This window comes from Citrobacter sp. MGH104 (assembly GCF_001034485.1).
Classification (GTDB): Bacteria; Pseudomonadota; Gammaproteobacteria; order Enterobacterales; family Enterobacteriaceae; genus Citrobacter; species Citrobacter freundii.
Map to the genome: position 1 here is coordinate 461372 of NZ_KQ089819.1, position 56989 is coordinate 518360.

General features: G+C 53.0%; 58 protein-coding genes (2 of these 58 cut by a window edge). 23 read left to right on the forward strand and 35 right to left on the reverse strand.

Annotated features, from left to right (window positions below; all coding sequences use genetic code 11):
• Positions 1-42, forward strand: the end of a protein-coding gene (gene yjgA, locus SK34_RS20515) for a ribosome biogenesis factor YjgA (protein WP_003025750.1). Its footprint begins 510 nt before the window's first position; only the last 42 of its 552 coding nucleotides appear in the window; the start codon falls outside the window, past its left edge; its stop codon occupies positions 40-42.
• Positions 43-79: 37 nt separating this feature from the next.
• On the opposite strand, the gene SK34_RS20520 is transcribed toward yjgA, so the two are convergent.
• Both SK34_RS20520 and mpl read right to left on the reverse strand, forming a co-directional pair.
• Positions 80-604: a GNAT family N-acetyltransferase gene (locus SK34_RS20520; protein ID WP_048234087.1), complete on the reverse strand. Its 525-nt coding sequence runs from the start codon at positions 602-604 to the stop codon at positions 80-82.
• 69 nt (positions 605-673) lie between these two features.
• Positions 674-2053, reverse strand: a complete 1380-nt coding sequence (gene mpl / locus SK34_RS20525; protein WP_003844936.1) for a UDP-N-acetylmuramate:L-alanyl-gamma-D-glutamyl-meso-diaminopimelate ligase — start codon at positions 2051-2053, stop codon at positions 674-676.
• A 175-nt stretch (positions 2054-2228) separates the two neighbouring features.
• Between mpl and fbp the strand changes: the two genes are divergently transcribed.
• A complete protein-coding gene (gene fbp, locus SK34_RS20530; protein WP_003025742.1) occupies positions 2229-3227 on the forward strand; it encodes a class 1 fructose-bisphosphatase in 999 nt (332 codons plus the stop codon).
• A 114-nt stretch (positions 3228-3341) separates the two neighbouring features.
• On the opposite strand, the gene SK34_RS20535 is transcribed toward fbp, so the two are convergent.
• The 5 genes from SK34_RS20535 to ytfQ all read right to left on the reverse strand — a co-directional run bounded on the left by SK34_RS20535 (position 3342) and on the right by ytfQ (position 9143).
• Positions 3342-4454 carry a methyl-accepting chemotaxis protein gene (locus SK34_RS20535; protein WP_075262652.1) on the reverse strand — a complete coding sequence of 371 codons (1113 nt, stop codon included), beginning with the start codon at positions 4452-4454 and terminating at the stop codon, positions 3342-3344.
• A 103-nt stretch (positions 4455-4557) separates the two neighbouring features.
• Positions 4558-5559 (reverse strand): galactofuranose ABC transporter, permease protein YjfF, encoded by a 1002-nt coding sequence (yjfF, locus tag SK34_RS20540; RefSeq protein ID WP_003025736.1) that lies wholly within the window; start codon positions 5557-5559, stop codon positions 4558-4560.
• On the reverse strand, positions 5546-6568 hold the full coding sequence (gene ytfT, locus SK34_RS20545) for a galactofuranose ABC transporter, ATP-binding protein YtfT (RefSeq protein WP_008323019.1): 1023 nt from the start codon (positions 6566-6568) through the stop codon (positions 5546-5548). The genes yjfF and ytfT overlap by 14 nt, the downstream gene beginning before the upstream one ends.
• A gap of 13 nt (positions 6569-6581) precedes the next feature.
• Positions 6582-8084, reverse strand: a complete 1503-nt coding sequence (gene ytfR / locus SK34_RS20550; protein ID WP_016149467.1) for a galactofuranose ABC transporter, ATP-binding protein YtfR — start codon at positions 8082-8084, stop codon at positions 6582-6584.
• A 102-nt stretch (positions 8085-8186) separates the two neighbouring features.
• Entirely contained in the window at positions 8187-9143 is a 957-nt protein-coding gene (ytfQ, locus tag SK34_RS20555) for a galactofuranose ABC transporter substrate-binding protein YtfQ (protein ID WP_003025728.1), read from the reverse strand.
• A gap of 309 nt (positions 9144-9452) precedes the next feature.
• Here ytfQ and ppa point away from each other — a divergent pair, with 309 nt between their 5' ends.
• The gene (gene ppa, locus SK34_RS20560) at positions 9453-9980 is read left to right on the forward strand and encodes an inorganic diphosphatase (protein ID WP_003025726.1); all 528 of its coding nucleotides are present in this window, start codon (positions 9453-9455) and stop codon (positions 9978-9980) included.
• Positions 9981-10084: 104 nt separating this feature from the next.
• Here the strand turns inward: ppa and SK34_RS20565 are convergent, their stop codons facing one another.
• From SK34_RS20565 to tamA, 3 genes are read right to left on the reverse strand one after another with little or no spacing between them, the layout of a single operon-like run.
• Entirely contained in the window at positions 10085-10429 is a 345-nt protein-coding gene (locus tag SK34_RS20565) for a gamma-glutamylcyclotransferase family protein (protein WP_003025723.1), read from the reverse strand.
• Positions 10430-10431: 2 nt separating this feature from the next.
• Positions 10432-14208 (reverse strand): autotransporter assembly complex protein TamB, encoded by a 3777-nt coding sequence (gene tamB / locus SK34_RS20570; protein ID WP_016149465.1) that lies wholly within the window; start codon positions 14206-14208, stop codon positions 10432-10434.
• Positions 14205-15938 (reverse strand): autotransporter assembly complex protein TamA, encoded by a 1734-nt coding sequence (gene tamA / locus SK34_RS20575; RefSeq protein ID WP_003025718.1) that lies wholly within the window; start codon positions 15936-15938, stop codon positions 14205-14207. Before tamA ends, tamB begins: the two co-directional genes overlap by 4 nt.
• A 212-nt stretch (positions 15939-16150) precedes the next feature.
• Here tamA and msrA point away from each other — a divergent pair, with 212 nt between their 5' ends.
• Positions 16151-16789, forward strand: a complete 639-nt coding sequence (gene msrA / locus SK34_RS20580) for a peptide-methionine (S)-S-oxide reductase MsrA (protein ID WP_016149464.1) — start codon at positions 16151-16153, stop codon at positions 16787-16789.
• Between the two features lie 7 nt (positions 16790-16796).
• On the opposite strand, the gene SK34_RS20585 is transcribed toward msrA, so the two are convergent.
• Entirely contained in the window at positions 16797-17852 is a 1056-nt protein-coding gene (locus tag SK34_RS20585) for a LacI family DNA-binding transcriptional regulator (RefSeq protein ID WP_032948399.1), read from the reverse strand.
• A 190-nt stretch (positions 17853-18042) separates the two neighbouring features.
• On the opposite strand from SK34_RS20585, the gene SK34_RS20590 reads away from it, so the two are divergent.
• From SK34_RS20590 to SK34_RS20620, 7 genes are all read left to right on the forward strand, one after another.
• Entirely contained in the window at positions 18043-19197 is a 1155-nt protein-coding gene (locus tag SK34_RS20590) for a Gfo/Idh/MocA family protein (protein WP_048234089.1), read from the forward strand.
• 16 nt (positions 19198-19213) lie between these two features.
• Positions 19214-20398, forward strand: coding sequence for a Gfo/Idh/MocA family protein (locus SK34_RS20595; RefSeq protein WP_048234090.1), 1185 nt, complete (start codon positions 19214-19216; stop codon positions 20396-20398).
• Complete coding sequence (locus SK34_RS20600) at positions 20395-21462, forward strand: Gfo/Idh/MocA family protein (RefSeq protein ID WP_048234092.1); 1068 nt, start codon at positions 20395-20397, stop codon at positions 21460-21462. The genes SK34_RS20595 and SK34_RS20600 overlap by 4 nt, the downstream gene beginning before the upstream one ends.
• 11 nt (positions 21463-21473) lie before the next feature.
• Entirely contained in the window at positions 21474-22496 is a 1023-nt protein-coding gene (locus tag SK34_RS20605) for a Gfo/Idh/MocA family protein (protein ID WP_003839535.1), read from the forward strand.
• An 81-nt stretch (positions 22497-22577) separates the two neighbouring features.
• Positions 22578-24122, forward strand: coding sequence for an MFS transporter (locus SK34_RS20610; RefSeq protein ID WP_003839533.1), 1545 nt, complete (start codon positions 22578-22580; stop codon positions 24120-24122).
• Positions 24123-24132: 10 nt separating this feature from the next.
• Positions 24133-25203 carry a glycoside hydrolase 5 family protein gene (locus SK34_RS20615; protein WP_048234094.1) on the forward strand — a complete coding sequence of 357 codons (1071 nt, stop codon included), beginning with the start codon at positions 24133-24135 and terminating at the stop codon, positions 25201-25203.
• A gap of 280 nt (positions 25204-25483) precedes the next feature.
• Positions 25484-26824 (forward strand): polyamine export protein PaeA, encoded by a 1341-nt coding sequence (locus SK34_RS20620; RefSeq protein ID WP_003025713.1) that lies wholly within the window; start codon positions 25484-25486, stop codon positions 26822-26824.
• A 66-nt stretch (positions 26825-26890) separates the two neighbouring features.
• Here the strand turns inward: SK34_RS20620 and SK34_RS20625 are convergent, their stop codons facing one another.
• Positions 26891-27097, reverse strand: a complete 207-nt coding sequence (locus SK34_RS20625) for a DUF1107 domain-containing protein (RefSeq protein WP_003025710.1) — start codon at positions 27095-27097, stop codon at positions 26891-26893.
• A 328-nt stretch (positions 27098-27425) separates the two neighbouring features.
• Here SK34_RS20625 and SK34_RS20630 point away from each other — a divergent pair, with 328 nt between their 5' ends.
• Positions 27426-27983, forward strand: a complete 558-nt coding sequence (locus tag SK34_RS20630) for a YtfJ family protein (protein WP_003025707.1) — start codon at positions 27426-27428, stop codon at positions 27981-27983.
• Here SK34_RS20630 and cysQ read toward each other — a convergent pair.
• Positions 27973-28713 (reverse strand): 3'(2'),5'-bisphosphate nucleotidase CysQ, encoded by a 741-nt coding sequence (gene cysQ, locus SK34_RS20635; protein ID WP_003025705.1) that lies wholly within the window; start codon positions 28711-28713, stop codon positions 27973-27975. The genes SK34_RS20630 and cysQ overlap by 11 nt on opposite strands.
• Before the next feature lie 188 nt (positions 28714-28901).
• Between cysQ and cpdB the strand changes: the two genes are divergently transcribed.
• A complete protein-coding gene (cpdB, locus tag SK34_RS20640) occupies positions 28902-30845 on the forward strand; it encodes a 2',3'-cyclic-nucleotide 2'-phosphodiesterase (RefSeq protein ID WP_048234095.1) in 1944 nt (647 codons plus the stop codon).
• Positions 30846-30942: 97 nt separating this feature from the next.
• Here the strand turns inward: cpdB and SK34_RS20645 are convergent, their stop codons facing one another.
• The gene (locus SK34_RS20645; protein WP_003839526.1) at positions 30943-31323 is read right to left on the reverse strand and encodes a winged helix-turn-helix transcriptional regulator; all 381 of its coding nucleotides are present in this window, start codon (positions 31321-31323) and stop codon (positions 30943-30945) included.
• A gap of 90 nt (positions 31324-31413) precedes the next feature.
• On the opposite strand from SK34_RS20645, the gene SK34_RS20650 reads away from it, so the two are divergent.
• From SK34_RS20650 to SK34_RS20660, 3 genes are all read left to right on the forward strand, one after another.
• Positions 31414-32262 carry an SDR family oxidoreductase gene (locus SK34_RS20650; RefSeq protein WP_048234097.1) on the forward strand — a complete coding sequence of 283 codons (849 nt, stop codon included), beginning with the start codon at positions 31414-31416 and terminating at the stop codon, positions 32260-32262.
• A gap of 81 nt (positions 32263-32343) precedes the next feature.
• Positions 32344-33168, forward strand: coding sequence for an AraC family transcriptional regulator (locus SK34_RS20655; protein ID WP_003025695.1), 825 nt, complete (start codon positions 32344-32346; stop codon positions 33166-33168).
• A gap of 76 nt (positions 33169-33244) precedes the next feature.
• Positions 33245-34210, forward strand: coding sequence for a DMT family transporter (locus SK34_RS20660; protein ID WP_048234098.1), 966 nt, complete (start codon positions 33245-33247; stop codon positions 34208-34210).
• Positions 34211-34273: 63 nt separating this feature from the next.
• Here the strand turns inward: SK34_RS20660 and SK34_RS20665 are convergent, their stop codons facing one another.
• A complete protein-coding gene (locus tag SK34_RS20665) occupies positions 34274-35827 on the reverse strand; it encodes a methyl-accepting chemotaxis protein (protein WP_048234099.1) in 1554 nt (517 codons plus the stop codon).
• 245 nt (positions 35828-36072) lie between these two features.
• On the opposite strand from SK34_RS20665, the gene ytfE reads away from it, so the two are divergent.
• Positions 36073-36735, forward strand: a complete 663-nt coding sequence (ytfE, locus tag SK34_RS20670) for an iron-sulfur cluster repair protein YtfE (protein WP_003025690.1) — start codon at positions 36073-36075, stop codon at positions 36733-36735.
• 83 nt (positions 36736-36818) lie between these two features.
• Here the strand turns inward: ytfE and cycA are convergent, their stop codons facing one another.
• Entirely contained in the window at positions 36819-38228 is a 1410-nt protein-coding gene (gene cycA, locus SK34_RS20675) for a D-serine/D-alanine/glycine transporter (RefSeq protein WP_003025688.1), read from the reverse strand.
• Positions 38229-38537: 309 nt separating this feature from the next.
• Positions 38538-39158, reverse strand: a complete 621-nt coding sequence (gene fklB / locus SK34_RS20680) for a BamJ family beta-barrel-assembly machinery protein (RefSeq protein WP_003025685.1) — start codon at positions 39156-39158, stop codon at positions 38538-38540.
• Between the two features lie 219 nt (positions 39159-39377).
• Here fklB and SK34_RS20685 point away from each other — a divergent pair, with 219 nt between their 5' ends.
• Entirely contained in the window at positions 39378-40028 is a 651-nt protein-coding gene (locus SK34_RS20685; protein ID WP_048234100.1) for an OapA family protein, read from the forward strand.
• A gap of 29 nt (positions 40029-40057) precedes the next feature.
• Here the strand turns inward: SK34_RS20685 and SK34_RS20690 are convergent, their stop codons facing one another.
• The 6 genes from SK34_RS20690 to SK34_RS20715 all read right to left on the reverse strand — a co-directional run bounded on the left by SK34_RS20690 (position 40058) and on the right by SK34_RS20715 (position 43486).
• On the reverse strand, positions 40058-40981 hold the full coding sequence (locus SK34_RS20690) for a DMT family transporter (RefSeq protein ID WP_048234101.1): 924 nt from the start codon (positions 40979-40981) through the stop codon (positions 40058-40060).
• Positions 40982-41123: 142 nt separating this feature from the next.
• Positions 41124-41573 carry a 50S ribosomal protein L9 gene (gene rplI, locus SK34_RS20695; protein ID WP_003025676.1) on the reverse strand — a complete coding sequence of 150 codons (450 nt, stop codon included), beginning with the start codon at positions 41571-41573 and terminating at the stop codon, positions 41124-41126.
• 41 nt (positions 41574-41614) lie between these two features.
• The gene (rpsR, locus tag SK34_RS20700) at positions 41615-41842 is read right to left on the reverse strand and encodes a 30S ribosomal protein S18 (protein WP_000135199.1); all 228 of its coding nucleotides are present in this window, start codon (positions 41840-41842) and stop codon (positions 41615-41617) included.
• 4 nt (positions 41843-41846) lie between these two features.
• On the reverse strand, positions 41847-42161 hold the full coding sequence (gene priB / locus SK34_RS20705) for a primosomal replication protein N (protein ID WP_003025674.1): 315 nt from the start codon (positions 42159-42161) through the stop codon (positions 41847-41849).
• 6 nt (positions 42162-42167) lie between these two features.
• The gene (rpsF, locus tag SK34_RS20710; RefSeq protein WP_003025672.1) at positions 42168-42563 is read right to left on the reverse strand and encodes a 30S ribosomal protein S6; all 396 of its coding nucleotides are present in this window, start codon (positions 42561-42563) and stop codon (positions 42168-42170) included.
• Positions 42564-42721: 158 nt separating this feature from the next.
• On the reverse strand, positions 42722-43486 hold the full coding sequence (locus SK34_RS20715; RefSeq protein ID WP_003839513.1) for a TSUP family transporter: 765 nt from the start codon (positions 43484-43486) through the stop codon (positions 42722-42724).
• 298 nt (positions 43487-43784) lie between these two features.
• Between SK34_RS20715 and yjfY the strand changes: the two genes are divergently transcribed.
• Positions 43785-44060 carry a DUF1471 family protein YjfY gene (gene yjfY / locus SK34_RS20720; protein ID WP_048234102.1) on the forward strand — a complete coding sequence of 92 codons (276 nt, stop codon included), beginning with the start codon at positions 43785-43787 and terminating at the stop codon, positions 44058-44060.
• 132 nt (positions 44061-44192) lie between these two features.
• Here the strand turns inward: yjfY and SK34_RS20725 are convergent, their stop codons facing one another.
• From SK34_RS20725 to ulaA, 6 genes are read right to left on the reverse strand one after another with little or no spacing between them, the layout of a single operon-like run.
• The gene (locus SK34_RS20725; RefSeq protein WP_003839510.1) at positions 44193-44879 is read right to left on the reverse strand and encodes an L-ribulose-5-phosphate 4-epimerase; all 687 of its coding nucleotides are present in this window, start codon (positions 44877-44879) and stop codon (positions 44193-44195) included.
• Entirely contained in the window at positions 44879-45733 is an 855-nt protein-coding gene (locus SK34_RS20730) for an L-ribulose-5-phosphate 3-epimerase (protein ID WP_048234104.1), read from the reverse strand. The genes SK34_RS20725 and SK34_RS20730 overlap by 1 nt, the downstream gene beginning before the upstream one ends.
• 9 nt (positions 45734-45742) lie before the next feature.
• Positions 45743-46393 carry a 3-keto-L-gulonate-6-phosphate decarboxylase UlaD gene (gene ulaD / locus SK34_RS20735; RefSeq protein WP_003025660.1) on the reverse strand — a complete coding sequence of 217 codons (651 nt, stop codon included), beginning with the start codon at positions 46391-46393 and terminating at the stop codon, positions 45743-45745.
• Between the two features lie 12 nt (positions 46394-46405).
• The gene (ulaC, locus tag SK34_RS20740; protein ID WP_003025658.1) at positions 46406-46873 is read right to left on the reverse strand and encodes a PTS ascorbate transporter subunit IIA; all 468 of its coding nucleotides are present in this window, start codon (positions 46871-46873) and stop codon (positions 46406-46408) included.
• Positions 46874-46883: 10 nt separating this feature from the next.
• Positions 46884-47189 carry a PTS ascorbate transporter subunit IIB gene (gene ulaB, locus SK34_RS20745; RefSeq protein WP_003025655.1) on the reverse strand — a complete coding sequence of 102 codons (306 nt, stop codon included), beginning with the start codon at positions 47187-47189 and terminating at the stop codon, positions 46884-46886.
• A 15-nt stretch (positions 47190-47204) separates the two neighbouring features.
• Positions 47205-48602 (reverse strand): PTS ascorbate transporter subunit IIC, encoded by a 1398-nt coding sequence (gene ulaA, locus SK34_RS20750; protein WP_003025652.1) that lies wholly within the window; start codon positions 48600-48602, stop codon positions 47205-47207.
• A gap of 367 nt (positions 48603-48969) precedes the next feature.
• Between ulaA and ulaG the strand changes: the two genes are divergently transcribed.
• Together ulaG and ulaR are read left to right on the forward strand one after the other, a co-directional pair.
• Positions 48970-50034 (forward strand): L-ascorbate 6-phosphate lactonase, encoded by a 1065-nt coding sequence (gene ulaG, locus SK34_RS20755; RefSeq protein ID WP_003025649.1) that lies wholly within the window; start codon positions 48970-48972, stop codon positions 50032-50034.
• 107 nt (positions 50035-50141) lie between these two features.
• The gene (gene ulaR, locus SK34_RS20760) at positions 50142-50897 is read left to right on the forward strand and encodes an HTH-type transcriptional regulator UlaR (RefSeq protein ID WP_003839504.1); all 756 of its coding nucleotides are present in this window, start codon (positions 50142-50144) and stop codon (positions 50895-50897) included.
• On the opposite strand, the gene yjfP is transcribed toward ulaR, so the two are convergent.
• On the reverse strand, positions 50894-51643 hold the full coding sequence (gene yjfP, locus SK34_RS20765; protein WP_016149449.1) for an esterase: 750 nt from the start codon (positions 51641-51643) through the stop codon (positions 50894-50896). The genes ulaR and yjfP overlap by 4 nt on opposite strands.
• A 181-nt stretch (positions 51644-51824) precedes the next feature.
• Here yjfP and bsmA point away from each other — a divergent pair, with 181 nt between their 5' ends.
• Both bsmA and yjfN read left to right on the forward strand, forming a co-directional pair.
• Positions 51825-52154: a biofilm peroxide resistance protein BsmA gene (bsmA, locus tag SK34_RS20770; RefSeq protein WP_003025640.1), complete on the forward strand. Its 330-nt coding sequence runs from the start codon at positions 51825-51827 to the stop codon at positions 52152-52154.
• Positions 52155-52301: 147 nt separating this feature from the next.
• Positions 52302-52577 (forward strand): DUF1471 family protease activator YjfN, encoded by a 276-nt coding sequence (gene yjfN / locus SK34_RS20775; RefSeq protein WP_003025637.1) that lies wholly within the window; start codon positions 52302-52304, stop codon positions 52575-52577.
• 85 nt (positions 52578-52662) lie between these two features.
• On the opposite strand, the gene SK34_RS20780 is transcribed toward yjfN, so the two are convergent.
• The 5 genes from SK34_RS20780 to SK34_RS20800 all read right to left on the reverse strand — a co-directional run.
• Positions 52663-54285: an isovaleryl-CoA dehydrogenase gene (locus tag SK34_RS20780; RefSeq protein WP_048234106.1), complete on the reverse strand. Its 1623-nt coding sequence runs from the start codon at positions 54283-54285 to the stop codon at positions 52663-52665.
• An 84-nt stretch (positions 54286-54369) separates the two neighbouring features.
• Positions 54370-55536: a glutathionylspermidine synthase family protein gene (locus tag SK34_RS20785; protein ID WP_048234107.1), complete on the reverse strand. Its 1167-nt coding sequence runs from the start codon at positions 55534-55536 to the stop codon at positions 54370-54372.
• A 2-nt stretch (positions 55537-55538) separates the two neighbouring features.
• The gene (locus tag SK34_RS20790; RefSeq protein WP_048234109.1) at positions 55539-56180 is read right to left on the reverse strand and encodes a DUF1190 domain-containing protein; all 642 of its coding nucleotides are present in this window, start codon (positions 56178-56180) and stop codon (positions 55539-55541) included.
• Positions 56181-56189: 9 nt separating this feature from the next.
• Positions 56190-56588 carry a DUF350 domain-containing protein gene (locus SK34_RS20795; protein ID WP_048212886.1) on the reverse strand — a complete coding sequence of 133 codons (399 nt, stop codon included), beginning with the start codon at positions 56586-56588 and terminating at the stop codon, positions 56190-56192.
• A 19-nt stretch (positions 56589-56607) separates the two neighbouring features.
• On the reverse strand, positions 56608-56989 hold the 3' portion of the coding sequence (locus tag SK34_RS20800; RefSeq protein WP_048234110.1) for a YjfK family protein. 278 nt of this gene lie beyond the right edge of the window; 382 of the gene's 660 nt are visible here — the last part of the coding sequence; its start codon lies beyond the right edge, outside the window — the gene reads right to left on this strand; it ends in the stop codon at positions 56608-56610.

Here is a 56989-nt window from a genome sequence, read left to right on the forward strand (position 1 = left end):
ATCTTCCAGTATCTGCGTGAACTGGCGGAAAACGAGGCGTAATTCCGCAAAGGATGCCCCATCCCTTGGGGCACCACCTTTACAACGCCATCACATGATGGCACAAATCCTCATTAAAGCGCTGGTAGCATTCTGCATCTATTGCGTGCGGATAGCTCAGCACAATCAGTTCATGGTCAGCAATCCCCTGATGATACGCCGGATGCGTATGCGGCCATTCATTCGCACAAAACCCCATCGACTCATAAAAGCGTAAACGTTTATTAGCGATATCCGTTATTAACGGATCAATCTCCAGAATCGTCATCGGAGAACGGGTGAGAATAGTGTGTAACACCTTTTTTCCATAGCCTTGCGAACGTAGCGCGCCATCAATCGCCAGATGCTCGATATACATATATTCGCCGAAATCCCAGCAACCGCTGAGCCCCACAAATGTCGTACCGTCAAACCACGCTTCCAGCGCATAGTGCGGGTTACTTAACGCCAACTGTTTCGCTGGCATTTCCCGCTGCTCATGCCAGGGAAACGACTGAGCGTAAAGCGCATCCAACGGGAGAAAAAGTGCCGAGGTGGTAGACGCTATTTTTTCGCGAGTGAGCATAGTTAATACCGTTGTAGACAATCACGACCCTGCCAGAAAAACGTTATGCCTGTACCGCCTGGCGTTATTTTACTCTTCCGCTTCTGCCTGAGCTTTCTTCGCCAGGCCATCCAGCAGTTTTTGATGAATACCACCAAATCCGCCGTTGCTCATCACCAGAATGTGATCGCCTGGCTGCGCGGTTTTCACCACCATATCTGCCAGGGCATCCACATCGCCACTCCAGTGTGCCGGCTGAACGCAGGCTTCAGCGACTTCGGCTACCTGCCACGGAATATGCGGAGGTTGCAGCAGGAACACTTCGTCCGCACGGCCTAACGACGGCGCCAGATCGTCTTTGCACAGGCCCATTTTCATGGTGTTCGAGCGAGGCTCCAGCACTGCGATGATGCGCGCCGTACCGCCCACTTTACCGCGCAACGCCGCAAGCGTTGCCAGAATGGCCGTCGGGTGATGGGCAAAATCGTCATACACCGTCACGCCATTGGCTTCACCGCGCAGCTCAAGACGACGACGGGCGTTAATGAATGAACCGAGCGCATTAGCTGCATCTGCAGGCACGACGCCCACATGGCGCGCGGCCGCAATCGCCATCAGACCGTTATGCATATTGTGCTCGCCCACCAGGCCCCACTTCACTTCGCCGACTTTTTCACCGTCCAGCCACACTTCCCACTCAGAAGCATCGGTGGTCAGTTTTTTCGCCTGCCAGTGACCTTGTTCGCCCACCAGCTCTTGTTCGCTCCAGCAGCCCATCGCCATCGTCTGTTTCAGATTGATGTCGTTTTCCGGGTAGATGATGCGTCCCTGGCCCGGCACGATACGTACCAGGTGATGGAACTGTTTCTGGATCGCTTTCAAATCGTCAAAGATGTCCGCGTGATCGAACTCAAGGTTGTTGAGGATCAGCGTACGCGGGCAGTAATGCACGAATTTAGAACGCTTGTCGAAGAACGCGCAGTCGTACTCATCTGCTTCAATCACGAAGAAGTCGCTTTCGCCCAGACGCGCAGAAACCTCGAAGTTACCCGGTACGCCGCCGATCACAAAGCCAGGCTTATAGCCGCAGGCTTCGAGGATCCAGGTCGCCATTCCGGCGGTGGTGGTTTTGCCGTGCGTACCCGCAACCGCCAGTACCCAGCGGTCGCGCAATACAAAGTCATGCAGCCACTGCGGGCCAGACATGAACGGAATGTTCTTCTCGAGAACCGCTTCCACGCACGGATTACCACGGGTCATGGCATTGCCGATGATCACTAAGTCCGGCTGCGGGTCGAGCTGGCTGGCATCGTAACCCTGAATCAGATCAATGCCTTGCTTCTCAAGTAAGGTACTCATCGGCGGATACACATTGGCGTCCGAACCGGTTACTTCATGACCGAGCGAGCGCGCCAGCATCGCCAGACCGCCCATGAAAGTGCCACAAATTCCCAAAATATGAATGCGCATACGTCACTATCCTTTTTTAATCTGGGGGCCATTTTACGCACATGTCCGGCAAGTGAGAAACGCATTTCAGGATATTCCGCAGTTTGCTGGCGCGATTCACCTAAGCGCAACAATGGAAATATTTGTTAATATTGTTGCGGTCGCTTTACTCCACATAAATTGCAGGGAAAGTGTTATGAAAACGTTAGGTGAATTTATTGTCGAAAAGCAGCACGAGTTTTCTCATGCTACCGGTGAACTCACTGCTTTGTTGTCGGCAATAAAGCTGGGCGCCAAGATCATCCACCGCGATATCAACAAGGCCGGTCTGGTCGATATCCTGGGTGCCAGCGGTGCTGAGAACGTGCAGGGAGAGGTTCAGCAAAAACTCGATCTGTTCGCGAACGAAAAACTGAAAGCTGCACTGAAGGCGCGCGACATTGTGGCGGGCATTGCCTCGGAAGAAGAAGATGAAATCGTCGTCTTTGAAGGCTGTGAACACGCTAAATACGTTGTGCTAATGGATCCGCTGGATGGCTCATCCAACATCGATGTTAACGTCTCTGTCGGTACGATTTTCTCTATTTACCGCCGCGTAACCCCAGTCGGTACTCCGGTCACGGAAGAGGATTTCCTGCAACCGGGCAACAAGCAGGTTGCTGCAGGTTACGTGGTTTATGGTTCTTCCACCATGCTGGTGTACACCACCGGCTGTGGCGTGCACGCCTTCACCTACGATCCTTCTCTGGGCGTATTCTGCCTCAGCCAGGAACGTATGCGCTTCCCGGCGAAAGGCAGCACGTACTCCATTAACGAAGGTAACTACATCAAATTCCCGAACGGCGTGAAGAAGTACATTAAATTCTGCCAGGAAGAAGATAAGTCAACCCAGCGCCCGTACACCTCGCGCTACATTGGCTCTCTGGTTGCTGACTTCCATCGCAATCTGCTGAAAGGCGGGATCTACCTGTACCCAAGCACCGCCAGCCACCCGGAAGGGAAACTGCGTCTGCTGTATGAATGCAACCCAATGGCCCTGCTGGCCGAGCAAGCGGGCGGCAAGGCGAGCGACGGTAAAAATCGTATTCTGGATATCATCCCGGAAAGCCTGCACCAGCGCCGCTCCTTCTTCGTGGGTAACGACCATATGGTTGAAGATGTAGAACGCTTTATCCGCGAGTTCCCGGACGCGTAAGCGCAACATCCGGCCTACAGCACGTTGCAGGCCGGATAAGCGAAGTGCCATCCGGCACAATACGGTGATATTGCCGGATGGCGGCGTAAACGCCTTTATCCGGCCTACGCACAGTTACGCTGTCTGTAGCTTAAATACGGCCATTGCTTCGATTAGCGCTGAAGACTGTTCTTCCAGCGAGCGGGTAGCCGCTGACGACTGCTGTACCAGCGCCGCATTTTGCTGCGCCGTTTCATCCATCTGAATCACCGCAATATTCACCTGCTCTATGCCGCGACTCTGTTCCTGGGACGCACTGGCAATGTCACGCATTAGTTTGGTCATGCGCATGACTTCATTGGCAATCTCATCCATGGTTTCGCCCGCCTGCTGCGCCAGCTCACTACCTTCCCCTACGTGGGTGTGTGAATCACTGATTAACGTGCGGATCTCTTTGGCCGCCTCGGCGCTGCGGCTGGCCAGATTACGTACTTCACCTGCAACAACCGCAAAGCCCCGCCCCTGCTCACCGGCGCGCGCCGCTTCAACGGAAGCGTTGAGCGCCAGGATATTGGTCTGGAAAGCAATACCGTCGATTACGCTGAGGATGTCGGCGATTCGGCTGGAGCTGCCGGAAATATCGCGCATTTTCTCGATCACATAGCACACCATTTCGCTACCGCGATCGGCGGTATCCGACACCGATTTTGCCAGTTGGTGAGCCTGTTCCGCGTTCTGCGCATTCTGTTTCACCGTCGCCGTGAGTTCTTCCATGCTGGCGGCGGTCTGCTCCAGTGAAGTGGCTGTCGATTCAGTGCGTTGCGCCAGATGCTGGTTCCCGGCCGTCAGTTCACGACTGCCAATATCAATTTGCGAACTGGCATCGCGTACGCGTTGTACCGAGTCGCCCAGCGCATGGCGCATGTCATCCATTGCCGCGTTCAGTCGGTTGAATTCAGCGCTGGCCGACAGCGTGGTAACCGGTGATAAATCCCCCGTCGCCAGACGTTCCAGTTGCTCAACCATATTATCCAGCGGTTTGAGAAACTTATTTCGCAGCATAAACCAAATAACCGCCAGCAATGCGATAGCAGCCAACATCGCAGCGCTCATAATACCGTGATAAATCAATGATGTAATGACACGCGTCGAGGCATATAGCCCCATACCACCGGTCAGTAACAGAAGGAAAGTCAGCAAAGACAATAACACCAACAAACTTGATCGAATTGAAAGGGATTTTGGCATCGTTATATTTCCGGTTGTAGGGTTAAAACAGACCTGTACAGAACCTATCGACTACAACCGGAAAAAGTTTAGGTATTTAAATGTTTTGTGCAAAATCAGGATGTTACTTTGGTGTTGCCGCCGTACCCACTCGGGTAACCGGCGAGCTTTGACGATTTTCCCAAAGCACCGTCAGACCGCGTTGTAACGCTATAAAAATAAACAATAAAATGCCAATCGCGATCTTCGTCCACCAGGAACTTAATGTGCCATCAAAATTAATGTAGGTCTGGATTAATCCCTGAATGGCGACGCCAAACAACGTACCCAACACCGTTCCCACGCCGCCGCTTAGCAGCGTTCCGCCAATCACCACTGAGGCAATCGCATCCAGCTCAACGCCAACGCCCGCCAGCGCATAACCCGCCTGGGTGTAAATGGAAAACACAATGCCGGCAAGCGTCGCCAGCCCGGTAGACAGCATATAAATGCGGATCGTTGTGCTGCGAGTAGAAATGCCCATCAGGTTAGCAGAGGTGGCGTTGCCGCCAATGGCGTAAACCTGATTACCAAAGCGCGTACGGTGCGCAAGGAAGATGCCAATCACCACCACGCCCAGCATTAACAACCCCATCGCGCTCAGGCGACCGCCGCCAGGAATTTTCCATGCCAGACTTGAGAGCGTGTCATAAATCGGATGGTTAATTGGGATCGACTCTTCAGAGACCAGATAGCTGACGCCGCGCAGGAAAAACATTCCCGCCAGCGTAATAATGAATGCTGGGATCTTCAGCGCATCAATCAGTAACCCCATAAACGCGCCAAACGCACAGCCCATCAGCAAAATCAGGGGGAACGCCAGCAGCGGGGAAATACCCCAATAGCCAATGGCCTTCGCCAAAAATACACCGGTAAACGCGATCACCGAGCCAACGGAAAGGTCGATCCCGCCAGAGAGGATCACGAAGGTCATGCCCACGGCAATAATCCCTAAAAAAGCGTTATCGGTCAGGATATTGCAAATCACCCGGGTGGAAGCAAAAGCTGGAAACTGCGTCAGGCAGTAAAGGTAGCCCAGCACAAACACGCCGAGGGTGATCATCAGCGGTAAATTACGTTTTATCATGACCACGCACTCCTTTTATCAGGCTGATAAAGCGTTGTGATTGCACGACCAGCACACACAACACCACCACGGCTTTGACCACCTGATTCAGTTCCGGCTGGAAGCCCGACAGCAAAATCCCGGTGTTCATGCCCTGAATAATCAACGCGCCTACCACCGACAGCAGCAGGTTAAAGCGCCCGCCCATTAGCGAGCCACCACCGATGACTACCGCCAGGATGGCATCCAGTTCCAGCCATAATCCGGCGTTATTGGCATCTGCCCCACGAATATCCGCCGTGACGATAATGCCAGCGATAGCCGCGCACAGGCCGCTCAGCACATAGGTGAGCATCACGATAATGCGGGTGTTCACCCCAGCGTTTTTTGCCGCACGAATGTTGATACCCACCGCTTCGATAAACATACCCAGCGCCGTTTTCCGCGTCAGCAGCCAGAACACCACCAGCGTGAGCAGTGCAATAATTACCGGCGTAGGGAACAGTAAGAGCGAGCCGCTACCAAACCACGACAGCTCGGGCGAGTTGAAAGTGACGATTTGCCCGGAAGTGATAAGCTGCGCCACTCCACGCCCGGCCACCATCAGGATTAGCGTGGCGACAAACGGTTGGATCTTGAGTATGGCCACCAGAATCCCATTCCACAGCCCAGCCAGAATGCCGGAGCCTAAGGCGGCAAGCAGCACCACCGGTAGACTGTGCCCGGCCACCGTCATCGCCGCAGTAGTGGCGCCAGCAATAGCCATGACGGCCCCCACGGAAAGGTCGATGCCGCCGGTGGCAATCACCAGCGTCATACCAATCGCCAACAGCGCCACGGGAGCGGCGCGGTTGAGAATATCAATCGGGCTACCAAACAGCCGACCATCCTGCAAAATCACCTGGTAGAAGTGCGGGGCGACCAGGCTATCCACCAGCAGCACCAGCAGTAGCGCCACCAGTTGTGGCATCCCCTTTGGCCAACGGAACCGCCGTTTAGGCGGATTGGATTGAGGGAGAGATTGAGGCATCACCATAGTCTCCTTAGGCCGCAATGGCGTTCATGATCGCCGGTACGGACAGTTCAGCCAGTGGGATCTCGGCCACTTGTTTGCGATCGCGCATAATAATGACCCGATCTGCATAGCCCACTAACTCTTCAAGTTCGGATGAAATGACCAGCAGCGCCAGACCATCCGCGCACAGCGTTTCGATCAGGCGGATGATCTCGGCATGTGCGCCGACGTCGATCCCACGCGTGGGTTCATCGAGGATCAGGAACTGCGGTTTGGTCAGTAACCAGCGCGAAAGCAATACTTTTTGCTGATTGCCGCCGGAGAGAAACTCGATCGGCTGTTCAGCGTTGGGGGTGCGAATTCCGAGCTGGCGGATAAAACGCTCGGCAATCTCGTTTTGTTCTTTCCGTGGGATAGGCCGCAGCCAGCCGCGCTGCGCCTGCAATGCCAGAATGATGTTTTCCCGCACCGAAGCGGCGGCAATAATGCCATCCGTTTTGCGATCCTCCGGACAGAAACCGATCCCCAGACACGAAGCCTGATGCGGCGATCGCAAGGTCTGCGGTTTGCCTTTGATCAGCGCACTTCCGCTGTCGGCGGGTTTAATACCGAAGATCACCTCTGCCGTTTCCGTTCGCCCGGATCCCAGCAGTCCTGCGAGACCGACGATCTCACCGGGACGCACCTGTAGATCAAACGGCGCGATGGTGCCTTTTTTGCCAAAGTCGCTAAAGGCCGCCACCGGCTTATCGCTAAGCAATGTGCGGCCCGCACGCTGTAGCGCATGGGTATCCAGTTCGCGACCCAGCATCATTTTGACCAGTTCAATTTGCGGTAATTCCCGGGTTTCACGGCAGCCAACGAAGCCGCCGTTACGCAGAACGGTGATGCGATCGCTGACCTGATAAACCTGATCGAGGAAATGAGTGACGAAGATCAGGCTGACGCCCCGATCGCGCAGATGACGCATCAGGCCGAACAGCATTTCAACTTCCTGGGTATCGAGGCTGGCGGTCGGCTCATCGAGGATCAGCACTTTCGCGGAGAGATCGATCGCCCGACAGATGGCGACGATTTGTTGCATCGCCACGGAAAAGCGGTTCAGCGGCTCACGCACGTCAAGGGAAAAACCGTATGACGCCATCAGCTCCGTCGCGCGTTTTTCCATCTGCTTGCGCTGAAGCAGGCCAAAACGCCGCGGCTCACGACCAATAAATAAGTTATCGGCAACCGACATATTGGGCAGCAGGTTCACTTCCTGGTACACGGTGCCAATCCCCAGTTGCTGGGCATGGGCGGTGTTTTTGGGGGAGATCGGTTGGCCTTCGAGCCAGATAGTGCCGCGATCTGCATGGTAAACGCCGGTCAGCGCTTTGATGAGCGTCGATTTGCCGGCTCCGTTTTCCCCCAGCAGCGCCATAATTTCACCGCGACGCAAGCTGAAATCCACGTTATCCAACGCTTTGACGCCGGGAAAGAATTTGCTTAATCCTTCGGTGCGGAGGATTTCCTGATGTTGGTCGGTGGTCATGATTCCCCCTGCATCACGCCGGATGGCGCTACGCTTATCCGGCCTACAAAAGAGCGTAATGTAGGCCGGGCAAGCGCAGCCCCCCGGCATTTTCATGAAGGCTTAGTAGCCCATGTTTTTCTTCTTCTCTAACTCTTCTTTCGCCGTATCCGGCAGATAAAGGATCGACTTGGTAATGGTCAGCTTCTCAGGCATCGTGCCGTCTTTTTTGAATTTCTCCAGCGCGTCGAATGCCGGACCCGCCATATTCGGCGTCAGTTCAACGCTGGCGTTGGCTTCACCGTCAATCATCGCTTTGTAGATATCCGGTACGCCGTCGATAGAACCGGTGAGAATATCTTTGCCGGGTTTCAGACCCGCTTCTTTGATCGCCTGGATAGCACCGATCACCATGTCATCGTTGTGGGCGTAAACCATGCAGATGTTCTTGCCGTTGTTTTCTGCTTTGATAAAGCTCTCCATCACTTCTTTCCCTTTACTGCGGGTGAAGTCACCAGACTGAGAACGGATAATTTTGATGTTTGGCGCACTGGCGATGGCTTCAGCAAAGCCTTTTTTACGATCGATCGCCACGCTGGCCCCGACGGTCCCTTGCAGCTCAACGACGTTACACGGCTTGCCGTCCACTTGTTTAATCAGCCAGTCGCCAATCAATTTGCCTTCCAGCACGTTGTCGGCGGTGACGGTGGTCATATAGAGAGATTTGTCTTTTACATCGATGGAACGATCAAGCAAAAAGACCGGAATGTCGGCATCTTTCGCTTCTTTTAAAACCGGCTCCCAACCTGTTGCCACGACCGGCGCAATAAAGATGGCGTCGACGCCCTGGGCAACAAATGAGCGAACTGCTTTAATCTGGTTTTCCTGCTTTTGTTGGCCATCAGCGATTTTCAGCGTAATTCCCCGCTTTTCGGCCTCGCTTTTCGCGACGTTGGTTTCTGCTGCGCGCCAGCCGGATTCAGAGCCAACCTGCGAAAATCCTACGGTTAAAGGGGCTGCCATTGCCATAGACGACATGGCTGCCGAAACTGCTGTGACTAAAAGTAAGCGCTTCCACATAAGTGCGTCCTCGTAGGGTGATTATTGTTGGTTAATTAACCGTTGCGAAAAAACTATAGACAATTGAGCATGTAACGGATTGCGTTACATCACACTTCAAAAAAGTAAATAAAACGTTAATCACAACTTTGTAATCGCTTTCATCTCGCTATGAAAAATGCGGCTGAAGATATGGATTTTTCTGTCACGAGAGAGAGACGAAAAGAAGAAAATGCACGCAGAGAAAGCGAAAACAAGCGGAGACATTCCGCGCGAGTTGGCTATAATACCCGCCACTTGTTTGCCATAGCTTATTTAAAGGAAACAGACATGAGCTTACTCAACGTCCCTGCCGGTAAAGACCTGCCGGAAGATATCTACGTTGTTATCGAGATCCCTGCTAACGCAGATCCGATCAAATACGAAGTTGACAAAGAGAGCGGCGCCCTGTTCGTTGACCGCTTCATGTCCACCGCGATGTTCTATCCGTGCAACTACGGTTACATCAACCACACCCTGTCTCTGGACGGTGACCCGGTAGACGTTCTGGTCCCGACTCCGTACCCGCTGGAGCCAGGTTCAGTGATTCGTTGCCGTCCGGTTGGCGTACTGAAAATGACCGACGAATCCGGTGAAGATGCGAAACTGGTTGCGGTACCGCACACCAAGCTGAGCAAAGAATACGATCACATCAAAGATGTGACCGACCTGCCGGAACTGCTGAAAGCGCAGATCACCCACTTCTTCGAGCACTACAAAGACCTCGAAGCTGGCAAATGGGTAAAAGTTGACGGTTGGGACAACGCTGAAGCTGCTAAAGCTGAAATCGTTGCTTCCTTCGAGCGCGCGAAGAAGTAAGTTTTACTTTTGATGCTTAGCCCCGCATGTCGGGGCTTTTTTGTGCCCTGATACAAGTGCAACAGGCACATAAAACAACGCCACCCGAAGGTGGCGTGTTCACATCAGTACTGGTCTCTGTCTAACCAGTTACCGCTTTCAATCAGCGTTAAGCCATCAACCGGACGTTGGTACACGTACATCCATGCACTTCCGTACGGCGTTTGAATTAACTGGCGTGCGTATTCACCGCCACGGGTACGCAGAGCGTCAAGCTCTGCCAGCGTGGCGTTATCAATACGATAAACTTCCCCGTGTACTGTTCCATTTCCCGGAACCGCGCCTGGATAGTGGCCCAGGCTGTACAACTGGTAGTTATCGATACTGAAATTTCCCAGCAACAGGGCATTGGTCATCCAGTGGCTGTTGCCTTGTTTGGTTCGTAAACTGCCGTAGACAAATATTCGCATTGCTAAAACTCGAACTGATAGAGCAAATCAAGTGCCTGATCTACGCCAGACACTGCTTCCAGATATAGCTTAGGCATCAGACGATAACGTAGCGTGAGTGTCGCTAAGGAGTCAAATATACCCACACCATATTTCACCTGCAGACCTGGCAGTACGTATCCGCTGACAACCACCTGAGATGAGTCGCCCACCCCTTGCGTGTCCAGTGCCAGATTGCTTACGCCAAATGTCTCCCCGATTTTACCCACAACCTGACCACTTTGTGCAACCCCCAGACCAATAAGCATTGAGGTCATCGCTGCGCTATCGCTCTGCTCGCTATCCAGCCCTTGTCCGCGTAGCAGGTAGGAAAGCGCCATTTGCTGCGACATTGCCGGGTCAGAGAAGATCTCCGCCTTCGGTTCATCGGCGGTACCAGTGACGCGAACGCCAGCGATCACGTCGTCTTCGGTGGCATCCGGGTTACGAATCGCTTCGATGTTGAGCAACGGCTGATCCGGCGGACCGGAGAACAACAGCTCGCCCTTACGCACAATCAGATCCTGACCATAGGCATGGAAGCGACCGCTCGGAATATTAATTTGGCCGTTCAGCCCCAGCCCCTGCTTATCCTGCACCACTTTCAGATCGCCCGTCAGACGCGCTTTCAGACCAAAGGCGTCAAGACGCACGTTGTTACCGACGTGGATGTTCAGGTTGCTGTTGATCGGAATGCCGGCAGTCTGCGGTTTCTCGGGCTGCAGATTGTTGTTAAGCATGACCATATCGCTGGAAACCCCAACCGCGCTTTCCGGCAGGTCATGTACCACGATACGCGCCCACGGCACATCCACGTTGCCATCAAGGGTGAACAGGCTTGGCGTGGCTTCAAAGACCACGTCCGGCGAGACATCCAGGCGGACCATTGGCGGTACGGTAATACGTACCCTACTGCCTTTAGCCGCGACGCGCGCCCGCCAGTTGTCTATCTGACTCCAGTCGGCATCGCCGCTCAGGTTAATTTCTCCCTGCTGCGTACGCACCACACCCGCCAGCGTTGAGCGTGTTCCTGTGAAGTTAACGGCTAACTGGCTTGGCTGCATGTCAAACGGCATAAAGTTACCGTCTATATCCAGACCGCTCAGTTGCAGCTGTCCGAGCAACTGCGGGCTTTGCACATCGCCGCCCAGCCGCAGGTTGGCGTTGATCATCCCTGCCGCTTTTTCACCGCGCGAGAAGATGGGGTTCACCATCGCCAGATTGAAGTTGCGAATATTGACGTTACCGCCCAGATTACGGCGCCCTTGCGGATCTGTTACCTGCACCTGTCCGTCAAACTGTCCGTTGTTGGTCAGACGAATCAGCCAGCCCAGCTCGGCACGGTTATTGTGCAGGTCGGCGGTCAGATTCAACGTCTCAAACGCCACGGGGAGCGGCGCATCATTCACGCTTTGCGTGACCTTCACGTTACGTCCGCTCAGGGTGACCTGCCCCTGTGGCAGCCCCTCTTTGGTGGTGTCCCAACTCACATCGGCTTTACCGGTGAACACGCCGCTGGCCTGGGTTGTCTCCGGCATAAACGGTTTTAGCATCGCCAGGTCGAAGCGGTTTAGATTCACCACCGCGCGCCCTTCCGCGCCCGCATCAATCGTCTGTGGTACGCACAGCTCCGCATTCGGGTTGTTCCAGCAGTGCGGTCCGATACTAATTTTTTGTTCCTGATTACGGTAATCCAGCGCGATAGCCCGGTTGAGCGACCACGGACCGACCGGCGTCTGGAAGCGGGTATTGCTTAACTCTCCTTTCCAGCGCTGTTCTTTGCGATCAAAGCTCCCGGCAAGATCCAGTTGCCCGGAAACCGGTTCACCCTGAATGCGCAACTGCAGCTCGTGCTGCTTTTCACTGCCTTTGGCGTTGAGCGTCACCAGGCCAATATTCACGTCAGGTTGTACAATCCGCTCTACGCGAACATTAAGATTACCGGCGATTTGCTCGGCCGATTTCACATCCCCTTCAACACGTACCTGAGCAACGGAAAGTTCCTGCCAGCGCAGACCACGGGCGGTAATATCCGCCAGCAGCTGTGGTGCTTCAACCGTACCGCGAACTTTTACCAGCCCTTTCGCCGTACCACCCAGCCCCGGCAGCGCGTTATCCAGGCTTGGGGCATCAATCGTCGCGTCGAGGTTGAGGTCTTTAACCCCCAGTTCACCTTTTACGTCCGCACTGTTGCGTCCCAGTTCCAGATGCAGGCCCGGGATCGTCCACTGCAGGTAGCTGTTCCCCTTCAGCGAACCGTTCACATTGACCTTATTCTGCTTCACGTTGCCGGTCAGCTTCAGCTCGGGAACCTCCATCTGCCAGCTTCCGCCGTACAGACTGCCGCGAGTTTTCACCAGGCCATTCAGTTTTGACGGCCAGTCCGGGATCGCTTTTGCGGTGTTGATACCATCCAGCGTTAGCTCCCCACGCCAGCTGATCGCCTGCTGCCAGTCCACCAGTGCTTTCAGCTCGGTTTTCCCTTCCAGCGCCGCAACGCTGAGTTTGTCGAGATTGATCTGCTGCTCGTTGCCTTTGGCGTCCAGCGTGATGGTAGCCGGTGGAATATCCTGACCTTTCACGGCGGTACGCATCGACAGCGTATAGTCGGTCATCTTACCGGTCAGTTTGAGTTTGATGTCATCGGCCTGGAACTGTTTCTCACCGGTAAACGGCCAGTAAACCTGCTTACTCACCACCTCAATGTTGAGCGGTAATCCGGCTTCAGCCAGACGCGTCTGTGCACGCAGGTCCATATCCACCGGACCAGACAGATTGACGCCGACTTCCAGCTGCTCGCGCAGCGCGCCGCCGACCTTCAGCTTCACCTTTTCGCCTTTTAATGGGTCGATGTTTAGCGTGCTGTTTAACGTAATATCAACCGGCCACGTGTCGGTCAGTTGCGCCGTGCCGCTGGCTTTTACCGTTCCCTGATTCGAGTCGATGTCCAGCGCGTCGAGCTTCATGTTGCCGTCAATGCTGCTCACTTTTAGCAGCATGCTATGGACCGTTAAATCCGTATCTCCGGTCACGCGCAGCTGCTCGCCGCGAAACTCTTCAATATTGAGATTGAGCGGCAGATGGACATCGGTCATTTCCGGCAGCACCGGTTGTGAGAACAGATCTTTTAGCGTTTCGCCGAGCGGCTTTTCATCCGGCTGCGGGTTTTGAATCTTCGGTTCGACAACCTCTTCCTGCGCCACTTCCGCCACTTTGGGCAGAGCAATCAGCAGCCCCTGTAATGACGTTGGCTTCAACGTCAGCGTTTTTTCCTGCCAGTTCAGGCCGGAGGTAAAATCCAGCACCGAAACCGTGGTGTCATCGATTTTGATATTGATGTTGTTAAGCGCCACGCGTGAAAGCGTGATGGGGTAAGGCGTGGAAAGGTTAAGCGGACCGCTCTCTTCTTCCTCAACCGGCGCGGATGGCGGCATCTTTTTGCTGTCGATCGCCACATTGATGTTTTTCAGTGCCAGATCGTTGACGCACAGACTGCTGTCCCACAGGCAGTTAAGCCCCACAGCCAGATGCACTTCGCCGGCATTCACCGCCACGCCAGGCTGGTCATAACGAATATTTTTCAGTGATAAATCCCGCCAGCCGCCGGTGACCTGACCAATCTCCAGCCCCGGAACCCAACGATTAGCTGCTTTGAAGATCAGATGCAGGCCCGAGGTGGTACCGACGAGGAACGCCACCGTGCCTAACAACAGCAGGATAAAAATCAGCACACCGAGGCTTATCTTCTTCCATAAACTCATAATTCAGGCCCCAGACCGATGTAAAACTGTAAACCATGTTCATCTTTGTCGCCGACCGGGACGGCAAAGTCGAGCTTGATAGGGCCCACTGGTGATTGCCAGCGTACGCCGACCCCGGCACCGGTTTTGAAATCGCTTCGGCGAATATCGCTGACCGCTTCACCGCTATCGACAAACATCGCGCCCCACCATTTACCGGTCACGTTGTACTGGTATTCCAGCGAGCCAGTTGCCAGCTTGGAGGCCCCTTTCAGCTTGCCGTCGCTACCTTCCGGCGAAATAGATTTGTATTTATAGCCGCGAATACTGCGATCGCCCCCGGCGAAGAAACGCAGGTCCGGCGGTACTTTGTCGAAGTCTCCGGTTTCAATCCAGCCGAGATTACCGCGCATCACAAAACGATGGCGATCGTACAGCGTGCGGATCCAGACGTTTTGCGCCTGGAAAACGGAGAAATCAACATCTGACCCCCAGGCGGTGTTGGAGTAATCAATAGAATAACGCTGAGAGTCGCCCCAGACAGGCATCAAGCCGCCGCGTGAACGCGTCCGGCTGATCATCACGCCCGGATAGAGCAGCATAGTGGTGTTGGTGACGTTACCCTGGGTAAAGTGGTCGAGGCTCCAGCGCAGGTTAATCGCGCGCTGCCAGCCGCTGGAGAGGTCCCAGTAGCGGGAAACCGCAAGCGTTGTAGAGTCCTGCTCGGTGTCATTTAAATCGGTTCGCTTAAAGCCGCCCTGTACCAGGTAATACTGTTCCAGCGGGTTCTTTAACAGCGGCATTTTATAGCTGAAATCAAGCACCTGCTCTGGCGCCGAGATACTGGCGCTGGTCGTAAGGCTGTGGCCGTAGGAGTTCATCCACGGCTTTTTCCACGAGGTCTTCACCCGTGGCCCGACGTCAGTTGAATAGCCGACCCCGGTTTCGATGGTGTTTTCGGTGCGCGGTGAGACCACGCCTTTCAGCGGCAGCACTTTGGTTTTGCGGGCTTTATCAAACTCCGGCGCGACGACCACGGAGTTAAACCATCCGGTCGCCGACAGACGACGGTTCAGTTCGCCCAGATCTTTCGACTCGTACTCTTCACCTTCTTTAAAGGGCACCAGATTTTGCAGATACTCATCGCGAATTTGCGAGCCTTCAAAGGTGACATGCCCAAAGCGATAGCGTTCACCGCTGTTGTAATCGATATCCCAGAACGCCTGGCGGCGCTCAAGCGCTATTCCAAGCTGGCTTTTATTAAATTCACTGTCGAAATAACCTTTGCGCAGCGCCACGCTGGTGAGTGACTTTTTGAAGTTGTCATAGTCCCCCTGATTCAGCACGGTGCCGATTGCCGGGCGCGTTTTCAACAGATCCAGATAATCTTTATCCGTACGCGCGCCACCACGCAAAATCACCTCGGTGCCACCAATCAGCACCGGCTCGCCGGGGGTCACTTTGGCGATCAGCACCTGGCGGCCTTTCGCCGGCGGTGGACGTAGTTCAAAATCAATGGTCGGCTCAAAGTAGCCCAGCGCTTTTAGCCCTTCGCGGATGGCATCATCAACGCGCGCACGAAAGCGTCGGTCTGGAGTGACTTCATCACTTTGAATCGTGGACAGCTGCGCACGGACGTTTTTCTCCAGCGGTCCTGATAATCCTTCGACCTGTAAGCGAACATTCGCGGCGGCGGCGGAGCCACTTAAGCACAGTAATCCCACCCAACATAACTGACGGATATGTGGCACATTTTCTCCTGAATATCCTTTTTTCCCACCCCTGGAAAAAAATACTATGCCGTTCCTCGGCTTAACAAAAAATCAACAATAAGAGTTGAAAAACAGACGACAACCCAAATATTTCTTATGTTTAACTCTAGACGTATTCACGCCGTTTATTGTGGGCAAAGACGCGTCTCGTTACAACCTTAACCCAAATGACTGATTTCGGGAGAACGGCCATGAGTTTATTTGATAGAAAGCATCTTGTTACTCAAGCAGATGCGCTACCTGGACGCAACACCCCGATGCCAGTGGCAACGCTGCATGCGGTTAACCAACATTCGATGACCAACGTGCCCGACGGTATGGAGACCGCTTATTTCGCCATGGGATGTTTCTGGGGCGTTGAGCGTTTATTCTGGTCATTACCCGGTGTATACAGCACGGCAGCCGGATACACCGGCGGCTACACCCCAAACCCAACCTATCGGGAAGTGTGTTCTGGCGACACTGGACATGCCGAAGCGGTACGCATCGTCTATGACCCGCATGTTATCAGCTACGAACAACTGCTGCAGGTGTTCTGGGAAAATCACGATCCGGCGCAGGGCATGCGTCAGGGGAACGACCAGGGTACGCAGTATCGCTCCGCCATTTACCCGTTAACGCCGGAACAAACCGCCGCCGCACAGGCCAGCCTTGAGCGTTTTCAGGCAGCAATGACCGCCGCAGGCGACGAGCGCACTATTACCACAGAAATCACTACGGCAACGCCTTTCTACTATGCCGAGGACGATCACCAGCAATATCTGCATAAAAATCCTTATGGATATTGTGGCATTGGCGGAATTGGCGTTTGTTTGCCGCCAGAGCGTTAATCCGCGATTAACGCGCTACCGTCACCCGCGCGGCATGGCGCGTTGCGTGGGTAACGGTGCCTCGATCCGTCACCTTTCCTTTCAGCAACAGGTTAAAAACCGGCGCAGAGGGGCGATTAAGACGGTTCTGCAGCAAATGCACCGCTTCCACGCCCAACGCCCGACAAGGAATCGTGATACTGGTCACCGCAGCAACGATATGCGCGTCCAGTTCCTGAACATCCGTCGTCATCAGCGACAACTCACCGGGTATCTCCACGCCAATCTTTTCCAGCACCCGCCGGATGCCCGTCGACATTGACGCCCCGGCGCAGAAAATAACTTCCGGCCACGCTTCACGCGGCGTCTCATTTAGCCAGTTGCCTATCGCCCGCTCTGATTCGTCCTCAGAAAAGCCCTCCGTTACCAGCAGATCGCGCCCGGTATCAAACGGTATTTGATACTGTCGGTAGACCTCCTTGATGCCCTCCAGACGCCAGTACATCGTTTCCCGACGCAGGCTGGTGACATGGAGAATACGCCGGTGCCCCTGATCAAAAAGATATTGCACAGCACGGTTGCCAATCGCCCGATGATCGGGGGATACCGCATCCAGCAACCCTTCCTGGTCCTGCGAATTAATCAACACGCAGGGTTTATCCAACAGTTGCGCCAGTTTATGCACGGTCGGGTCATCAATGCCGATAAGAATAATCGCATTAATATTCTTATTGTTGGCCTTTTCCTGAAAGACCTTGATGTCCGCACGTTGCTCATCCAGTCCGCAGTAACTCAGATAGACATCATGCGGCGCTATCGCCTCGGCAATGCCGCGTGTCACTTCGAGGTAAAATGCATCACCACGGGCGGTAAAGGTGCGCAACGGGGCGAAAACAGCAATGCCGTTGATCAACAACCGCCCGCTGGACAACGAATCCAGAACCCCCAGCCTGCGCGCGCAACTGACAATCGCCTCACGTGCTTTATCGCTGGTGTATGACTTTCCGCTAAGCACCCTCGACACCGTACTCACCGAGTAGCCCGTCAGAGCAGCAATTTCGTCCATTTTTAGCTTGCCAGACATTCTGTGACCTCACTCGCAATCAATCTTTGCAATTTTTTGCAAACGCAGTTCATTGACTCTAAAACACTTTTTCAATGACTGGACCAACTTCTTTTTCATCCTGCAACCGTTCTCACAAAATCACATTGTCGATATTCCAGGCGTTTCTTATGTTCCGCATATCCCTTATTTCTGACGAAAAAGGCACGACATAAAAAAAATACGCTTTGGCATTATTGGGGTTGGCAACATTGGTACCGTCCACGCACGCTACCTGCTGGCCGGAACGGTACAAGAAGCAGTGCTCGCCGCAGTGTGCGATAACAATCCGGATAAACATCCGGCGATCCGCCGGCTGGTCGGCGAAGAGGTGAGATTGTTCAGCGATGCGCGAGAGATGCTGGAAAGTGGGCTGATCGATGCCGTCATCGTCGCCACGCCGCATTATGACCATCCGGGTTTATCGATGATGGCCATGCGTCTTGGTATTCATACGCTATGTGAGAAGCCTGCAGGGGTCTACACCGCGCAGGTACAAGAGATGAACGCCTGCGCGCGCGAATGCGATGTGGTGTTCAGCATGATGTACAACCAGCGCCCCAATCCGCTGTATCAGAAAGTAAAAGATCTGATCGACAGCGGCGAACTCGGCGAGCTACGTCGATCTAACTGGATCATTACCAACTGGTATCGTTCGCAAAGCTATTACAACTCCGGCGGCTGGCGCGCGACCTGGAAAGGTGAAGGCGGCGGCGTGCTGCTGAATCAGGATCCGCACCAACTCGATTTATGGCAATGGCTGGTCGGCATGCCGGTACGCTTGCGCGCTTTTTGCCAGTTTGGCAAGCATCGTCAGATTGAGGTCGAAGATGACGTCACGGCCTACGCAGAATACGCCAACGGCGCAACCGGGGTGTTCATAACCACCGTCGCCGAAACGCCTGGCACCAACCGCCTCGAAATTGTCGGCAGCAGGGGAAAAGTGGTGGTAGAAGAAGGTCGCCTGCGCTTCTGGCGACTGCGTGAATCCGAAACCGAGTTCAACGCCCGCTGGCAAAACGGTTTTGGTGAGCCGGAATGCTGGGAGGTCACCATCCCTACCGAACCGGAATGCAGCGAGCACTATGTCATTACCCGCAATTTTACCGCCGCGATCCTGCACGGCGAGCCGCTGATCGCCCCTGGCCTGGAAGGCATTCGCGGCCTGACGCTTTCCAATGCGATGCACCTCTCTACCTGGACGGATGACTGGGTAGAGCTGCCGCTTGACGAGCAACGCTACTTCCAGCTGTTACAGGAACGTATCGCCTCTTCAGTGGAAAAAAATACGGCCAGCCGCACGCTGGACGCTTCCGATAGCTGGTAACGCGCAGGAGAAAATCATGCTGAACATTGCGATTGTCGGTACCGGGAATATCTCCCACAACCACATTCAGGGCTATTTACAGTTCGCGGATCGTTGTCGGATTGTTGCGCTGGTCGATATCTACCCGGAGAAAGCAGAGGAGAAGAAATCACGCTATGGCCTGAGCGAAGCGCAAGTCTTCCGCAGCCATCAGGCGATGCTTAACGCAGGCATTGAGGTCGATGTGGTCGATGTCTGCACGCCGCCGTACGTACACGCAGGCATCAGCATTGAAGCGCTGCACGCCGGAAAACATGTGCTGTGCGAAAAGCCGATGGCCGCCTCGCTCGAAGAGTGCGATGCGATGATCGCCGCGCAAAAGGCCAGCGGGAAAATCTTATCGGTCATCGCCCAAAACCGCTTTACCGATGCCTTCTGGCGTTTGAAAACCGTGGTTGATTCCGGGCTGGCGGGCAAGATTTGCCATGCGCAGGTGGATTCGTTCTGGTGGCGCGGACACTGTTATTACGATTTGTGGTGGCGCGGCACGTGGCAGAAGGAAGGCGGCGGCTGCACGCTGAATCACGCGGTGCACCACATCGACGCCATTCAGTGGATGCTCGGCTTCCCAACGGAAGTGGTGGCGATGATGACCAACGTCGCCCACGACAACGCCGAAGTCGAAGATCTTAGCGCGGCTATTTTCAAATACTCACACGGGGCGCTGACGCAACTGACCGCCTCGGTGGTGCATCACGGTGAAGACCAGAAAATTGTTATTCAGGGCGAAAAAGCGCGAATTTCTGCGCCGTGGCAAGTCCATGCCAGCCAGTCGGCGGACAACGGCTTTCCGCAAACGGAAAATAACGGTGAGCTGGAACAAGGTCTGGACGCACTTTTTCACGCGACGCCAGCGCTGCAATGGACGCTGCATACCGGGCAAATCGACAACCTGCTTAGCGCCATCGAACGACAAACCCGTCCGCTGGTCGATGGCGAACAGGGCAAACGCTCGCTGGAGCTGATCACCGCTATCTATAAATCCGCCATCACCCGCACGGTGGTGACGCTGCCCATCCACCACAGCGATGCGTTTTATCGCACCGGCGGCCTGATTGAAATCGCCCCGCATTTCTATGAGAAATCCGCCTCCGTGAGCAATTTTGCGGAAGTGGGCGCCATCCCTCTGGGTAAAGACTTAGATTCAGGAGTTAAATCATGAACAAGCAAGACGGAATGAACTACGCCCCTACCGGGAAGCCTCAGCCGGTCGTGAAGCCTGGCGAGTTTGTCATTGCCGCCGCCACGCTCGACCACGGCCATATCTACGGCATGTGCAACGGGTTGATTGAGGCAGGCGCCACGCTGAAATGGGTTTACGATCCCGATCCGCACAAAATAGATCAATTTTTGCAGCAGTATCCGCAGGCGCAGGTGGCAGATTCGCTCGAAACCATCCTCAACGATCGTGAGGTACAACTGGTTGCCGGGGCGGCTATTCCGTCTGAACGCTGCCCGCTGGGGCTAAAGGTAATGGCGGCAGGGAAAGACTACTTCACCGACAAGGCTCCGTTAACAACCCTTGCACAACTGGAAGACGCCAAAGCGATGGTGGCGAAAACCGGACGCAAATACGCAGTCTATTACAGCGAGCGTCTGCACGTTGAAAGCGCTGTCTTTGCTGGTCAGCTCATTCAGCAAGGGGCGATTGGGCGCGTGATGCAAACCCTGGGCACAGGGCCGCACCGTGAAGGCAATGGGCGCCCAGACTGGTTTTATGACAAACGCTACTTTGGCGGCATTCTGTGCGACATCGGTAGCCATCAAATCGAACAATTCCTGTTTTATACCGGCAACCGCGAGGCACACGTCGTCGCCAGCCAGGTACGTAACGTCAATCATCCGCAGTTCTCGCAGTTTGAAGACTTTGGCGATGCCATGCTGGCGGGCGACAACGGCGCAACGGGTTATTTCCGCTGCGACTGGTTCACGCCGCAGGGGCTCAGTAGCTGGGGGGATGGACGCCTGACGTTGCTGGGTACCGAAGGTTACATTGAGATCCGCAAGTATGTGGATATCACCAGAGGCGAACAGGACGTGGTGTATCTGGTGAATAAAGAAGGAGAGTTTCGTTTCCCGGTCGCAGGAAAAGTCGGTTTCCCGTTCTTCGGTGAATTCATTCTCGATTGTCTGAATCGCACGGAAAACGCCATGACTCAGGCCCACGCCTTTAAAGCCGCAGAGCTATGCGTGAAAGCGCAAATGCTGGCGAATGCCCGCACATAACCGGAGGTGACATGACAACACTCAATGCCGCCATCATCGGCGCGGGGGCGATTCACCGCAGCCACGTTAACGCCCTCCGGCTTTTGCCGGGGGTCACGCTGCGCGCGCTGGTCGATATTGATAGCGCCAACGGTTTGCAACAGGCCATGGCGTATAACTGCCGCTTTTACCAGAATTACCGTGAAATGCTGCTGGATAATGACATCGACGTCGTCCATATCTGTACACCTCATTTCGAGCACAAAAACATGATTACCGCCGCGCTTGCCGCCGGGAAACATGTGTTTTGTGAAAAGCCGGTGGGGTTGAATTGCACAGAAGTCGCAGACATCGCTAACGCAGCAGCGTCCGCCCAAGGCTTGCTGGGCGTGTGTTATCAAAACCGGCTTAATCCAACCAGCTTACGTATCCGCGACGAACTGGCGAAAAATACGCTGGGTAGAATGTTGAGTATTAAAGCGGTTTTGACCTGGTCACGCTCTAAAGCGTATTACAGCGAAAGCCCGTGGCGTGGGCGTTTTGCCAGCGAAGGCGGCAGTTTACTGATCAACCAGGCCATTCACACTCTCGATCTGATGCAGTGGTTCGCCGGCGGTGTAACGCGTTTGAAAGGCGTGGTGGACAGCGGCGAGCTGGCAGACGTTACCGAAGCCGAAGACTGCGCGATGGCGACCCTGCACTTTACCAACGGTGCCCGCGGTCTGTTTTATGCCAGCAACTGCAATACCCTCGATTCACCGCTGCTGCTGGAGATCCATTGCGAACACGGCATGCTGCAGCTCACGGATAACACCCTGTGGCGCGTTACAACGGATCGGCGCCTGAAGCTGGATTGCGACGGTTCACCGGACGGCCACAGTAAAAGTTACTGGGGCCTGGGCCACCAGCAGGCCATTCGTCAGTTTTATCATGCTATTACTCATGGAGGTCAAACAGAATATATCAATATTAATGATGCCCGCAAATCACTGGCGATGGTCGATGCTATTTATCATTCGTCTAAAACCCGACAATGGATAACCATTAATAATTAAAAATTAACCTGGCACTACAGAATTAATAAACATCAGCCGGATAATACCGGAGTACAAATACCCTACATACTGGAAAATATTATGGTCAAACCAACTGAACGCAGAGTCAGTTATGGTGTAGCGATCGGCTATGGCATTACTGATTTATTTGGCGGCGGTGCTTTCGCCATTATCGGAACCTGGCTTTTATTTTTTTATACCACCTACTGCGGTTTAAGTGTACTGGAAGCAGGCTCAATATTTGCTATTGCCCGCGTGATTGATGCGGTACTCAGCCCAATTATGGGTTACATCACTGATAACTTTGGCAACACGTGGCTGGGTCGACGATTTGGCCGCCGTCGCTTCTTTTTATTACTCAGTTCTCCTTTAATGTTTCTCTATGCTCTACTGTGGCTGACCGACATGGGTTACTGGTATTACCTGGGAACCTATCTGTCAATTGAGCTACTGTCAGCGATGGTGCTGGTGCCGTGGGAAACCCTCGCCGCAGAGATGACCAATCGCTACGAAGAACGCAGTCGCCTCTCCGGCGTGCGCATGATCTGCTCGCAGTTGGGCGGATTCCTTGCCGTCTCGGTACCCGGTATCCTGATGCAGTTCACCGGCAAAGATAATCCCTTTACCTATACGCTAACCGGACTGATTTTTTCCGTCGTGTTCTGTCTTGCCGTATTTATAACCTGGCGCTGTACATGGGAAGCCAAAGACGTTCAGGAAGAGACATTTCAAGCTGACTTACAACGAAATAGCGGGTTACTGAATCACCTTAAATATTTAATACTTGATCTGTTTTCGTCATTCCGTATCCGGGCATTTCGCTTGCATATCATTATTTATATTTTCTCATTTACCGCCATGGATGTATTCGGCTCGGTTTTCACCTATTACGTGGTGTATTGTTTAAGCCAGGATGCCGCCTCCGTTTCGGGCTGGTTAAGTATTGCCGCCTTTGCTTCAGTATTTGGCACCTATGGATTTATGCTACTACTGAACAAACTCAATATCACCCCGTCAGCGGCACTACGTCTTTCTTACACCTGTATATTTAGTGTATTACTCTTTTTATTTATTATTTATTACACTGAAACCCAGGTATCCAACATTCTGTTCTCGGCGGTATTTATTCTACTCGGTATGGCGCGTTCCGGCCTTTACTATATCCCATGGAATATCTACAGCTTTATTCCTGATATCGACGAAATGGTTACCCAACAGCGCCGTGAAGGGATTTTTGCAGGCGTTATGGTACTCACCCGCAAAAGTACCGTGGCAATCGCTATTTTGCTTATCGGCATGGTGCTGGAAGAGTCTGGCTTTATAAAAGGCAGCGGCGCACAGCCGGAAAGCGCGCTCCACGCTATTATCGGATTGATGATCTTTGCTACCGCGGCGCTGCTGGCGGTGAGTTTCTACGCGACCTACAAATTCAAACTCACCCGCGAAACCCACAAAGTTCTGCTTAAAGAGATCGCTCGCCGCAAGCTGGGTGGCAACTATCGCGACTGCGATGAAGAAACTCGGGTGGTGATCAAGCAACTTACTGGCTACGAGTACGATGAAGTTTGGGGTGGCAGCGCCACGCAGCGTGCGACGGGACGCGTCAGTCTCTCAGATGCAGAATAAGGAGCGCATCATGTACAACCCATGGAACAAAGCACGGGCGCAAAGCTGGTATCAACAGCAACCCTGGGGCTGCGGATTTAACTACTTGCCGCGCACCGCGGTTAACTGGCTCGAAATGTGGCAGGCAGAGAGTTTCGATAGCAGTACTATCGATCAGGAACTCGGCTGGGCCAGCCAGTATGGCTATAACCAGCTGCGAACAAATTTACCGTTTACCGTCTGGCAGTATGACCGTGACGGGCTTCTCGAGCGCATCAATATCTTCCTGAGCATTGCCCATAGCCACCGTATAAAAGTGATGCTGACGCTGCTCGACGACTGCGCTTTTTCCGGTGATGAGCCCGTTATCGGTCAGCAAAAACCGCCGGTTCCCGGCATTCACAACAGCCAGGCGGCGGGTAGCCCTGGGCGCGCCTGCGTGCTGGATCGGCGCTGTTGGCCGCACATTGAAGCCTACGTCAGAGATATCATCCGTTACTTTCGCCATGACTCGCGCATCAGCGCCTGGGATTTATATAATGAGCCAGGCAACGGCGGGATTTTTTGTCATACTGGCGAATTTGCCCGCTATGATGACAGGCTGGAAATCTACGCCTTAACCCTGATGACCCATCTGTTTAGCTGGGCCCGACAGGAGTCACCCTCTCAACCGTTGACCGTAGCAGCCTGGCATATTGACGATCGCGCGGCGTGCGGGAATGCGTTTACGCATCCTGTTGATATAGCGGCGCTGCGGCTTTCCGATGTGATTAGCTACCATGCCTATGTCGACACCCCTGGCCAGCTGTCTCTTCTGTCACAGTTGGCCGAATTTGGCAGGCCGCTTTTTTGTACCGAGTGGCTGGCACGCCATGTCGATAGCCGAATAGAAGAACAGCTGCCGCTATTTCGCGCCCAGCGCGTTTCCAGCTTCCACTGGGGGCTGGTACAGGGGAAAACGCAAACCTGGTTGCCGTGGCCGGATATCCCGCGGAACGAGACGACGGCGCAGCTATGGTTCCACGATGTGCTGAAGTCGGATGGTTCGCCTTATAGCGAAAAAGAGATGCAGATGGTGCGCAGGCTTAACGCCGCAGGATAAGGCCAAAAAAGCTCCTCTGGCGACTTTACAGTACCTTACGCTATACTAGCTTCTGAAATTACCGGTCCACTCCCTTCGGACCGGTTTTCATTGAATATTCCATTGGATTTATACTCTATGGATTTCGAGTTGCAGGCAGGCGGCAAACTCGTGAATCCCCAGGAGCATAGATAACTATGTGACTGGGGTGAATGAGTGCAGCTAACGCACCTGCAGCTTGAAAGACGACGAGTATCAACTTCTCCCTTCCGAGGATCTGACCTGAACGGTCGGATAAGATATGTTAAACAGTATTTTAGTCATTCTCTGCCTGATCGCCGTGAGTGCGTTTTTCTCGATATCTGAGATCTCGCTTGCTGCATCACGCAAAATAAAACTTAAACTGCTTGCCGATGAAGGCAACGTAAACGCACAACGTGTTTTGAAGATGCAGGAAAACCCCGGCATGTTTTTTACCGTCGTGCAAATTGGCCTTAACGCGGTCGCCATTCTCGGCGGTATCGTCGGTGATGCAGCATTCTCCCCGGCGTTTTACAGCCTTTTCTCGAAGTACTTCGCTCCAGAGCTGTCCGAACAGTTAAGCTTTATTCTGTCATTCTCGCTGGTTACTGGCCTGTTCATCCTGTTCGCGGATTTAACCCCGAAACGCATCGGTATGATTGCGCCAGAAGCTGTGGCTTTGCGTATCATCAACCCGATGCGCTTCTGCCTGCTGGTCTTCCGCCCGCTGGTGTGGTTCTTTAACGGTCTGGCAAACAACATTTTCCGTCTGTTTAAGATCCCAATGGTACGAAAAGACGACATCACCTCAGACGACATTTACGCCGTGGTCGAAGCCGGTGCGCTGGCGGGTGTTCTGCGCAAACAGGAGCATGAGCTGATTGAAAATGTGTTCGAACTGGAATCGCGTACCGTCCCATCTTCAATGACCTCGCGCGAGAATATTATCTGGTTCGATCTCCATGAAGATGAGCAAAGCCTGAAGAACAAGGTGGCGGAACATCCGCACTCCAAATTCCTGGTATGTAACGAAGATATCGACCACATCATTGGTTATGTCGATTCAAAGGATCTCCTCAACCGCGTACTGGCGAACCAAAGCATGGCGCTGAACAGCGGCGTACAGATCCGCAATACGCTGATCGTCCCGGACACGCTGACGCTCTCTGAAGCACTGGAAAGCTTCAAAACCGCAGGCGAAGACTTTGCCGTCATCATGAACGAGTACGCGCTGGTGGTAGGGATTATCACGCTCAACGACGTGATGACCACGCTGATGGGTGATTTAGTTGGCCAGGGTCTGGAAGAGCAGATTGTGGCGCGTGATGAGAACTCATGGTTGGTTGATGGCGGTACGCCGATTGATGACGTTATGCGCGTGCTGGATATCGACGAGTTCCCGCAGTCCGGCAACTATGAAACCATCGGCGGCTTTATGATGTTCATGCTGCGTAAAATCCCGAAACGCACCGACTCGGTGAAGTATTCTGGCTACAAATTTGAAGTGGTGGATATCGATAACTACAAGATCGATCAGCTGCTGGTGACGCGTCTGGACAGCAAACCTACTGTTCTGGTACCAAAACTGCCAGATGCAAAAGAAGAGGCAAAGGCGTCGTAACGCCTTACAGAAACATCAACGGCTCCTGTCCAGGAGCCGTTTTTTTAACTACTGCATAGCACTTGATCAAGCCATCTCAGTTTGCAGACGCAAGACCTGACGGTTAACTTCGGACATCACGGAAAAATGCAGCTTGTCCTTCACTTTTGGGATAAGAATCTTACCCTTATCAAATTCAAAAGCGCCTACATCCTTGATATATAACCGTCCACGAAACAGGATCTTCACGTACTTCGCCACCTGCAGCGGGTTGTATCGTTGGAAAATTTTCATTGTTGTCTCCTGCTGAGCATTACGCCTTTGCGGTACCACAATCGGTCCGACAATCCTCAGGCGCAAATTTTAATGCCCTATGACTATAGACTATCTCGTTGATGTTTCCAGCGTGTATAAGTTTATTTACCTTCAGGTTACAATTATTCAGAATTATCTTTTCAACGCTTCGCTGTCTTCAGTATAAGCCTTCATTTTTCGCAGGATTTGTGCGCCCGTCCGCAAACTGGCATCGCGCTTGCGGGAAAAAGCATCAATCGCACATATGATTAAATTCCAGACCCAAGTGGTCGGATCACCTGCAAAATAAAAGAAAGAAGGAAAACCTATGACCTTACGAAAACTGCTGGCGCTGTCGTTTCTGCTGCTGCCGATGATTGCCTCCGCACATAAGTTTGAGACTGACCAACGCGTACCACCGGTGGGGATCGCCGATCGCGGCGAACTGATTCTCGATAACGATAAGTTTAGCTACAAAAGCTGGAATAGCGCGCAATTGCCTGGGAAAGTGCGAATTGTGCAACACATTGCCGGACGCACCTCCGCCAAAGAGAAAAATGCGACACTGATCGAGGCAATCAAAGCCGCCAACCTGCCGCACGACAAATATCAGACCACCACTATCGTCAACACAGATGACGCCATCCCCGGCTCCGGTATGTTTGTGCGCAGCAGTCTGGAGAGCAATAAGAAGCTCTACCCGTGGTCGCAATTCATTGTCGACAGCAATGGCATTGCGCGTAAAGCCTGGCAACTGGATGAAGAGAGCTCCGCTATCGTCGTACTCGATAAGGACGGACGCGTGCAGTGGGCAAAAGATGGCGCATTAACGCAGGAAGAGGTGCAGCAGGTAATTGCCCTGCTGCACAAATTGCTCAGTAAATAGAAACGCGGAAGCCGGGGTTGAGGAACGATTCACGTGGGGTGTAATCCAGAGGTTTCCCCTGCCAGTCGTGAACGTGCGCCCCGGCTGCGGCGGCAACAGCGTGGCCCGCGGCGGTGTCCCATACGTTAGTGGGCCCAAAACGCGGGTACAGCTGTGCGTGCCCTTCCGCCACCAGGCAGAACTTCAACGATGAGCCAATCGACGTGGTCTGGTGCTCGCCCAACTGTTGCAGATACTCTTTTAACTCATTATCGGCATGCGAGCGGCTAATGACCACCAGCGGCGGACGCGCGTCACGAACCTGAATTTGTTTACGTACGCCGCACTCTTCTTTCCACGCTTTACCTTCTGCTGCGCTGTACATCACTTTCATTACCGGCGCGTAAACCACGCCCAGAACCGGCTTTCCCTTTTCGATCAGCGCAATATTGACCGTAAATTCACCGTTACGCTTAATGAACTCTTTGGTCCCGTCCAGCGGGTCCACCAGCCAATAGCGCTGCCAGTGCTGGCGGACATCCCAGCCAGGAGGCGCTTCTTCAGACAGGACGGGAATATCCGGCGTCAGCGCCAGTAATCCCTCGAGGATAACCTTGTGCGCGGCGATATCCGCCGCCGTGACCGGAGAATCATCCTGCTTGCTGGTAATCTCCATCGGTTTGATTCCATCGTAGACCTGCATAATGGCATCGCCCGCGTTCCGTGCAAGCTGGCATACATGTTCTAGCATTCTCCACCTCGTTTCTGTCAGTGGTGTTAACTCGTTGTTTTACTTATACCCGATCGTCAGGGGATCCGCCAACTGTGATAGCGTCTGCGGTTTTAAACGCTATATTCATGTCATGATTCACAGTTCTGTAAGCAAGAAGATTTATATACATTTTCTTTTGTGGCTTAGATCTTAAAAGGATGCCCCTGATGATTAAGTTTAGTGCAACGCTTCTGGCAACGCTGATTGCAGCCAGCGTCAATGCCGCGACCGTCGATCTGCGTATAATGGAAACCACTGATTTGCATAGCAATATGATGGATTTCGATTATTACAAAGATACACCGACTGAAAAATTCGGTCTGGTACGTACGGCAAGTCTTATCAACGCTGCGCGTGGAGAAGTCAAAAACAGCGTGCTGGTTGATAATGGCGATCTGATTCAGGGCAGCCCGCTCGGGGATTACATGGCGGCCAAAGGGCTGAAAGCGGGCGAAACTCACCCAGTATATAAAGCGCTGAATACCCTGGATTACGCGGTGGGTAACCTCGGCAACCATGAATTCAACTACGGTCTTGAGTATCTGCACAACGCGCTGGCAGGGGCGAAGTTCCCTTACGTTAACGCCAATATCATCGACGTTAAGACCAAAAATCCGCTATTTACGCCTTATCTGATCAAAGACACTGAGGTTGTCGACAAAGAAGGGAAAAAGCAGACGCTGAAGATTGGCTATATCGGTTTTGTGCCACCGCAGATTATGACCTGGGATAAAGCCAACCTCAGCGGTAAAGTGACGGTGAACGACATTACGGAAACTGCACGCAAATACGTACCCGAAATGCGAGAAAAAGGTGCCGATGTCGTGGTGGTAGTTGCTCACTCCGGGCTTTCTGCCGACCCGTATCAAACCATGGCGGAAAACTCCGTTTATTACCTCAGTGAAGTCCCAGGCGTGGATGCCATTATGTTTGGCCACGCTCACGCCGTTTTCCCTGGTAAAGACTTTGCCAACATCAAAGGTGCAGATATCGCAAAAGGTACGCTGAATGGTGTTCCAGCGGTAATGCCGGGTATGTGGGGCGATCATCTGGGGGTGGTGGATTTAGTGCTGAATAACGACAGCGGTAAATGGCAGGTCACCCAGGCGAAAGCCGAAGCACGTCCGATTTATGACGCGGCAGCGAAAAAATCACTGGCAGCAGAAGACAAAAAAATCGTTGAGATCCTGAAAGCCGATCACGACGCCACGCGTGAGTTTGTCAGCAAACCGATCGGTAAATCCGCCGACAATATGTACAGCTATCTGGCGCTGGTACAGGATGACCCGACCGTACAGGTGGTGAACAACGCGCAGAAAGCCTATGTGGAACACTTTATTCAGGGCGATCCGGATCTGGCAAAACTACCGGTACTTTCCGCCGCCGCGCCGTTTAAGGTCGGTGGGCGTAAGAACGATCCGGCAAGCTTTGTAGAAGTCGAAAAAGGCCAGTTAACCTTCCGTAACGCCGCTGATTTGTATCTCTATCCCAACACTCTGGTGGTGGTGAAAGCCAGCGGTAAAGAGGTGAAAGAGTGGCTGGAATGTTCCGCCGGGCAGTTCAATCAGATTGATATCCACAGCAGCAAACCACAGTCGTTGATTAACTGGGACGGCTTCCGTACCTATAATTTCGACGTGATTGATGGCGTGAATTATCAGATTGATGTTTCACAACCCGCCCGCTACGACGGGGAATGTCAGACCATTAATCCGAAAGCGGAACGTATTAAAAATCTGACCTTTAACGGCAAACCAATCGATCCGAATGCTACCTTCCTCGTCGCGACCAACAACTACCGCGCCTACGGCGGTAAGTTTGCCGGAACCGGCGACAGCCACATCGCGTTTGCTTCTCCGGATGAAAACCGCTCGGTGCTGGCCGCGTGGATTGGTGCACAGACGAAGCGTGCCGGTGAAATTCATCCGGCGGCAGATAACAACTGGCGTCTGGCGCCAATTCACAGCGATACGCCACTGGATATTCGCTTTGAAACATCACCGTCTGATAAAGCCGCGGCGTTTATTAAAGAGAAAGGCCAGTATCCGCTGAAAAAAGTCGCGACCGATGACATCGGTTTCGCCATTTACCAGCTGGATTTAAGTAAGTAATTTTCGTGCCGGATGCGACGCAATAGCGTCTTATCCGGCCTACGAGTCGAAGTAATCTGTAGGCCGGATAAGGCGTTAGCCGCCATCCGGCAATACTTTACGCCGCCCGCTCTTCACGCTGCGCTAAAACCTGCGGCAAATTCAGTTCTATCCAGTCCGCCAGCGCGGCGACTTTATCGCTCACCTGCTCACCCAACTGCGTCAAACTATATTCCACGTGCGGCGGTACCACCGGATATGACACCCGATTGATAAACCCGTCCTGCTCCAGCGCCTGCAGAGATTGCGCCAGCATCTTTTCACTGACCCCGCCCATCTTACGGCGCAAATCGCTGAAACGGTGCGTACCGTCGCGCAGCGCCACCAGAATCAACACGCCCCATCGACTGGTGACGTGTTTTAACACCTCGCGGGAGGGACACTGTTCGGCAAACAAGTTGCCATCGCGTAACTGCTGGGAGAGCGTCGAAGCTGTCATTTTCATACTAACCTTTTTGTACGTACTTACTAAAAGTAAGTTTAGGTGTTAGCGTGATTAAACACAAGACCAATACCAAGGAGTCACCCCATGATCGCGATTACCGGCGCCACCGGCCAACTGGGCCAACACGTTATTGAATCTCTGCTGAAAACCGTTCCTGCCAGCCAGATTGTGGCAATCGTGCGTAATCCCGCTAAAGCGACGGCGCTTAGTCAGCAGGGCATTACCGTTCGTCAGGCGGATTACAGCGATGAAGCCGCCTTTACAACTGCCTTACAGGGTATCGACAAGCTACTGCTGATCTCCTCCAGCGAAGTGGGACAACGTGCCCCGCAGCATCGCAACGTGATTAACGCAGCGAAAGCCGCTCACGTGAAATTTATCGCCTACACCAGCCTGCTGCACGCTGACACCTCCCCGCTGGGGCTGGCTGATGAGCATGTGGCAACCGAGCAGATGCTGGCTGAATCCGGTATCGCCTACGCGCTACTGCGTAACGGCTGGTACACCGAAAACTATCTCGCCAGCGCACCGGCTGCTCTGGAACATGGCGTGTTTATCGGGGCTGCAGGTGAAGGCAAAATTGCCTCAGCGACCCGCGCCGACTATGCCGCTGCCGCCGCGCGCGTCATCAGTGAAGACGGTCACGCCGGTAAAACCTATGAGCTGGCGGGCGACGCAGGCTGGACCCTGAGCCAGTTGGCTGCCGAGCTGGCAAAACAGAGTGGTAAAAAAGTGGTGTATCAGAACCTGAGCGAAGCTGATTTTGCCGCCGCGCTAAAAGGTGTAGGTCTGCCTGCCGGACTGGCGGACATGCTGGCTGACTCAGACACTGGCGCCTCCAAAGGCGGTCTGTTCGACGACAGCCATACGCTGAGCAAACTGATTGGTCGCCCGACCACCTCGCTGGCTGACAGCGTCAAAGGCATCTTGTAAGTGTTAAAAATTAGTTAATTGTGGTGGCATCCCCGCGCATCCTCTCTGATAATGACAGGATGATGCGTGGGGAGAGAAAACGTGCAAGGTGTACCTGAGCAGTTTATTGATGAGAAAGACAGCGCCCGCTTTCGCCATCTGGCGCAGGTGCCGGGCGTAGAGCTGTATCATGCGCACATCTCACGTTACGCCTTTGAGCCGCACACACATGAAGCATTCGGCATTGGCGCGATAGAAGCCGGAGCCGAACGTTTTCGTTATCGCGGCACGCAGTACGTGGCCCCCGCCCATTCCGTCGTAACCATGAACCCCGATGAGCTGCACACCGGCGAGGCCGAAACCGCCGATGGCTGGCGCTATCGGATGATTTATCTTGAGCCCGATCTTCTGGAAGAGGTCACTGGGATCCGCCACTGGTGGTTTCATGACGTAACGCGTCACGATCCGCTGCGCTCGCGCCAGATCTGCTCGCTGATCCACGGCCTGTGGAACACGGAAGATCCGTTGGCGCAAAAAGGACTATTGCTCGATCTGATCGACACGTTCCAGCCGCTGGCCCGCCATGCACCGGTATTGCCGGAGGGGGCGCATCGCTTTGAACGAGTACGCGAGTATCTGCACGATAATTATATGCATCCGGTCACGCTCGACGAGCTGGCGCGGGTTGCATCGCTGAGTCCCTGGCATTTTCAGCGCCAGTTTAAATCTCATTTCCACGTCACGCCGCACCAGATGTTGATGGCGATCCGCCTGTGGCGAGCCAAAGGTTTTCTCACTTGCGGTATGCCCGCCGCAGAGGTCGCCGCCGCAACCGGCCTCACCGACCAGTCGCATCTCACCCGCGCGTTTACCCATCGCTACGGCATTACGCCAGTGCGTTATCAGAAACAAGTCGTCCGGCGTTGATCAGCAATCTCATACAATACGGCGGCATTTTTCCTGCCTACACTCGACGTATTGTTAAGCGATGTGGATATCAAAAATGATTAGCGGTGTGTTGTATGCCCTGCTGGCCGGGCTGATGTGGGGATTAATTTTTGTTGGACCGCTGATCATACCGGAATACCCGGCGGTATTGCAGTCGATGGGGCGCTATCTGGCGCTGGGGCTGATCGCATTGCCGATTGCCTGGCTGGGACGTGTGCGCCTGCGTCAACTCGGGCGGAAAGACTGGTTAACTGCGCTGACGCTAACAATGATGGGGAATCTGATTTATTACGTTTGCCTGGCAAGCGCTATCCAGCGCACCGGCGCACCGGTCTCCACGATGATTATTGGTACATTGCCGGTGGTGATCCCGGTCTTCGCTAACCTGCTCTACAGCCAGCGTGACGGCAAATTATCATGGTGGCGTTTGTCGCCTGCGCTGGTGTTGATTGGTATAGGCCTGCTGTGCGTGAATATCTCGGAGCTGAATCAGGGACTCCCTGACTTTAGCGGCTGGCGATATGGCTCTGGCATCGCACTGGCGCTGATTTCGGTGGTGTGTTGGGCGTGGTATGCGCTGCGTAATGCCCGCTGGCTGCGCGAGAATCCGGATAAGCACCCGATGATGTGGGCGACGGCCCAGGCACTGGTGACGCTGCCTGTTTCTCTGCTCGGCTATATTGCCGCCTGCCTGTGGTTGAACGGGCAAACGCCGGACTTTGCTCTGCCCTTCGGTCCGCGTCCAGCCGTGTTTATCGGCCTGATGATAGCCATTGCGGTATTGTGTTCTTGGGTTGGCGCACTGTGCTGGAACGTCGCCAGCCAGAAGCTGCCGACGGTGATCCTCGGCCCGTTGATTGTCTTCGAAACGCTGGCTGGTTTGCTGTACACCTTTATACTGCGCCAGGAATTTCCGCCGCTGCTGACGGTAAGCGGTATTACGCTGCTGATGGTTGGGGTAGTGATAGCCGTCAGAGCCAAGCCACAGAAACCGAGCGTCATGGTGATTTCACAATCATAATGTGCCGGATGGTGCTCCGCTTATCCGGCCTACTGGATAATATCTTGTAGGCCGGAGCAGACGTTAAACTTTAAACACCGCCACCGTCTGGTTCAACCGTGCGGCCTGCTCTTCGAGCGCGGCTGCGGCGGAAGCGGATTCCTCCACCAGCGAGGCGTTTTGCTGCGTGACGCGATCCATCTCAGCCACCGCCTGACCGACCTGATCGATACCCCGACTCTGTTCATCAGAGGCCGACGCAATTTCTCCCATAATATCGGTAACCTGGGTGACGGCACTGACAATTTCCGCCATCGTCTCACCCGCCTCATGCACCAGCGCCGTACCGGCATTGACCCGATTCCCTGAGTCATCAATCAACGCCTTAATTTCTTTTGCCGCCTGAGCGCTACGCTGCGCCAGCGTGCGCACCTCACCTGCGACTACAGCAAAGCCACGCCCCTGTTCGCCAGCGCGCGCCGCTTCTACCGCCGCGTTCAGCGCCAGGATGTTGGTCTGGAAAGCAATACCGTCGATAACAGTAGTAATTTGCGCAATTTTGCTGGAACTGGTGGCGATTTCATCCATCGTACGCACCACGCCATCAACCACGGCCCCGCCTTTCTGCGCCGTCTGCGAAGCATTCTTTGCCAGACTGGTCGCCTGACGCGCGTTATCTGCGTTCTGTCTCACGGTTGCGGTAAGTTGTTCCATGCTGGCTGCGGTCTCCTCCAGAGAGGCGGCCTGCTGTTCGGTACGTGAAGAGAGATCGTTACTGCCAGCGGCAATTTCACCCGCGCCGGTATAGATGGTGTCAGCCCCGTCACGCACCACGCTGACCGTGTTCGCCAGCGCCTGCTGCATGTCGCGGACGTTGCCTGCCAGCAGCGCCATTTCATTACTGCCATCGGCGTTGATGCGGTGAGTCAAATCACCTGCGGCAATATGGCGAATATGTCCCATCACCTCGTGGAGCGGCTTGAGCAGCACTCGCTGCATCGCCAGCCAACTGGCGATAATCACGGTGACGACAATCAGCATCACCGCGGACAGCAGCCAGATTATCTTCTGGTAGTCACTCTCATTGTCCTGTACCCCGGCAGTGGCCAGCGCCGTTTGCGCGCTACGCCATTCCCGATAAACTTCCTGCATGGCCGTTTGCTTTTGCTCGGCGTTCTGCTTGAACATCTCTTCCAGCTTTCCTTCAGCCAGCAGCGCGTTCATTTTTGCCAGCGTCGCAGAATAGATGCCGTACTGTTCTTCCAGTCGATCGGCCAGATGCTCATCCAACCCCGGCGTTTCCGGTAGAGCGTAGTATTTATCGTAATGCTCTTTCGATTCGGCCAACAGGCGATTTGCCGTGTTCACCAGCTCCTTCAACTGACCGCCGTTAATCTCGCTAGCCATCGTTCCCTGTAAACGCAGCATGCCCCGGTTGAGCGTGACGCGAGCCTGGTTCAGGCTAATCCACGCATCGGTAAACTCGGCCACATTCTGGCTGGAAAGTTGAGACACGTTAAAGTTCTGCTTATCGTTATTGAGTGCGCCAATAAAGACGCCCGCAGAGATGAGCTGCATTGCGCCCAGGGCGAGTAACACGGTGATAAGTAAGGTTATCACTTTGATTCGTTTGAACATCTGTAGCCTTTTTATTATGCAGGTATTGTCTGAGGTCTAACTATCGGCAGCGGCGTGCGCTTATTTAATCCTGTCGAGCCGCTTTTTTCGCCGCCCCTCACCTTTCCAATAAGATTCAGCACCTTAACGAAATAAGAAATTTTCGTGACGTTCATCACAAAACACCCCACCCCGAAAGGGTTATATCCTTCGCCATAAGTTGTATTTAAAATACATCTTATATTATTGAGAATGAGGTAACGGCAATGTCTTATCGCGATCAACCTTTAGGTGAACTGGCGCTCTCTATTCCTCGCGCTTCGGCCCTGTTTCGTAAATACGATATGGATTACTGCTGCGGCGGTAAGCAAACGCTGGCACGCGCTGCCGCGCGTAAAGAGCTGGATTTAGACGTTATTGAGGCGCAGCTTGCGCAGCTGGCTGAACAGCCGCTGGAGAAAGACTGGCGTACCGTGGCTCTGGCTGAAATCATCGACCATATCATCGTGCGTTATCACGACAGACACCGCGAACAGCTGCCGGAGCTGATCCTGCAGGCCACAAAAGTTGAACGCGTTCACGCAGACAAACCGAACGTACCGCGCGGTCTGGCGAAAAATCTGACCATGCTGCATGAAGAGCTGTCCAGCCACATGATGAAAGAAGAGCAGATCCTGTTCCCGATGATCAAACAGGGCATGGGTAGCCAGGCGATGGGGCCAATCAGCGTGATGGAAAGCGAACATGACGATGCGGGTGAACTGGTGGAAGTGATCAAACACATCACCCACAACGTGACGCCGCCGCCAGAAGCCTGCACCACCTGGAAAGCCATGTATAACGGCATTAACGAAATGATCGATGACCTGATGGAACACATCAGCCTGGAAAACAATGTGTTGTTCCCGCGTGCCCTCGCAGGTGAATAAAAAAAGGCGCCCGAGAGCGCCTTCCTGAAGTCCGAATTCGGCCACTGCTTATGTGGCCTTTTTTGTGTCCGATATGACAACGCTTAACGCATACCCGCCATACGTTTCTTACCGATAAACAACCAGCCCAGACCCAGCGCGATGAACCACAGCGGCGTCACCATCAACGCCTGACGGGTATCATCTTCCAGCGTCAGCAGTACCAGTACGAAGACGAAGAACGCCATACATACCCAGCACATCAGCTTGCCTAACGGCATCTTGTAGATTGATTTTTCATGCAGGTGAGGACGTTGCTTGCGGTACACCAGGTACGAGCAAAGAATGATGGTCCAGACGAACATGAACAGAATCGCCGACACGGTGGTGATCATGGTGAACGCGCCAATCACGCTCGGGTTCACGTACAGCATCACCACGCCGCCCAACAGACAGATACAGGAGAAGGTTAACCCCTTCGCCGGAACTGCGCGTTTAGACAGCTTGGCAAATGCTTTAGGCGCAACGCCTTCCTGCGCCAGGCCGAACAGCATACGGCTGGTAGAGAACACGCCGCTGTTTGCGGAAGAGGCAGCTGAAGTCAGAACCACAAAGTTGATCAGGCTCGCCGCAGCAGGCAGACCAACCAGCACAAACAGTTCAACGAATGGGCTCTTGGTTGGTACTACCGAGCTCCACGGCGTTACGGACATAATCACGATCAGCGCGAACACGTAGAACATGATAATACGGATTGGAATCGAGTTAATGGCGCGCGGCAGAGATTTCTCAGGATCCTTGGTTTCCGCGGCGGTCGTTCCCACCAGCTCAATACCCACAAACGCGAACACCGCTATCTGGAAGCCGGCAAAGAAGCCGCTCAGACCTTTCGGGAACCAGCCACCGTCATTCCACAGATGCGTGAACGATGCCTGAACGCCGGTTGGCGACTGGAAGTGCGTCAGCACCATCACCAGACCGACGACAATCAGGCCGATGATGGCGACGATTTTGATCATCGCAAACCAGAACTCCATCTCACCGAACATTTTTACGGTGGCGAGGTTGAGGCTCAGCAGCAGCACAATCACCGCCAGCGAGGCGACCCAATCTGACAGTTCGGGGAACCAGAATTGCGCATACGCGGTAATCGCGACAACGTCTGCCATCCCAGTAACGACCCAGCAGAACCAGTAGGTCCAGCCGGTAAAATACCCGGCCCATGGCCCGAGCAGGTCGGAGGCGAAATCACTAAACGATTTGTACTCCAGATTCGAGAGCAGCAATTCACCCATTGCCCGCATCACGAAAAACAGCATAAAACCGATGATCATATATACAAAGATGATCGACGGTCCGGCGAGACTGATGGTTTTACCGGAGCCCATAAACAGGCCAGTACCGATAGCACCACCAATAGCAATAAGTTGAATATGACGGTTTGTGAGATTGCGCCGTAGCGACTGTTCAGACGACGCCTCTTCAGCGGTGTCGACTTTTACCTGATCTACCATGTTTTTTTCTTCCTGTACCTGTCTGTGTTGTTCAGGCTCTACGGCCTTTAGTGTGTCTATGATACGACGATCCTGTTATCAGGACTCATCGATATTAGGTAAGAATTGGCGGGATGAATACTAAGATTTAGATATAATGTTAATTTAATGTTTAAAGTGAGTGTCATATCACTCTGATAGCGCGAATCAGCTCACAAAAATACACGCTGATGCGGCATTTGCAAGATAAAATATCGACAACGACGTAACTATAGCTTTTCACGCTATTTTTTTGTTCCCCCCAGCCTCGGGGGGAACAGAAGTCACTGCTTACAGGATCTCAAGCAGCTCAACGTCGAACACCAGCGTGCTGAACGGAGGAATGGACGCGCCAGCACCACGCTCGCCGTAAGCCAGTTCCTGAGGAATAGTCAGTTCCCATTTCGAACCTACCGGCATCAGGGTCAGTGCTTCAATCCAGCCAGGGATTACGCCGTTAACCGGGAATTCAGCCGGTTCGCCACGTGCGACAGAGCTGTCAAACACGGTACCGTCGATCAGTTTACCGGTATAATGCACGCGAACGCGGTCAGTACGCGCCGGAATAGCCCCTTCGCCCTGAGTCAGAACACGGAACTGCAAACCGGATTCAGTGCTGTTCACACCCTCTTTCTCACGGTTTTCTTCCAGATATTTGACGCCATCAGCCGCCATAGCCTGGAAGCGTTCGCGACGTACTGCATCAGCGCGTTCATGGATTTCACGCAGCGCGCGATGCACAACATCAACCGGCACTGCCGGGTGCTTACCTTCCAGCGCGTCAGCGATACCCGCTACCAGCGCTTCAGGCAACAGTCCTTCCAGTCCGGATTCGCTCAGCTGTTGTCCTACCTGCAAACCAATGCCATAGCTTGCTTGCGCTTCGATAGTGTCAAAAGTCGGGTTAGCCATCATATTTCCTTTCATCGGATGTAAAGTAGCGGGCAGCATATCAGCCATGCCGCATCCGGTAAAACTTTGTCTCGGGAACAGATGACAAATCGCGAGGAAACATAAACAATAGGAATATCCCGCGTTGACGTCACGAAAGCGGGTAATATGACGAACATCATAGCGTTAGCCATCTATACTCTATGATCGAGGAACGAGACGCGGAGCAGGAGGAAAGCCATGCCCGGGCGCTTTGAATTAAAACCAACCCTGGCGAAAATCTGGCATGCACCGGACAATTTTCGCATTATGGATCCGCTACCGCCTATGCACCGCCGCGGCATTATTATTGCTGCTCTCGTGCTGGTGATAGGTTTCCTGCTTCCTTCCAGTGACACCAGCGATGCCCCTGTGGTGACGCGTACTGCCCAGCTGGATTTACAGTCACAGTCGCAGCCACCAACCGAGGCTCAGCTACAGGCACAGTTAGTCGCCCCGCAAAACGATCCCGGCCAGGTCGCTCCGGTTGCTCCAGAGCCAATCCAGGAAGGAGAACCTGATGCGCAGCCGCAGGCTCAGCAATCTCAGCCGCAGACGCAACCTTTCCAACAGGATAGCGGAATTGAGCAACAGTGGCGCTCTTATCGCGTAGACTCGGGCAAAACGCTGGCCCAGGTCTTCCGTGACCATAACCTCCCGCCAACCGATGTGTATGCAATGGCGCAGGTTGAAGGCGCGGGAAAACCGCTAAGCAACCTGAAAGACGGTCAGATGGTGCAGATCAGGCAGAATGCCAATGGCGTGGTGACGGGATTAACCATTGATACCGGGAATGGCCAGCAGGTTCTGTTCACCCGCCAGCCTAACGGCAGTTTTATTCGCGCCCGTTAAGCGGCGCCATCAGGCATCAAGGTGAAGCGTCAGCGCTTCACCTTATTCACCCACCAGATCCCCGAACAGACCAGCACCAGCGCCAGTGCGTATTTCCATTCGAGAATGTTTTCGCCGAGGAATATCGCCGACAGAACCGCCCCCGAAACCGGGATCAGGAAGTTAAACGGCGCAATCATCCCCACACGATTATGCTTGAGCAGAATACTCCACAAGGCAAAGGCGACCGAAGAGAGTAACGTCAGGTAGCCCAGAATTGCTACCGAAGACGCACCGTGTACGGTCAGCGTGCCGCCAAAAGCGTAGCCACCGATAACCAACGCCAGACCGCCACCGCCCAACTGGTACCCTGTCATTACCGTCGGGTCCACCGTCTGAGAAATACGTTTTCCATATAGCGTGGCAGCAGAAAGAATAAAGGCCGCCATCACTACTGAGCCGTCTCCTAACAGGCTGAAACTAAAATCCATTCCGCTGCTAAAGTTCACTACCATCACCCCAGCAAAGCCGAGGATACAGCCCAGCGCTTTGTTGTAGCTCAGTTTGTCATTATGGTAGATAAAATGGGCCAGTAGCACGCTGAAGAAGGTCCCGGTCGCATTCATGATGGACCCTTTCACCCCCGTCGTGAACGCCAGGCCGATATAGAAGAAGATGTATTGCAGCGAGGTTTGCGTCAGCCCCAACAGCGTGAGTTGGCCATACTGACGCGGGCTTAACCGGCCAATCGGTTTTCGCTGTGCCAGCGCCAGCATTAGCAGCAATATTCCCGCAAACAGAAAGCGATATCCGGCAAAGACAATCTTTGAGGGAATGTCATCCGTGGCAATCTGGAAGATCTCATATCCGCTTTTGATCGCCGGATAGGCGCTCCCCCACAGCAGGCAGCAGAACGCCGCGCTCAGATAGACAACATTTTTACGCGCAAACAGAGGTTGGTGCGTTGGTTCCATTCCATCACCACTTTGAAATAATGTTTTATTTTTGTGATTATCCCGAAAAGGATAAAGAATAGCCAGAGAGAAAAGCGGGGGAACAGAAAAGCAAAACGCCGGCACAGGGCCGGCGCTTTTACGCGGTCATCAGAATAAAAACTTATTCTGCAACTACGTTTACAGTCAGCTTAGCAAACACTTCGCTGTGAACCTGGAAGCTCACTTCGTGCTCACCAGTGGTACGCAGAACGCCGTTCGGCAGACGAACTTCGCTCTTAGCTACTTCAACGCCAGCTGCAGTTACAGCGTCAGCGATGTCGCGAGTACCGATGGAACCGAACAGTTTACCTTCGTCGCCAGCTTTAGACGCGATGGTTACGGTTTCCAGTGCGTTGATTTTCTCAGCACGAGCTTCAGCAGCGGACAGAACGTCAGCCAGTTTAGCTTCCAGCTCAGCGCGACGCGCTTCGAAAAATTCAACGTTTTTCTTGGTAGCAGGAACAGCTTTACCCTGTGGTACCAGGAAGTTACGAGCATAGCCCGCTTTAACGTTAACCTGATCACCCAGGCTACCCAGGTTTGCTACTTTATCAAGCAGAATAACTTGCATTACCTTATCCTCTCAAAGTCGTATTAATGGACCGTGACCGATTACTGATGACGATCAGTGTACGGCAGCAGAGACAGGTAGCGAGCGCGTTTGATAGCGCGAGCCAGCTGACGCTGGTATTTTGCACGGGTACCGGTGATACGGCTTGGGACAATCTTACCGCTTTCGGTGATGTAGTTTTTCAGCGTAGCGATATCTTTATAGTCGATCTCTTGAACGCCTTCCGCGGTGAAACGGCAGAACTTGCGACGACGGAAATAACGTGCCATATGGCTAGTCTCCAGAATCTATCAATTCAATCTGCTCGGCATGCAGAACCATTTTGCTCAGGCCGTTCTTTGCCTTGTGGCAAGAGATGAACCCCTGAACGGTCACTGCGCTACCGACCGTTATACTGTGAGTAATGGCCTGGTTTTCGTGTCCGCTAATAATAACGGGCATTTGGCACCACGCCTGCCGGTGAAACCCGGCTTCCTCCTGCACAGAACGATGCTCAAGCACGAACTGGCAATGAGGAATTCCTGATGGACTGACCTTTCGAAGGGGAGCCCTGCACACGGTGCCGGACAACGCCAGACGGTTGGTCATCAGAAATTACTCTTCAGAATCCCCAGCTTCAGCATCATCTGCGGTTTCGTTAGCGAAATCATCGCGACGCTCACGGCGCTCGTCTTTCGCTTTAACCATCGGAGATGCTTCGGTAACAGCGTGTTTAGTACGCATAACCATGCTGCGGATAACGGCATCGTTGAAGCGGAAGGTAGTTTCCAGCTCATCGATCACTTCCTGCGGCGCTTCAACGTTCATCAGAACGTAGTGAGCTTTGTGCAGTTTGTTGATCGGGTAAGCCAGTTGACGGCGGCCCCAGTCTTCCAGACGGTGGATCGTGCCTTCTGCACCAGTGATGGCAGCAGTGTAGCGTTCGATCATACCCGGAACCTGTTCGCTCTGGTCAGGATGGACCATAAAAACGATTTCGTAATGACGCATCGAATTGCTCCTTACGGATTATTCAGCCTCCTGTCTGGGTCAGCCGAGGCCCATGGAGGCAAGGAACGTGTTAAAGGTCGGCTGAAAAATGACGCGTCATAATACTGGGGTCAGCAGGTAAACTCAAGGTGCTTGTACGATTATTTATCATGTCGCCATTAATACATATCCAGCAGCATTTTGACGCTGATACAAATAGAGACGATGACAATCATAGGTCGGATGACTTTCTTGCCGCGCGTCAGTACGACTGTCGCCCCCAGACGTGCGCCAAGGGATTGTCCGGCAAACATCACCAGCCCCAGCGACCAGATCATTTTACCGCCGAAAATGAAGAACAGAATCGAGGCAATGTTCGACGCCAGGTTAATAAAATTCGAGTGGATTTGCGCTTTATCGATACTGTATCCCCACAGCAGGATGTAACAGAGCGTATAAAAGGAGCCGGCCCCGGCACCGAGAAAACCATCATAAAACCCAATACCTCCCCCGCAGATCAACGAGAAGAGAAACAGGGATACCTGCTGCTTCCTTTTCGGTTCGCTAAGATTAGGCGAAGAAATAAAGTAGATAGCGACCGCGATAATCAGGATCGGCAGCAGTTTCTTCAACACGTCCGGTTCAATAAACTGGATAAGCGTCGTGCCCAGCGCAGAACCGATAAAGGCAGATAAAAAGACATATTTGTGCTCCTGCACATTAATATGTCCCCGGCGTAAAAAGTAAATTCCGGAAGTCAGCGAGCTACCCAGTGCCTGAATTTTATTGGTTGCCAGCGCATTAGCCGGGGGTAAACCAGAAATTAAGAGAGCGCCAATAGAGAGAAAACCACCGCCGCCCGATACCACGTTAATAAAGCCAGCCACTAGCGCGACCATAAACATAATCACGAAATAGCTGAAATCCATGAATGAAGTATCCATAAGTTTTTGCCTAATTATCATAAAGTTATATTAATTATCTGGCTCACTATAAACGGCGTACTCACCCGATTAAATTGACTATTTGGTAAGAGCTTATGCGCGTAAGGCAGGTATTTTTAACCGTAGCGGAAGGCATCAGCTGATTGTTAATTAAAGAAAAGATGGCTTTGCGGTAATTTTTTGAACAACTGCATCAGAAATGGTCGCTATCGACTGCGCCGGCAGCGGTTAAAATTAAATCAGAAGTTATCCACTCACAGGAGAGAGCTAACCAGAGACCGCAGTCGAGGAGGTACATATGCGAGCCCGTGTTTTGACCCTTCTGGCTGTACTTTTGCTCAGTGCAAATGCAACGGCAGCCATCAAAATTGACAATCATCAGGCCAAGAATATGGATGATGTGCAGAGCTTAGGCGTTATTTACATAAATCATAACTTCGCCACTGAAAGTGAAGCCACTCAGGCCCTGAATGAAGAAACCGATGCGCAAGGCGCAACCTACTATCACGTGATCCTCACCAGGGAACCCGGTAGTAACGGAAATATGCACGCCAGTGCAGATATTTATCGCTAGCACCAGAAACAACCAACGAGAACATTGCCACAGTTTGACTTGCCCCCTTCACTGGGGGCTTTTTTTTGCAAAACAATCCCGAAGCCAGACCGATCTCATCCCCATGAAGAGTTGGCTCCGGAACGTTTTTTCTTACTTCTGGCCGTAATAGGCATTTGGGCCGTGCTTACGCATGAAGTGCTTATTCATCAGGTAACTGTCGATGGGGCTGAGCGCCGGATTAATGCCACGCGCAATCCATGCCATTTTTGCCACCTCTTCCATCACCACAGCGTTATGTACCGCGTCGTGAGCATCTTTGCCCCAGGCAAACGGGCCATGTTGGTACACCACTACGCCAGGCGTATGTAAAGGTTCCACCTCCCCGAGCGTTTCAATAATCACCCTACCGGTATTAAGTTCATACTCCTCCTGAACTTCAGCTTCAGTTAAAGCCCGGGTACAGGGAATATCGCCAAAGAAGTAGTCAGCATGCGTCGTGCCGAGCGCAGGAATTGCCAGACCTGCCTGCGCCCATGCCGTTGCGTGGGTTGAGTGGGTATGCACCACGCCGCCGAGAGAGGAATAACGGCGATACAGCGCCAGATGGGTGGCGGTGTCGGAAGAAGGACGATAGCGTCCCTCCACCACATTACCGTGCAGATCCACAACCACCATGTCATCCACTGTCATTGTTTGGTAGTCGACGCCGCTGGGCTTGATCACCACCAGCCCGCGTTCGCGGTCGATGGCGCTGACGTTACCCCAGGTAAACGTCACCAGCCCGTAGCGCGGCAGATCCATGTTGGCCTCAAAAACCTGCTGTTTACGTTTTTGCATTACACTGCCTCCACCAGGCCCGCGTTGGCCATACGCGCTTTCACCCAGTCGCGCGCCTTCGCCACTTCACGTGCCGGGTCGTCCGACGTTTCGCTCCACATCTCAATCAGGTATGGCCCGCAATACCCACTCTGTTTGAGCGTCGCAAAACAACGTTCGAAATCGACAACCCCTTCACCAAACGGCACATTTTTGAATACGCCGGGTTTGGTATCTTTCACGTGTACGGCAACTATATGGCCCATTCCCGCCTGCAGCTCCATCTGCACGTCGTTATCCCACGCCGATAAATTGCCAATATCGGGATACAGCTGGAACCACGGATTGTTGAGATAGTGGGCGTATCCCAGCGCCTTACTGATCGAATTCATCAGTGGATAATCCATGATTTCCATCGCCAGCGTCACCTGTGCACGGCTCGCCATCTCTACGCTCTCTTTCAGCCCATCGCGAAACCGACGACGCGTTTCGTTATTGGCCTGCTGGTAATAAACGTCGTAACCCGCCAGTTGAATAACGCGAATACCGATATCCTGCGCAAACTGAATGGCCTTACGCATGATCTCCAGCCCCTGTTCGCGTACCGCATCATCTTCACTACCAAGCGGAAAACGACGATGAGCGCTCAGGCACATGGACGGTACCCGTATCCCGGTGTCGGCGATAGCGGCCACCAACGCCAGTCGCTGCTCCCGGTTCCAGTCAAGACGCGCCAGGCGAGTGTCGGTTTCATCAACCGACATTTCGACAAAGTCGAAGCCCAGTTCCTTCGCCAGTTGCAAGCGTTCCAGCCAGCACTCCCCGCCGGGGAGTGCTTTTTCATAAATACCGAGCGGGACCTGTTTCGACAACATAGTCGCTCCTTATCCCCACAGTTGGGCGATAGAACGTTTGAACTGACGGGCCGCTTCCACCGGAGAGGCGGCATCGCGAATACTGCGGCCGGCAATAAAGACGTGAATCGGAATTCCCTGGAACAGCGGCAGATCTTCCAGCGCCAGACCGCCGGTGACGGTGACTTTAAAGCCCATCTCGGACAGACGCTTGATCGCGCTGATATCCGCTTCTCCCCACGCCACGCCTGCCGCCTGCGCATCACGACTGCGGTGATAGACAACTTGCCCAATACCCGCGTCACGCCACTCCTGTGCCTGCTCCCAGGTCCAGTAACCAGTCAGTTCAATCTGTACATCACCGTTAAATTCTTTCGCCACCTCCAGCGCCCCCTTGGTGGTGTTGATATCGGCACAGCAGATGACGGTAACCCAGTCAGCGTTGGCTTCGAAACACATGCGGGAGAGGATTTTTCCCGCATCGGCAATTTTGGCGTCCGCCAGTACAATTTTATGTGGGTAAAGCGCTTTCAGATCGCGAACGGCGCGCACGCCCTCTGCCACGCAAAGAATAGTGCCCACTTCAATGATATCGACCTCTTCGGCAATCAGACGCGTCGTTTCATACGCGGAAGACATTGATTGGTTATCCAGCGCAACCTGCAACATAGGTAATGACATTTTGGTATCCTTTTAAACAGCCGCCGCAGTGGCGTTATCAATTAAATCCAACACTTCCTGCGCGGTGCGGCAGGCGCGTAAACGGTCGAAATTGGCTTCGTCATCAAAGAGATTCACGATCTGCATGATGCCCACTTCCTGATGCGTGTTGGCGTCAACTGCCGCCATCGTGATCAGAATGTCGACCGGGTCGTTATCTTCGTGGTTAAACACCAGCGGCGTTTTCAGCGTCACCAGCGCAAAACCGGTTTTCTTGACCCCTTCCTCCGGACGGCCGTGCGGCATCGCCAGGCCTGGCGCAATCACAAAGTACGGGCCAAACTGCTCAACGCCATCAAGGATGGCCTGGTAGTAGCGTGGTTCAACCACATCAGCCTTAACCAGCAGATCCACGCCAAGCTTTACCGCTTCCTGCCAGGTACTGGCCTCGGCTTGCAAAAGGATGGAACTATTGTCTGCCAGCGAGTCACGTAATTTCATATGCCGCCCCTTACTTCACGTCCTGCGGAAAATGCGCTTTGATCACTTCCAGCAGTTTTGGTCCAAAATCGGCAGGAGACAGCATGTTGCGTACGCCAACGACATATTTATTGCCAGAAACGGTAATCTCACCGGCGATATGCGTAGAGGCGATGATAATATCCGCTCCGCTCAGTTCACTTTTGTATTCACCCACGGCGCAGCTGTTTACCGTATGGTCAATATTTGACTGGGTTAAAAACTGGTCCACCTTCATTTTCATGATCATGGAACTGCCCTGCCCATTGCCACACACAGCCAGAATACGTACGGTCATAATCGGAACTCCTTATTAAGCAGAGTGTTCTGCCAGTTGTTTTTCTGCGTCTTCCTCAGCACGCAACGTGCGTCCTGCGAAAAACATATAAGCCAGTGCAATCAGAATAATGACGGCCATAAACACGATGCCGATGGAGGCAAAGCCTTGCATCATCGGCGGTGCCAGAATTGACCAGTCCGCCATGCCCATCCAGGCGCTCATACCGGTGAGCTTCACCGCCCAGACGCAGCCGAAGATTTCGATCATCCCCATCACCAGGCAAATCTTGAGCGCTGCGCGCCAACCGCCAAAGTGGTTAGCAAATACGCCGATAGTGGCGTTCGAGAAGAACATCGGGATAAAGCCTGGGATAATCAGAATGGAAGAGCCGCAGGCCACAAGGATGCCCACCGCAATCAGTTGGCCGATGGTCCCCCACATAAAGCCCCAGACCACCGCGTTAGGAGCAAAGCTATAAATCGCCGCGCAGTCGATGGCCAGTACCGCGCCCGGGATCAGACGTTGGGAGATACCGTTGAACGCTTCTGAAAGTTCAGCAACGAACATACGTACGCCCTGGGTGATGATGAAGATAGCGACAGCAAACGAAAAACCGGTTTGCAGGATATACACCGTCCAGTGGGTTTTACCCGCCATCGCCTGAACCACATCAATGCCGAAAGAGAGCAGGATCGCCCCGAAGAAGATGGTCATCACAATCGCGGTAGAAACGATGTTGTCATGGAAGATATTCAGCCAGCCTGGCAGCTTGAGATCTTCTACGCTCTCCTCTTTCTTACCCAGATACGGCGCGACTTTGTAAGCAATCCAGGAGGCGAACTGCTGCTGGTGACCGATGGAAAAACCACAGCCGTCGGTCACTTCCTGGGTCGGCTTGTACATCATATTGGAGGTAATGCCCCAGTAGAGCGACACCAGCACCGCGGTACAGATGATGGTGGTCCACATGGAATAGCCAAAGATGTAGAAAGAGACGGCGATCAGGCCCGCCTGCTGGAACATGATGTGCCCGGTCAGCATGATGGTACGAATACCGGTAATCCGCCGTAGCAGTACATAACAAATGTTTAGCGCCAGCGCCAACAGTACCGCGTACCCTACCCAGCTATAGGCATCCCCCATACGTTCGATGGTTGCCATCATGGAGGCATAGGTATCGGAAATCGCACCGTTGATACCGTAAACCTCGGACATCTTCGCCACTACCGGTTTAAACGTGCTGGTCAGAATGCCCGACCCTGCCTGCAATAACATAAAACCGATAATCGTTTTGATCGTGCCTTTGATAATAACGCTGACACTTTTACGCAACAGGATGTAGCCGAGGCAGGTCACAATACCCAACAGCAACGGTGCATTGGTCATGACCTGATTAAAAAAGACGGTAAAGATGTTGTAGAGGATCTCCATAACGATCTCCAGTAGACGAAGTTGCTGAACATTCATTACAGATGCCCAGGATGTTGTGCCCTCACTCTAATTTTCAAAAGTAATCACAACAAGATTGAATTTGATTAAATGTGATGCAGTACGCAAATAATTCTCTCACTTGCAGAGTGGATTTGCTCCGAATTCATTCACTTCAAAATAAATCCATTTAAAACAATAAAATAAAAAAATACATTTCATATAAACCATCTTGTCACGTTGTAATTTGTTAACAATTTTTCATTCAACATCAAAAATCAACGCATTGCCTTCTTGAGAAAATGATGTCAGTATCAATCAAAACAAATCACAATTTGATTCAACTTGAATAAACATGAAGGTAATTGCGATGAGTAAAGTAAAAAGCATCACGCGTGAATCATGGATCCTGAGCACATTCCCGGAGTGGGGAAGCTGGCTGAATGAAGAGATCGAGCAGGAACAGGTCGCACCAGGTACTTTCGCGATGTGGTGGCTCGGCTGTACCGGAATTTGGCTGAAGTCGGAAGGCGGGACTAACGTCTGCGTCGATTTCTGGTGCGGCACGGGCAAACAGAGTCACGGTAACCCGCTGATGAAAACCGGTCACCAGATGCAACGCATGGCAGGGGTGAAGAAGCTGCAGCCAAACCTGCGCACCACGCCGTTTGTTCTTGATCCGTTTGCCATTCGTCAGATCGATGCGGTGCTGGCCACGCACGATCATAACGATCACATCGACGTAAATGTTGCGGCAGCCGTCATGCAGAACTGTGCCGACGACGTGCCGTTTATTGGACCGCAGACTTGTGTGGATCTGTGGATCGGTTGGGGTGTACCAAAAGAGCGCTGCATCGTGGTAAAACCAGGCGATGTGGTAAAAGTGAAAGATATTGAAATTCATGCGCTTGATGCGTTCGATCGTACTGCGTTAATCACCCTGCCCGCCGATCAGAAAGCCGCTGGCGTACTGCCGGATGGTATGGATGCCCGCGCCGTAAACTATCTGTTCAAAACGCCGGGCGGTACGCTTTATCATAGCGGCGACTCACACTACTCCAACTACTATGCAAAGCATGGCAACGAGCACCAGATCGACGTCGCACTCGGATCCTACGGCGAGAACCCACGGGGTATTACGGACAAAATGACCAGTTCTGACATGCTGCGTATGGCGGAGGCCCTGAATACAAAAGTGGTGATCCCTTTCCATCATGATATCTGGTCAAACTTTCAGGCCGATCCGCAGGAGATCCGCGTACTGTGGGAGATGAAAAAAGATCGCCTTAAGTATGGCTTTAAGCCATTCATCTGGCAGGTAGGTGGCAAGTTCACCTGGCCGCTGGACAAAGATAACTTTGAATATCACTATCCGCGCGGCTTTGATGACTGCTTCACCATTGAACCGGATTTACCGTTTAAATCGTTCTTGTGATCCACACAAAATGCCGGGCCATCCCGGCATTTTTTTCCCATTTACTTTAGTATTTCCAGGCTATTTCAAATATCATCTTTTCAAATCAATTTGTATCGGAATAGCTCATGACTGAAGCACAAAGACATCAAATATTGCTGGATATGCTGGCGCAGTTGGGCTTTGTTACCGTTGAGAACGTAGTTGAGCGTCTGGGGATTTCACCCGCCACTGCGCGCCGGGACATCAACAAGCTCGACGAAAGCGGCAAACTCAAGAAAGTACGCAACGGCGCAGAAGCTATTACCCAGCAGCGGCCGCGCTGGACGCCAATGAATCTTCACCAGGCGCAGAACCACGATGAAAAAGTTCGCATTGCCAAGGCAGCATCCCAGCTTGTGAATGCGGGTGAAAGCGTAGTGATCAACTGCGGATCGACCGCTTTCCTGCTGGGTCGCGAAATGTGCGGCAAGCCGGTGCAGATCATCACCAATTATTTGCCACTGGCGAACTATCTGATCGACCAGGAGCATGACAGCGTGATCATCATGGGAGGGCAATATAACAAAAGCCAATCCATCACGCTTAGCCCGCAAGGCAGTGAAAATAGCCTGTATGCCGGACACTGGATGTTTACCAGCGGCAAAGGGTTGACCGCGGACGGACTGTATAAAACCGATATGCTGACCGCGATGGCCGAGCAGAAGATGCTTAACGTGGTGGGTAAACTGGTGGTGCTGGTCGATAGCAGTAAAGTCGGTGAACGTGCGGGAATGCTGTTCAGTCGCGCCGATCAAATCGATATGCTCATTACCGGCAAAAATGCAAACCCTGAGATTCTACAACAGCTTGAAGCTCAGGGCGTGAGCATTATGCGCGTTTAAAGGTGCTGGCGGAAAAACGTCACTGTTGCGGCCAACGCTTCTGGCGTGATGCGATGCCGTACGCCCGCTTCCCACAGGCAGGTCAGATTGTTGTCCAAACCTGCCTGAATCAGCGCTTGCTGTAAGCGGAAGGTTTCAACAGCCGGTACAACATCATCATCCTGTCCATGCCACAGCAACAACGGCCTGTCGGCGAGGCGTGGCAACTGATGCGTAACATCCCATTCGGCAAGCGGGGCAATAACGGCATCAAATTCCGCCTGTTGCTCTGGGGTCTGAACCTGTAAAGGAGGAAAAAGCGTCTGCGCAAGCCGGGTAAAATAGCCTGAGCCCATCAGGCTGGCTACACATTTAACCTCAGGATGGCGCGCCATTATGCCCAATGCAGTCATTCCCCCCATCGATGCCCCACCGACGGCAAGCCGTTCATCTGAAAGCCAATTTTCTGCCACCAGAGCCGCACGTAACGTCGTAAACTCCTGCATGTTTTGCTGCAATATATGCCAGAAGCGGAACATTCGCTCCTGAGCATTACCTTTAAAGCGGGCGCCATGTTCGGGCGCATCTGGCATGACGACGCGAAATCCGGCCTGAGCCAGCGCAACAGCAAAATAACTGTAGACCAGACTTGAAGATGTAAACCCGTGATAAAAGAGAATACAAGGGAGTGAACATTCGCGTTTACCAGCCGGAACGGCGTGCAGGACAGGGATACCAGCTAACTGTCGTGTCTCAATTTCTATCATTTGTTGCCCCTTTTTTTCTGGTATGCCATGCAGCAATACTTAACGCAAGCGAATGTGTTCGGTAATGATTCATAATGTTGAGAACTGGGTTACGCTTTCGCAACATTTTCATTCGAAAATCGCGTGAGAGATAACAATTCGGGAACATTCCCCTAAAGGGAAATTAATAAGGCACTACACTATGGCTATCAGGAAACGAGATAGAGTTATGCGTCGGTTTGCCTCTTTGTTGCTGGTTATGTTTTTAAGCGCCTGTAGCGTGCTACAGGGAACGCCGCAACCCGCACCGCCCGTTGCCGACCACCCGCAGGAGATCCGCCGTGACCAGAGTAATGGGTTACAGCGATTAGGGACGGTTAGCGCGCTGGTAAGAGGCTCTCCGGATGATGCGCTGGCAGAGATCCGTGCCAAAGCCGTCGCGGCTAAAGCTGATTACTACGTGGTTTTATTAGTAGATGAAACCATCGTGACAGGCCAATGGTATTCACAGGCAATTTTGTATCGTAAATAACATTGGGTTGAAATTTAGTCAGCTTTACATTGCTTTGCGCCTCTATGCGTTTACCTGTGCACAATAAACCAACAGCAGGAAGCTTGAGGTTTATTATCGCGATGGAATGCCCTGCCGTGTGTAGGGGTACGAATAATGGAGCTGACGATGAAACAATCTCTTGCCTTATCCTCACTGCTGCTTTCTGCCGGACTGGCAGGCACTACGGCGCAGTCTGCCGAATTCGCCAGTGCTGACTGCGTTACGGGCCTGAACGAAATTGGCCTGATCTCTGTCAGTAACATTGCAGGAAATCTGCAGGATGTAGAACGTGTAATCGCGTTAAAAGCGGATGAACAAGGTGCCTCATGGTATCGGATCATTCAGATGTACGAAGACCAGCAGCCCGACAACTGGCGCGTACAGGCCATACTTTATGCGTAACAGATTGCCGGATGGCGTAAACTTATCTGACCTGGACTGAGCGTAGGCATGATAAGACGCACCCGCGTCGCCATCAGGCAAGTTATTACCGTAACCCCCCCGTTGCCCGCAGGAGCAAATCGTTCAGCACCTGTTCAGACAATCGTAGTCCACCCCGCGTATCAAGCATCATTTGGCACCAGGCCTGCGCCACTGGCGGAGAAGAATAACGCAACATCTGCGCCCCGCAACCGAGCAGGAAAAGCTGCTGCGTAATCTCCCGTCCCAATGCCTCACTGGGTTTACGTAAACGCTGCTGCAACTGACGCACCATTCGATCGTAATGCCGATCCTGCCCCTTTACCTCCGCAAAGGCTTCGCTGAGCATATCGTAGATGCCGGGTTGTTTTGTCAGTACCCGCAATACATCAAGGCACATAATGTTGCCGGAGCCTTCCCAGATACTGTTTACCGGCATCTCACGATACAGGCGCGGCAGCTCACTCTCCTCGCAATAGCCAATCCCGCCCAGCACTTCCATCGCCTCAGCCACAAACGGCATACCGACCTTGCAAACGGAGAATTTCGCTGCTGGCGTGAACAACCTGGCCCACAGCGCTTCTTTGGCATCAGCACGACGGTCCCAGGCCCGCGCCAGTCGAAACAGTAGCGCCGTTTGACCTTCCAGTTGGAGCGCCATCCGGCCTAATACCTGACGCATCATCGGCTGTTCAATCAATGGTTTGCCAAAAACTTGTCGCTGGTGCGCATGATAAATCGCGACGGAAAAAGCACGTCGCATCATGCCGTGACTGCCGAGCGCGCAGTCAAAACGCGTCATCCCGCCCATCTTCAGGATATGGCGGATACCCTCCCCTTCTTCGCCCAATAGCCAGCCAATCGCATCGTGGAATTCAACCTCGCAGCTGGCGTTGGAGCGGTTGCCTAACTTATCTTTCAGTCGTTCAAGACGGATGGCATTACGCTGCCCATCAGGTAAAAATCGCGGTACAAAAAAGCAGGATAAGCCGCCCTTTGCCTGGGCCAGCACCAAATGGGCATCGCTTTGCGGCACGGAGAAAAACCACTTATGTCCCACCAGCCGATACGAGCCGTCGACAAGACATTCTGCCTGAGTGGTATTGCTCAGCACATCTGAACCACCCTGTTTTTCGGTCATCCCCATACCAATCAGTAGCCCGCGCTTTTGCCCTCCGGGCAGTAAATGCGAGTCATAACGGTCGCTTAGCAGCGGCGTCAGCCAGTCGTGAAAGGGGGCGGGTAACATTTGAAGTAACAGCGGCGTAGCGGCAAACGTCATGGTCACCGGACACAACGTGCCTGCTTCAACCTGCGCATGCAGCATGAAACGCGCCGCCCGGGCCACAAACGTTCCCTGCCTCGCGTCTTCTTCCCAGGCCAGATTATGTACGCGGTTGGCGCACAATCCCTGCATCAGCAAATGCCAGGCAGGATGAAAACGCACATCATCCAGCCGCTGCCCCTGCGGGTCGTAGCGCAATAGTTCAGGTGGAAAAGCATTGGCCAGACGACCCAGTTCGAGCGACTCGGCAGTCCCTAGCTGCTGACCAATACTGGCGAGAAGATCGCTATCCCAGCCAGCGCCTTCACGGATAACCGCTTCGCACAGCGCGCCGTCGGACAAATATAAGTTACTGTTATTGAGCGGTACAGGTTGGTTAAAAACGGTGTGCGTTTGCCAGTGCATTGTGTCTCCCTCCGTCAATGGACGTCGCTTTAAGTATGGTCAGAACCCCAGAATTCGCGACGGAAGGAGATCACAAAAGCACGGTTAGCCCGCAATATAATGAGGAATAAAACGAGAAGTATCTTTAGTGATCAAAGTATTATCCTCGCGGATCCCCATACCACAGGCTTCATCATCCACGATCCAACTGCCAATCAACGTGTAGCTATCGCCAAAGCGCGGTAATGGCTGAAATGCCTGATAGATCATCGGTTCTTCCGCGTAATCACCCTCAGCATGCTCCACTATCTGTTGCTGACCATCAAAAATGGTGACGTTACCCCCCTCTCGAGAAAATATCGGTTTGCGTACATAGCTTTCACCTGGCGCAATTTGTGGCGTTTCACCGTCAAACCAGGCGGGTAGCAAGTTGGGATGGTTGGGAAATAAACGCCACAGCAAAGGCATTAGCCCTTTATTGCTGAGCACACTCTTCCACAACGGCTCAACCCACTGTTCGCGGCGATGGCGCAGCAAGGGGCCATTCTCATCTCGCATCATCCACTCCAGGGGATAGAGCTTAAAGGCGCGACGAATGACGTTATCGTCAAGGTCTGTGAGAACGCCGCCAACGCCAAGCCCCAGATCCTCAACGTAAATAAATCGCGATTCTTGCCCGGCCTGCTGTGCGCAATCCTGTAAATACAGCACCGTGGTACGGTCTTCATCGGTATCTTCACAGCAGCAGAAATAGAAGGGATCCGGGCTATAAAGCTCAGCAAAACGGGAGATCAACCGCTCCTGAATAGCGTTGTACTGATCGGCATCGCGTGGAATCACCCCGTTGCGACGCGCATCTTCCAGCCATAACCACTGGAAATACGCTGACTCATAGAGCGACGTTGGCGTATCCGCGTTGTACTCCAGCAGCTTGACCGGCGAGTTATTTCCGCACCAGACAAAATCCATACGGCCGTACAGAGAGGGATCGCGATTGCGCCAGCTTTCGGCAATAACGTCCCAGTACAGCGGCGGGATCGCCAGTTGCTGCATAATCTGTTCGTCGTTAACTGCTCGTTCGACGACATCCAGACACATCTGGTGCAGTTCCGCAGTAGGTTTTTCGATCTGCTCTTCCACTTGTCTGAGCGTAAAGCGGTAAGCCCGACTCTCATCCCAGTAGATTTCGTTATCGATAATATGAAAATCGAAACCGTGATCGTAAGCGATCCTGTCCAAATCTTGCCGAACAGGAACATCATGTCGCAGCATCGTTAACCTCCCCAGTGCCCACGCGCGCTGGACGAACGTCCGTAGCCACCGCGTGAAACCGTCGAAACTTTCTTTGTCGTATAGCTATGGCTGGTCGCGGTATCATTTTTTCCACTACCGGAACGCCAGCTGTAATCCCCAGAAGTCGTGCGCCAGACCGGGCGCGAAGCATAAGAAGAACCGCCGCTGCTGTAGACATACTGTTCGTCGCGATTTTTACGAATGACGCGACTGAGTAAAAAACCGGTGAATACAGGCACCCAGCTTTGATCGGTGCTGTCGAGATAGCAGTCGCCAAACTGGGTCTGACAGCTTTGCTTATTCATCTGCTTTGGCAGGTTGGAGTAGAACTCTGTTTTCGCATTGTTCCAGCCATCAGCACAAACGGTGGCGCTATTGCCATCGTCAATACATTCACTCACCGCGGAGTAAAAGGTACCGTCGCCATCGTTGTCTGCCCCTGCGTCATCACTACACCCCTTGAGGATAAAAAATGCCGCTCCGCCCATAATAGCCAGCGTCAGATACTTTCCGCTGTAACGACTGCGTTTTCTTACAAAGGGGTTAACCGGGCGCCCGATTCGCGTGATGGCAGAATGCCCTGGCGCCCTGTTTTTGTTTCCTGATTTACGTTTTCTTGCCATGATCGTCCATTACCATGTCATGCAGGCGGCGTTAAAAATGCCACCCGCCAGCGCAGCAGTCCCCATAAATAATCCCGCTGCAGTATTATGATTAATAATTTTTTCACTCAGTGTCGGCATATATAAACGCACGCCACCGTAAACGATAAGTTGTATCACCAGCGCGATACCGCCCCAGGAAAAATAATCCGGAATGCTGACGGCGTTAATTGCCGCGCTGGATAACGGAATAACGTAGCCAAGTAACGTACCGCTAAAGGCCAGTGATGCTGCTGTATTATTATTTTTAATCAGTTGCCATTCGTTGTGCGGCGTGATTTTTGAGTAGATAAACAGAAAAACGATCACCATGGCTGCGCCAATAAAAAAATAGGCGCAGAAAGCCAGTAATGAATCCAGTATGTGCATTGTGTAACCTTCCCTGAAATTAACCAATTACATTAAGTGATGTTAATGGAATATCCACACCCAGCGCCCACGAGAATACCCACTCAGGCTCTCCCAGCTCATTAAACGACTCTTCACCGTTCAACAGCAGGTATTCCCATGTATCCTCTGTAACCTGCCGCTGATAACCCATGGTAAAATTATGTACATCCCATGTGGCATGCTGATGATTTTCCACTTTTTCCAGCATATAAACCGGCTCAATGTTCCCCGGCTCTTCCTCGTTAAAAAAGCGCTGCCAGCGCTCTTCCTGCCAAGAGAGCGTTGGCGTACCTATCGCGGATGGGCTAATAGCAGACTGCCAGTTTTTTTTCTGCGAAATCCCGTAGCTTTCTGCATAAACAAAAAATTTGATATCGTCG

Coding starts and splice junctions, on each gene's coding strand:
- SK34_RS20625 (WP_003025710.1), bottom strand. CDS start 27,097: ATGAAAATTTTCCAACGATACAACCCGCTGCAGGTGGCGAAGTACGTG.
- SK34_RS20600 (WP_048234092.1), top strand. CDS start 20,395: ATGAACAAGCAAGACGGAATGAACTACGCCCCTACCGGGAAGCCTCAG.
- rplI (WP_003025676.1), bottom strand. CDS start 41,573: ATGCAAGTTATTCTGCTTGATAAAGTAGCAAACCTGGGTAGCCTGGGT.
- ytfQ (WP_003025728.1), bottom strand. CDS start 9,143: ATGTGGAAGCGCTTACTTTTAGTCACAGCAGTTTCGGCAGCCATGTCG.
- ulaC (WP_003025658.1), bottom strand. CDS start 46,873: ATGAAATTACGTGACTCGCTGGCAGACAATAGTTCCATCCTTTTGCAA.
- SK34_RS20715 (WP_003839513.1), bottom strand. CDS start 43,486: ATGGATACTTCATTCATGGATTTCAGCTATTTCGTGATTATGTTTATG.
- ulaR (WP_003839504.1), top strand. CDS start 50,142: ATGACTGAAGCACAAAGACATCAAATATTGCTGGATATGCTGGCGCAG.
- SK34_RS20650 (WP_048234097.1), top strand. CDS start 31,414: ATGATCGCGATTACCGGCGCCACCGGCCAACTGGGCCAACACGTTATT.
- ytfT (WP_008323019.1), bottom strand. CDS start 6,568: ATGCCTCAATCTCTCCCTCAATCCAATCCGCCTAAACGGCGGTTCCGT.
- ppa (WP_003025726.1), top strand. CDS start 9,453: ATGAGCTTACTCAACGTCCCTGCCGGTAAAGACCTGCCGGAAGATATC.
- SK34_RS20620 (WP_003025713.1), top strand. CDS start 25,484: ATGTTAAACAGTATTTTAGTCATTCTCTGCCTGATCGCCGTGAGTGCG.
- yjfF (WP_003025736.1), bottom strand. CDS start 5,559: ATGATAAAACGTAATTTACCGCTGATGATCACCCTCGGCGTGTTTGTG.
- mpl (WP_003844936.1), bottom strand. CDS start 2,053: ATGCGCATTCATATTTTGGGAATTTGTGGCACTTTCATGGGCGGTCTG.
- SK34_RS20690 (WP_048234101.1), bottom strand. CDS start 40,981: ATGGAACCAACGCACCAACCTCTGTTTGCGCGTAAAAATGTTGTCTAT.
- yjfP (WP_016149449.1), bottom strand. CDS start 51,643: ATGATAGAAATTGAGACACGACAGTTAGCTGGTATCCCTGTCCTGCAC.
- SK34_RS20795 (WP_048212886.1), bottom strand. CDS start 56,588: ATGCACATACTGGATTCATTACTGGCTTTCTGCGCCTATTTTTTTATT.
- ytfR (WP_016149467.1), bottom strand. CDS start 8,084: ATGACCACCGACCAACATCAGGAAATCCTCCGCACCGAAGGATTAAGC.
- SK34_RS20565 (WP_003025723.1), bottom strand. CDS start 10,429: ATGCGAATATTTGTCTACGGCAGTTTACGAACCAAACAAGGCAACAGC.
- SK34_RS20730 (WP_048234104.1), bottom strand. CDS start 45,733: ATGTTGTCGAAACAGGTCCCGCTCGGTATTTATGAAAAAGCACTCCCC.
- SK34_RS20665 (WP_048234099.1), bottom strand. CDS start 35,827: ATGTTCAAACGAATCAAAGTGATAACCTTACTTATCACCGTGTTACTC.
- fbp (WP_003025742.1), top strand. CDS start 2,229: ATGAAAACGTTAGGTGAATTTATTGTCGAAAAGCAGCACGAGTTTTCT.
- ulaD (WP_003025660.1), bottom strand. CDS start 46,393: ATGTCATTACCTATGTTGCAGGTTGCGCTGGATAACCAATCAATGTCT.
- SK34_RS20645 (WP_003839526.1), bottom strand. CDS start 31,323: ATGACAGCTTCGACGCTCTCCCAGCAGTTACGCGATGGCAACTTGTTT.
- cycA (WP_003025688.1), bottom strand. CDS start 38,228: ATGGTAGATCAGGTAAAAGTCGACACCGCTGAAGAGGCGTCGTCTGAA.
- ulaB (WP_003025655.1), bottom strand. CDS start 47,189: ATGACCGTACGTATTCTGGCTGTGTGTGGCAATGGGCAGGGCAGTTCC.
- ulaG (WP_003025649.1), top strand. CDS start 48,970: ATGAGTAAAGTAAAAAGCATCACGCGTGAATCATGGATCCTGAGCACA.
- cysQ (WP_003025705.1), bottom strand. CDS start 28,713: ATGCTAGAACATGTATGCCAGCTTGCACGGAACGCGGGCGATGCCATT.
- priB (WP_003025674.1), bottom strand. CDS start 42,161: ATGACCAACCGTCTGGCGTTGTCCGGCACCGTGTGCAGGGCTCCCCTT.
- SK34_RS20535 (WP_075262652.1), bottom strand. CDS start 4,454: ATGCCAAAATCCCTTTCAATTCGATCAAGTTTGTTGGTGTTATTGTCT.
- yjfY (WP_048234102.1), top strand. CDS start 43,785: ATGCGAGCCCGTGTTTTGACCCTTCTGGCTGTACTTTTGCTCAGTGCA.
- yjfN (WP_003025637.1), top strand. CDS start 52,302: ATGAAACAATCTCTTGCCTTATCCTCACTGCTGCTTTCTGCCGGACTG.
- cpdB (WP_048234095.1), top strand. CDS start 28,902: ATGATTAAGTTTAGTGCAACGCTTCTGGCAACGCTGATTGCAGCCAGC.
- ulaA (WP_003025652.1), bottom strand. CDS start 48,602: ATGGAGATCCTCTACAACATCTTTACCGTCTTTTTTAATCAGGTCATG.
- tamB (WP_016149465.1), bottom strand. CDS start 14,208: ATGAGTTTATGGAAGAAGATAAGCCTCGGTGTGCTGATTTTTATCCTG.
- SK34_RS20790 (WP_048234109.1), bottom strand. CDS start 56,180: ATGGCAAGAAAACGTAAATCAGGAAACAAAAACAGGGCGCCAGGGCAT.
- rpsR (WP_000135199.1), bottom strand. CDS start 41,842: ATGGCACGTTATTTCCGTCGTCGCAAGTTCTGCCGTTTCACCGCGGAA.
- SK34_RS20630 (WP_003025707.1), top strand. CDS start 27,426: ATGACCTTACGAAAACTGCTGGCGCTGTCGTTTCTGCTGCTGCCGATG.
- rpsF (WP_003025672.1), bottom strand. CDS start 42,563: ATGCGTCATTACGAAATCGTTTTTATGGTCCATCCTGACCAGAGCGAA.
- SK34_RS20520 (WP_048234087.1), bottom strand. CDS start 604: ATGCTCACTCGCGAAAAAATAGCGTCTACCACCTCGGCACTTTTTCTC.
- SK34_RS20615 (WP_048234094.1), top strand. CDS start 24,133: ATGTACAACCCATGGAACAAAGCACGGGCGCAAAGCTGGTATCAACAG.
- SK34_RS20595 (WP_048234090.1), top strand. CDS start 19,214: ATGCTGAACATTGCGATTGTCGGTACCGGGAATATCTCCCACAACCAC.
- SK34_RS20660 (WP_048234098.1), top strand. CDS start 33,245: ATGATTAGCGGTGTGTTGTATGCCCTGCTGGCCGGGCTGATGTGGGGA.
- SK34_RS20585 (WP_032948399.1), bottom strand. CDS start 17,852: ATGTCTGGCAAGCTAAAAATGGACGAAATTGCTGCTCTGACGGGCTAC.
- SK34_RS20725 (WP_003839510.1), bottom strand. CDS start 44,879: ATGCAAAAACGTAAACAGCAGGTTTTTGAGGCCAACATGGATCTGCCG.
- SK34_RS20785 (WP_048234107.1), bottom strand. CDS start 55,536: ATGCTGCGACATGATGTTCCTGTTCGGCAAGATTTGGACAGGATCGCT.
- msrA (WP_016149464.1), top strand. CDS start 16,151: ATGAGTTTATTTGATAGAAAGCATCTTGTTACTCAAGCAGATGCGCTA.
- bsmA (WP_003025640.1), top strand. CDS start 51,825: ATGGCTATCAGGAAACGAGATAGAGTTATGCGTCGGTTTGCCTCTTTG.
- SK34_RS20780 (WP_048234106.1), bottom strand. CDS start 54,285: ATGCACTGGCAAACGCACACCGTTTTTAACCAACCTGTACCGCTCAAT.
- SK34_RS20605 (WP_003839535.1), top strand. CDS start 21,474: ATGACAACACTCAATGCCGCCATCATCGGCGCGGGGGCGATTCACCGC.
- SK34_RS20610 (WP_003839533.1), top strand. CDS start 22,578: ATGGTCAAACCAACTGAACGCAGAGTCAGTTATGGTGTAGCGATCGGC.
- ytfE (WP_003025690.1), top strand. CDS start 36,073: ATGTCTTATCGCGATCAACCTTTAGGTGAACTGGCGCTCTCTATTCCT.
- SK34_RS20685 (WP_048234100.1), top strand. CDS start 39,378: ATGCCCGGGCGCTTTGAATTAAAACCAACCCTGGCGAAAATCTGGCAT.
- fklB (WP_003025685.1), bottom strand. CDS start 39,158: ATGGCTAACCCGACTTTTGACACTATCGAAGCGCAAGCAAGCTATGGC.